We start from the raw sequence: 56598 nt of genomic DNA on the forward strand, positions 1-56598 counted from the left end.
GCCGTACTCGGTCCGCTTGACGGTACCGTTGACGATCTCGCCTACGCGATCCTTGAATTCATTGAACTGGCGCTTGCGTTCATATTCACGCACGCGCTGCACAATAACCTGCTTGGCCGTCTGCGCTGCAATACGACCAAAGTCGATCGGCGGCAGTGGATCAACGAGATGTTCGCCAATCTGAATTTCCGGCTGGAACTTACGAGCAATGTGAATGGGGATCTGCGTGTCCTCATTCTCCACCTGCTCGACAGCTTCCGTCCAGCGGCTGAGACGAACTTCGCCCGTCTTGCGGTCGATGGTCGCGCGAATGTCCTTCTCGTGACCATACTTGGCGCGGCCAGCCTTCTGAATGGCCTGCTCCATCGCTTCCAGCACTTCTTCGCGGTCGATGTTCTTCTCGCGCGAGACTGCGTCTGCGACCAGCAGCAGTTCAGGGCGGATAACAGATGTGTCCATCAGATCGGACCTCCAGCCAGCATGAGACGGGTCATTGTTTCTTCTTCCCCGGCTTCTTCGGATTCAGTTTCGGAACGCGAGGCGTCTCGCCGTCACTCTCCGCTTCAGGTGTGATACCCGAAAGGGCAGCACTTGCCTCAATCAGGGCATCCGTCAGGATCAGACGGGCCTTGCGAACTTCCGCCAATGGCAGCTCCGCTTCAGTCCCGTCGTCCAGACGAATCACGCCCTTGCCATCCCGCGTGCCCATCACCGTTCCAGAGAAACGACGACGGCCATTGAGCGGAACATCAAGCTCAGCCTTGGCCAGATGTCCGGCGAATCGTTCCCAGTCCTTTGCACGGGTCAAAGGGCGGTCGATTCCAGCTGATGATACTTCGAGCATCCATGCGCCTGGAATCGGGTCATCCACGTCAAGGATGGCACCGACGGCGTGACTGATCTGCTCGCAGTCCTCCACGGAGATCAGGGAGCCGTTTGCACGGTCCGCCATGATCTGAATGGTCGGGGTGTCGCGCCCGAGAACGGAAAGACGGACGAGCTCGTAGCCCAGGTCCGCCAGCGTCGGCACGATCCGCTCCGCAATGCGGGCTTCAAGGCCCGTCAGATGAGGCAGTTCGAGACCGGAAGATGTGTTCTGTTGAGACAAGACAAAAAAGGCGGCCCGTCAGGGCCACCCCCCGAAAAGAAGCGGAAGATGAATGGAATGACCTCTATCTAGGCCCTCCATCCTCGCAATGCAAGTAGAACGACAGGGATACAGCCCCATAAGCATATCGAAAGATTTGTTTACATTTATCAGTGCGGAGAATGCTTGCCTTGAACGGATAGTCAGGGTGAGATGAGGCCCTGATGACAGCCGAACCCGAGCCTAAACCGCATCTCCTTCCGCAGCAGGATGCTCCCCGGAGCCGACCTCTCTGGGCGGGAGGTAGTCTTCTGGCCGTGGTCACCATTGGGGCCGGGGCATTTTTCTACACTCATGCCACAACGCCCAAGGCGGCAGTGCCCGCTCCTCCGCCAGACAATGCTGCCGTTGGCACGGCACCGGCGCTTCAGGCGGCTGTTCAGCTTTCCATGCTCTCCGCACAGAATGCCCCTAAAGCGCTTGCTGCCACCAGCTTCAATGCCCAACAGCGAAGCCAGATTTTAGCGGCTGTGCAGCGTGGCGATATGCGCCTTGTGGAAATGCCGGTTCTGGATGCGGCAGGCGTGACAGGACAGACTGTTGATGTCACAGTATCCGGATTGACCCAGCGCGTTGTTTTGACAGGAAAATTCCAGCGGCTCATTCTGCCGATTGCCGAAGCCGCACAGGTTACGATTGTTCCTGTCACAATGCCGCACGCACCCGCTCTTACCATTGGTGCCATGACCGCCCTCGGCCCCGAAGCCCTGCCAAGCCTGACTGCGCTGAGTCAGCGTATCGTGCTTGGCGTGATTGTTCAGTAAAGGCCACCCCGGTGTTCAAGTCCCTCGTTCCCATGCTCAACCGGGCCATGCCAGTTATGATGGCGGCCTTCCTGATTCTGGCGGTCATTCAGGTGGCCGTCATGCTACACCTGTCTCTGGATGGTTTCTGGAGAGCTCTGAACTGGGCACGCCCTGCCTATCTCCCCCTTGCGGGGATCGGCGCCCTCCTGACCGTCATGGGTCTGGGATACGAAACTTCTGCAGAAAAACTGGCGCGTCGTGGACTGCGCCGGAGGAAAGGTCTGATCATGGATGTTCTCAGCCGGCTGACCAATCGTGGTGCGCTTGAAGAACTCATGGCCCGCGAACAGCGCGAAACCGTCATTGATGCGGAGGAGCTTGCCGCATCTCTTCGGGCCCGCGTCATCGGGCAGGACCGTGTCTGCGAAGACATTGCCCAGCAGCTCCGCCGCCGCCTTGCTCTTCAGGTTCGCGGCAAGCCCGTCGGCATTTTTCTGCTGGCAGGGCCTCCAGGAACTGGCAAAACCTATCTGGCCAAGCAGATCGCTCGCCAGATGGAACGCCCTCTGCTCCATTTCGATATGACGCAGATGTCCAGCCCCCATGCAGCCACACAGCTCTTCGGCTCTCCGAAGGGCTATGTCGGCTCAGACACTTTCGGCAAGCTGACCGGCGGTCTCAAGGATCAGCCAGATGCCGTCGTGCTGCTGGATGAAATTGAAAAAGCCCATCCGGACGTGTTCAAGAAGTTCCTCACTGCATGGAACGATGGTCACGTTACGGAAGCGTCTACAGGCGAGCAGGTCTCCACCACCCGCGCCATCTTCATGCTGACGTCCAACATCGCAACGGACGCACTGACAGAGATTGCGGACCGCCTGGAAAATGAACCTGACAAAATGCGTGCGGAGTCGGTGGAAGCCCTCAAGCGGGCAGGCTTCGCTCCTGAAGTTTTGAACCGCCTCGACAGGATCTTCGTATTCCGCGCCCTTCGCGGTCTGGATCTGGCCCGTGTGGCCGCTCTGGAAATTGAAGCCATGATCGAAAGCTATGGCCTGCACGTTGAAACGGGCGGTATTGATCCGGCCCTGCTCTTCCAGGTCATGGTCAAGCAGAAGAATCTGGGCACTGGCGCCAGCGCTCGTGATCTGGTGCGGTCCATTGAAGATATGGTGAGCGAAAGCCTGATTATCGCCCGTCAGCAGGGCGCCAAGACGGTTCGCCTGACGGCAGGAGATGAGGGCGTTGTCGCGGAAATTTCCAAGGATACCGAAGCGCAACTCGGCCGCCTGAGTCACTGATCCATGACAGCATTTGGACGACTCTGGCGCCGCGCGCCTCTCTGGCGCACAAGCCTTATCATGATGGTCGGCGGGATCGGGATGGCCTCGTTTTTCCCGACCCCGGCTTTGAAGAAAGCCATGCCCTGGCTCCCAGGACATGCTCCTGGTGCAAGCCCAGCGTCTGCAGCAGGCGCGAGCGGCCCTCAAAACGCCGCCAGCGGCAATGCCCCAAACGGTGGCGTAGATCAGGTCGGGGTTCCCGATCCTGGCATCACCCTCCGGCACAGCCTGAAGATTGCCGGGCGCACTGTTCCGCTCCCGACCGGAGACTGGCACACTATCCTGACAGCCCGTAGCGGCCCCCACGGAGAAATTTCCCAGCAGGTGCTGGCGCGTACGGATAGTGGTGTTGTCTCGGCGGTGATTGTTGTCCGCGCCAGCCAGCAGACCCTTCCGCAGGAAGTGACGGACGGACTGGAAACGCCGTGCCATGATGATCGCAACTATGCATCACGTATCAGCGGAAAGCCGGGCGCATCGGAAGAGTGCACCTATATGGGGAACGCAGTTCTGGCGAACAATACAGTCAGCCCGGACCCGTTCATCACGGCTGCCTTCAACCGCATGGCAACACTCGGCTTTCCCATTCCACCCCTCATGATCAATGTTGGGTGGTATCACGCAGCCCTTCAGGGCACGCAGGGCGTTCAGGTCGAGACTGTTGAAACGCTCATTGCCCCGATTGAGCACGGGTCCCGCCAACTCCTGGCGCCCATTAACATCTGGGGCAAAGGCACAGTTCATTCCAATCCGGACTCCTCGCGCTTCATCACGGATCTGGATCGGTGGATGCTGAAATGGGCGGACGTTCTGCGACAGGGGTTTGACGGGACGCTTGACCCGAATACCCTCACACCATCCATCACGAGTGATCCGTCAGCGCCCAAAGCGTCCTGACAAAAAAAGGCTGCCTCCCAACAGAAAGGCAGCCTTTTTTAATTCATTGAACGAGGCGTCTTTCATGCCTCCCAGTCAGTGGTGACCGATATTGCCGCCCATACCGCGGCCCATGCGCCGTTCTGCCATACGGGCCAATCTCACGAACGGTAGCCCAAGCAGAAGATAAGCCGCACCGACCATCAGCCCCGTTCCGAAATAATCGTAATAGGTGGACGACAGACGGACATAGGTCTGACTGAGTTCCGTCAAGGTAATGACGGACACCAACGAACTGTCTTTGAGCAGCGAAATAAAGTCATTGGTCATGACCGGCACAACCGTGCGGAAGGCCTGCGGGACCACGACCAGACGAAGCGCCTGCCAGTGCGTCATGTTCAGGGCAATAGCGGCTTCCATCTGGCCACGGGGTACAGACAACAAACCCGCACGGTAATTCTCGGCTTCATAGGCCGCATAATTGAGACCCAGTGACAACACGCCTGCCATGAAAGGAGACAGCCGGATGCCAAAGGCTGGCAGCCCATAGAAAATGAAAAGAACCTGAATCAGCAGCGGTGTACCGCGGACAATTTCAACATATAGCCCCGCCACAAGCCGAGGGACCGTCCCGCCATAATGCCGCGCCAACGCAAGAAGCAGGCCCAGGGCGACCGCAATCACCATAGCGAGCGCTGAAACAGCCAGCGTCATCAAGGCTGCCTGGCCGATCAGAGGCAGGAACCCGACATACCGGTGGACCAGAACTTTCCAGTTTCCACCCGTGGTGCTGGCCATGGCCGCCCGATACCGGTCCCATTCCACCGGAGCAATATCCGGATGGGTATGGTCCCCGGTGTAGTTCTCCATCAACGGAGTCCACAGGTTCCAGCGTGCCAGAATCTGGTGAAGCGTCCCGTCCTTGATAAGATCGCCGAGGGCGGCGTCCACCTGATCACGCAACGCGCGGCTACCAGGCGCAAACGCGATGCCATATTCCATGCTGCCGATCGGTTCGCCCACCAGCTTCATGTCATCGGAAATGCTGCCGTAATACAGGGCGATGGGCGCATCCAGCAGGATCGCGTCCAGTCTTCCGTTCCGCAGATCTGAAAAGGCATTTGTCTCTTCTTCATAAGACCGGATCGTAGAGCCGCCCTGCCGGCGCAGCATTCGCTCGGCTGTAGTGTCCTTGATCGTGCCGATCTTATGTTCCTTGAGAGCCTCCAGCGTGTCGAGACCCGTTTCTTCCTTGCGAAGAATGATCCGCTCGCTTGTCACATAGTAAGGACGGGAAAACAGGACCGCCGCTTTGTGCTCCGGCGTCATTTCAATGCCGTCTGCAACCATGCTGTAAAGGTCACGCGACAGGCCGGGAATCAGGCCATCCCAGTCATTCTGAATGAAACGCGCCTTGCGATGCATTTTCTCAGCGATGGCATTGACGAGATCGTATTCGAACCCGGTCATCCGGGACTCATGCTCGGGATCATGGAACACGTAAGGCACATTGGCCTCACCATCCGAAGCCCAGGGCAAATCGGTGTTATCCCGAGCCCCCGGCACGACCAGAGCGTCTGGCGCGGATGCGACAGTCTCGTCAGCTGCTACGGCATGAACGGAGGGTGCCAGCATGAAAGCCAGCGCCAGTAGACACGCAAAAAACTTGTTCATCACAGGAGCGTCCGCAGGAAGCGCCGTGTGCGCCCCTCTTTCGGGTTGGCGAACATCAGGTCCGGGTCACCGCTTTCAACGATTTCACCAGCCTCCACATACAGCACGCGATCCGAGGCGGCACGGGCAAAGCGCATGTCATGCGTTACGACAAGCTGCGTCATCCCATCATCATCCAGATCCCGCATTACCGACAGAACTTCTTCTGAAAGCTCCGGGTCGAGTGCGGATGTCGGCTCGTCGTACAACATGACAGATGGCTTCATGGCGAGCGCACGGGCAATTGCCGCGCGCTGCTTCTGGCCGCCCGAAAGACTGTCCGGGTAGCGGTCTTTAACACCCGCCAGCCCCACTTTTTCCAACAGCGTACAGGCAGTCGCCTGCGCCTCGTCCCGTGAGACACCCTTCACGCGCATCGGTGCCATCATGACGTTATCAATGACGGTTCTATGAGGGAAAAGATTGAAGGCCTGAAAGACCATGCCAACATGCGCCCGCAAACGATGGGCCTGTGCCTCATTGGCACGTGTCCAGCTTTTGCCCGTACAGGCGAGTGTCACATCTTCAATACGGACAGTTCCGGCGTCAGGATGCTCCAGAAAATTGAGGCACCGCAGGAACGTGGACTTGCCACACCCTGACGGTCCGATAATCGAGATCAGCTCGCCACGTTCAACATCAAGTGACAGACCACGAAGAATTTCGTTGCCATCAAAAGACTTGGCGATCCCGCTCGCCTGTAACACCAGATCAGTCAGTTCCAGACATCCCTTAACAAGACGTGTGATCATTATACCGTTCAGCCCTCTTAACGGACCTCGCACTGGCTATCGAGACCTTTCCTGCATGCGGGAATGAGAATTCACCAGATTGCAGCTTTTCAGACGCCCCCTTGCAGTTCCCGCGCTCAGAGGGTCTAAGCTGATGAGACCGTGAACCGGACAGAACGCTTCCCATGACGACCCAGCCGCCCGACCCGACAACACCTTCCGTGCTTCTGGATGTCAGGGATATTACGATTTTCCGTGGAGACCGGCTGGTTCTGGATGATGTGAGCCTTTCGCTTGCTCATGGCGATGCGATGATACTCACCGGCCCGAATGGTGCGGGAAAATCCACTCTTCTCAGAACAATCGCAGGCCTTCGCAAGCCTGATGGTGGCACGATTGAGCGCTATGGAGCACTGGCCTGGCTGGGCCATCAGGATGCTCTCAAGCCTGGCCTGACGCTGGCGCAAAATCTTGCGCTGGCCGATCGCCTGGGTAGCGGAAGCATGGAAGACGTGTTGGAAGCCCTTGATCTGGCATTCCTGACTGACCTTCCAGCACGCCTCCTGTCCTCGGGGCAGAAACGCCGGGCAGCTTTCGCACGCGTCATGCTGTCAGGAGCACCCCTTTGGCTTCTGGACGAACCAACCGTCGGTCTGGATGTGGCGAGCATTGAACGGCTTGGAGCGATCATGGCCAGACATCGTGACAATGGGGGTGCCATGATTGTTACGACGCATGTGCCGCTCCCTCTGGATAACACGCGCTCGCACGAACTCCCTTCCCTTGCTCACGCTGAACCGCTCTGGCTGTCATGACCGCTTTCTTTGCCCTGATCGACCGCGACCTGCGACTTGCCTATCGGTTTGGGGCGGATACGCTCGCATCCCTGCTCTTCTTTATATTGTGTGGCAGCCTTTTCCCTCTGGCTCTTGGTCCCTCACCAGACCTGTTGCGCCATATGGGGCCGGGCATCATCTGGGTCTGTGCACTGCTCGCATCGCTGCTGCCGCTGGACAGACTTTTCGGCTCTGAACTGGAAGATGGCTCACTGGATCTGCTCATGCTCACGGGCCTTCCAGCATATGCCGTTGCCTTCGCCAAAATGATTGCTCACTGGCTGACAACCGGCCTGCCTCTTCTTGTTGCAGCGATCCCGCTTGGCATCATGCTGGGCGTAAAAGGGAGCGAACTTCCGCTTCTCTTGTTCGGGCTGATGCTTGGAACGATGTGCCTGTCCCTGATGGGTGGCATGGCAGCCTCAATCGTGTTGGGGGCGCGTCGTGGTGGCGTTCTTTTGCCACTTCTTGTTCTACCTCTCGCAACGCCGGTACTGATTTTCGGTGCGGCTTCGTCCTATGCCGGGCAGCTTGGTGCATCATCAAGCGCCGGATTCGACCTTCTGGGAGCATGCCTGTTTGCAATGCTGCCACTTTGCCCACTCGCAGCAGGCTATGGCCTCAAATCTGCGGTCGGTTAAAAAATCTCTCGATAAATCCATAATTTTTTTCGATTTGAACGTTTCTTGCCCGGCTTGAATAAGCCGGGCAATGAGGTGTTGGTTTTTTACAAATTATTCATCTTCATCATTTACATTGACTGTTAGCTTTAATTGAACGAATTACGCCATCAATAGCTTTCGTTTGTCTGCAGAAGAAGCGATGGGAGCAATTCCACTTCACTCTGCGAACAATACGGCGCACCCCTGCATTCTGGATTTTCATCACATCATGGCAACATCTACACCCGCTTGGACAAACGGCGATCTCTACACCTGGGTCGGCCCAACAACCGGCGGCAACTGGAGTGATGTGTCGAACTGGAGCTACGATGGCGCACCAGCAACACACGTTCCTGATACACAGACGAATCAAGGCACGGTCACCATCCCATCAGGTGTGACCGTTACCGTCTCAAGCGCGACATCAACGCTTTCCGGCGTCAACATCAAGGTTGCAGGCACTCTCGACATCGCCTCCGGCACCAGCGCTCTGGCTGTCAACAATCTGGAAGTCGCTTCAGGTGGCACGGCCAACATCCAGCGCCCGCTGACGGCTAACAACGTCCTTCAGGTTGATAACGGCGGCACTGCGACATTCTCGAATGTCTCGCAGGACTGGTCTGGCTATCCGGGCCTCAAGCCATCGATCGCGACCGGCGGCACGCTCAATTTTGATAATTCCAACATTACGCTGGGCAGCGTCAGCGGCAGCGGAATTGCTGGCAACCTCAATATTTCCAACGGTTCGACCGTCAAGACGGCCAGCAACAGCACCACCATTACAGGCCCCATCACGGTCAATGGCGCAGGTACGTCCTTCACGGACAGCTCTGCGCTCCAGTCTACCCTGACGTTGAATGATGGCGCCAAAGCCACCATTACGACTTACCCGACTGACGGCACCAAGGTCGTTTTCGGAACGGGCAACAACACGCTGATCCTTCCGAGCGACAAGTACGCAGCCAACAAGCTGGTTCTGGCCAACCTGAAGGAAGGCGACAGCCTCGGCGTGAATGGTCAGACCGTAACGTCTGCCACCATGACCAGCGACAATGTAACTTTGACCACGTCTAGCGGCACAATCAGCCCCAAAAGCGTTACCTACGACAGCAGCTACAAAAACGCTCCAACCGATAGCAACCCGGTCACGGTTAACACCAGCAATGGAAACGGCGTCATCTGCTTCCTCGCAGGTTCAATGATCCGCACGCAGGACGGTGAAGTCGCTGTCGAGACCCTGCGCCTTGGCGACAGCGTGGTTGTGTATGTTGACGGCCGTGAAGACGTTCGCACTGTCACATGGGCCGGACGTCGTCACATGACGGTACGTCCAGGTCCGTTTGCAGACGAAGCAGGCTACCCGGTTCGTATTCTGAAGGACGCCATCGCCCCCGGCATGCCACACACGGACCTTCTGGTGACGGCAGAACACTGCCTGTTCCTTGATGGAAAGTTTGTCCCGGCTCGGATGCTGATCAATGGTCGCTCCATTCACTACGACACAAGCATCACGTCTTACGATTACTTCCACATCGAGACGGCAGATCACTCGGTCATTATGGCCAACGGCCTGTTGACAGAGAGCTTCCTCGACACGGGCAATCGCGGCGATTTCCGTCAGGACGGAAATGTTTTCAGCATCGGCGGCAGCGTCAAAAGCTGGAGCGAAGACGCAGCGGCCCCGCTCACGACGGACCGGACAACAGTCGAGCCCCTGTTCCGCGCAATCGAAGCACGGGCAGACATGGCAGGTCTGGTGTCTCAGGCTGACAGTGCAGTCCTGACGCAGGATGCTGACCTGCATCTCATGACGGAAGACGGCACCATCATCCGGCAAACGCGTGAGACCAACGGCTATGCCATGTTCATGCTGCCGGAGAAGGTTCGCTCTGTGCGTCTGATGTCCCGCACGAGCCGCCCGTCCGATGTGATTGGCCCATTTGTTGATGACCGCCGCGAACTCGGTGTGCTCGTTGGCCAGATTGCCCTCTACGAGGCAGGCAGCACCACTGTGCTTCCGGCACATCTCGCCAAGGAAGAGCTGTCTGGCTGGAGCGTTCCTGAAGGAACGACCATGCGCTGGACCACAGGTCATGCCGCAATCTCGCTTCCGAGCCGGTCCTCGCACAGCATTGCCATGCTGGCTGTTCAGGTCCTGTCCAACAGCTCCTATCTGGTAGCAGCTGAAGACAAGGCCATTGCTCTGACCGCCTGATCCAGGTTTTCACGGCAAAACACGAAGCGCCAGCCCATCTAGGGCTGGCGTTTTTTGTTTTCCCACCCTCAAAACGCACCTGCCGTCTCGACGGCGATATGAAACCGCAGCATCATCGAAGGATATTTTCATATGAGAAGTCCTTCACATCATGCGGTTTTCCCTCCGACGTTCCCTTCTCTCATGCGCGGCTCTTCTGGGGTGCACCTACGGGCTAACCGCCCAGGCTGAGCCCGGTTACTTCAGGGAGCCGTCACTCACGGGGCAGACCGTTCTTTTCAGCGCGGAACAGTCAGTCTGGAGTGTGCCCCTGACGGGAGGCACGGCCCAGCGCCTGACCAGCGCGCCTCATGGCGCCAATGCCGTTGACCCGCAGCCTGTCCTCTCGCCCGATGGCAAAGAAATCGCATTTCTGGCGAATTTTGATGGGCCGACAGAGCTCTACATCATGCCGAGTTCCGGCGGCACGCCCCGACGCATGACGTTTGAAAACGCGCCCAAACTTCATATCGCAGGGTGGGATGCTCATGCAGGCATCCTGTACTCCATGCCGGACGCAACTGGCCCTTACTACAGCTATAATGTCGCAGCTCTGGATCCGAAAACGGGTGCAAAGCGCGTCTATCCGCTTGCCAATGTCAATGACGCTTCCATTAGCCCGGACGGTAAATGGCTGTATGCCGTGCGGTTTGGGCTCGCGGTAACAGGCGATCATATGCGGGCCTATCGTGGAGGAGCACTCTCGCAACTCTGGCGGTTTGATCTTCAGTCCGGAACTGAAGCCGAACGTATTGGCACACGCACAGCGAACCTGATCCGTCCCATGCCGTGGCGAGATCGTCTGATCGTTATTTCCGACGAAAATGGGCGTTACAACCTCTGGAGCACTGCCACCGACGGGACAGATGCCCGACAGCTAACCCATTTTACGGATTACAGCGTTCTGGAAGCATCACTCTCAGGCGACCATGTTGTGTTCCGCAAAGGGGCAGACCTGTTTTCGCTGGATCTGACCTCAGGCGAGAGCCACCAGATCCCCGTCAATTTGGTCTCGGACAATGCACCTCGTGCACCGTACTGGCTGGATCGACCGACCCGCTTCACCACGTCGGAGACCATTTCTCCCAAAGGCGATGCCGCTATCTTCACGATGCGCGGCCACACGGTCGTGGCAGCAGCTTCCCCACGGCGTCTGATCGTCCTGTCCACCCCAGACAATGTCCGCCTGCGCCTCGCCCGCGTGACGCCGGATGGCAAATCCGTCATTGCGTTCAGTGATGCGGGTGGCGAATCTGCACTATGGCGTTTTGCAGCAGATGGCAGCGGCAAGGGAGAAGCACTCAGCCAGCCAGCCTCAACCGAACCTGTTGCTCTCGAAATCTCACCAGACGGAAAATACGCCGCGCATACGGATTTGCTGGGGCGCCTGTGGTTGCTCAACCTTTCGAGCAAAGCTGAGAAGCTCGTTGATGATGCCACTCAGGACGGCACGAACGTTTTCGATTCCCTTTCATGGGCCGCAGACGGAAAGGCCCTCGCCTTCGTACGCACACGCGGCTCCAATCTGCGACGTCAGATTGCCCTGTATTCTCCGGAAACAGGACGGACGGAGTGGGTGACGAGCGACCGTTACGAATCCTATAGCCCGACCTTCTCCCCAGATGGAAAATGGCTGTGGTTCCTGTCTGATCGTACATTCTCGCTGGCTAACGGCTCTCCCTGGGGAGACCGCAATCTAGGACCGGCGTTTCCACATCGTACGGGCATCTATGCCCTCGCACTCCAGGCCGGAGAACGTTTTCCTTTCCAGGCCCCAACCGAGCTGGATCATGACGACAGCAAGGAAAAGAGCGACAAGAAAGATGAGAAGAAGGACGCTTCGAAGAAGCCTCTTCCCGCGTTTGAATGGAACGGATTGGCAGATCGTCTCTATCAGGTTCCCGTCCCTGCTGCGGATTATCACGGGCTGGCAGCTGCCAGCGATTATTTGTTCACCGTGGATGGTACGGACGATGACGCCAACCCTCTGAAGTCCATCCATATCGACAATAACGAGCACAAGATCGAAACCTTTTCGCCCAAGGTTGAAGATTTCAGCCTCTCGGCAGACGGCAAAACGATCATGACCGTGGCCCCTCGCGCGAAGCAGGCACCCGAAGTTCTTCTGCTGCCGGTCGGGGCCAAGAAGCCTGATGATGTCGCAGGAAAAGCGGTCAGCTTTGACGGACTACGACTGCGCATCGACCCTGCTCAGGAATGGTCAGACGAATTTGTCGATGCCTGGCGCCTTCACCGTGATCATTATTATGACCGCGATCTGCATGGCGTAGACTGGAAAGCCGTTCGAGCCCACTTCGCGCCATTTGTAGATCGACTTGGAGACCGTGCGGATCTGGATGATCTGCTTGGCCAGATGGTTGCTGAAATTGGCGCCATGCACTCCCAGCTCCGGCCGGCACAAAGCCTCGAAGACCCGGCTGCGAACCTGATTGCCGGACTGGGTGCACAGATTACCCGCGAAGCAAAAGGCTTCCGCATCACACATATCTATAGAGGAGACCGCGATCTACCGGATCAGCAGTCTCCATTGGCTGCTCCGGGCGTTGATGCGCAGGACGGAGATCTGATTGTTGCCGTGAACGGACAATCCGCAGCCGACGAGCCCGACCTCTCTACGCTTCTGGCCAATCAGGCTGGAAAACAGGTTCTTCTGACTCTTCTGCGCAATGGCAAAGAACACAAAACAGTCGTGACAGCCGTAAGCTGGCGCAAGCAGAAGTCCTTGCGCGCACGGGACTGGGAAGTCAGCCGTGCTGATCTTGTGGATCACGCCAGCCATGGACGCATTGGTTATCTGCATCTGCAAGCCATGGTCGGCGATGACATGGAGGCGTTCGCCCGCGAGTTCTATGCCAATATCGACAAGGATGGACTCATTGTTGACGTCCGCGGCAATAATGGCGGCAACATTGACAGCTGGGTTCTGACGCAGCTCATGCGCCGCTCCTGGATGTTCTGGAGCCGCTATGGCAACGCTCCGGCCATCGACATGCAACAGGCGTTCCAGGGCCATCTTATCGTGATTTCAGATGAAATGACCTACTCGGACGGTGAGACCTTCTCTCAAGGCATCAAGTCTCTCCACATCGCGCCGCTCCTTGGGGAACGCACAGCAGGCGCCGGTGTCTGGCTTTCGGACGGTGACCGTCTGATTGACAACGGAAATGCCCGGACAGCCGAAAACCCCTATTTCGACATGAACGGCCACTGGCTGGTCGAGAACAAGGGTGTCTCACCGGATATCGAGATTGAGAACATGCCGGTCGCCACCTTTAAGGGGCAGGATCAACAGCTTGATGCGGCGGTTTCGTATCTGAAGACGCAGATGGCGGATCATCCACGCCCTGCGCTCAAGGCTGAGCCTTTCCCGGTTCAGCAGCCTGCTTCACCGCAATAAAGCAAAATAGTCCAAGGCCTCTGCAGATATCTGCAGAGGCCTGTTTTATTCAGAGCATCATATCCATGACCTGATCCCGCCGGGAAAAACGGTGCATCAGCGCCGCCACACAATGCCCGGCAATCAGAACCCCCAAAATCCAGGCAGAAAACTGATGCATGACACCCAGGATCGGCGCGAATAACGAACTTTTCTGAATGAGCGCCGGCAGATGCACCGTCCACAGCATCTGGACTGGCGCCCCATGAGCAGAGGCCATCAGCCATCCCGTGAGAGGCGTGGTCAGCATCAGAAGATAAAGACACCCCTGAAGCACGCGCGCCGCAATGCGCTGCTCTTCCGGAATAGTGTCAGGTAACGCTGGCGGCCGATGCGTTGCGCGCCAAGCCATTCTGAGAACAACCAGGATCACAACTGCCGATGCGATCTCCTTATGAATGGAGAGCAGTTCCCCCTTCAAAGGAGAAGCCCCACGCGGTAGCAGGCGCCCCGCATAGAATCCAATCATCCAGACCGGGATAATGATAGCCGCCATGCCCCAATGAAACAGGCGGGCCAGAAGAGAGTAACGTTGGGGCACGGGGCATCCATTTTCAGAAAAGGAAGAGCTTTGTGCTTCCTTTACCCTGTTTTCCGAAGCAATGAATTTTCATTCAGTGACAGAGAAGGATAGGAAGACCGGATATTCCTCCACAGGACCAGACCGTGATCCATTCCCTCTATCGTCGCATCACCGACCTTGCCGCCTCACCCAAAGCCGTATGGTGGCTTATCATTATCGCCATGGCAGAAGCGTCGGTCTTCCCGATCCCCGTTGACCTGATGCTCGTTCCCATGATCCTGACGCGACAGGACAGGGCCTGGTTTCTCGCAACAGTCTGCACTGTCTCCAGCGTGATAGGTGGCGTGATCGGATGGCTGCTCGGCGCTTTCCTGATGAAGCATATCGGTATGCCCATCGCCCATTTCTATCATGCAGACGGGCGCATTCTGGCATTGGAAGACCTGTTCCGCCGATATGGCATATGGATCATTCTAGGCAAGGGGCTCACACCTCTCCCCTACAAATTCGTCACACTGGCAGCCGGCGCGGCACACTTCCCGCTGCTGCCGTTCATCGCTGCCAGCATCACAACGCGCGGGGCACGGTTCTTCCTGGAAGCTGCACTCCTCAAGGCCTTTGGCGAACCTGTGCGCGAGTTCATCGAAAAGCGCCTGACGGTGATCCTGCTGATTCTTCTTGTCGTGATCGTTGCGGGCGTCGCGCTTGTTGAGCTCTTTTAGAGGAATAGTCACATCAGATGATGCGTTTATGGCATAAAAAATAACATAAATACTATTTGAATATAACAGAATCATGTTATCGTCCGCGAGATCGTACTCACACGGTTATCGGTGACGGCTTTCCAGCAGGCCTGCCTGCTCCGTTCTCCTCACGTCAGAATGTCCTGCGCGGATGACATGAGGAGAAAGGAACTGCCGGCCTCCGAACGACAACCCGAACGCATATTCCCGCTGTCAAAGGAGCTCGCCATGTTTAGAAAACAGCCTATCTTTAGCGCTAAACGTTTTAACATCCTGCCTCCGGCATCGCGCTCGGCAGGTGTGTTCAGTGGTATCGAAGCACAGTTTCTTGGACTGGCCTCCCCCGGAATCGTCACGCTGCTTGGCCCTCTGGAAGGCACCGATCTGTCATCGTTGCCGTGTGAAGACACTCCATCCTCCCTTTCCTTCAGGAAGGCATGACATTCATGAGTGCCACAGAGCTTTCTCCACCCCATCGATCAGCCGTCACCAAATCCCGCATCCTCTGGGGCATGCCGGTGATGTTGCTGTGGGGTTATATCGCCGTTGCCCTGTACATGACGGGCGACGGCATCGAAGTTGCATTCCTTGCCAAATACGTCACGCAGATCGGCTTTACGCCCAAACAGGCAGGAATGCTCTTCACCATTTACGGTGCAACAGCCGCCATTTCGAGCTGGCTGTCTGGCGTGTTGGCCGAAGTTTATGGCGCGCGCCGCATCATGGCGATCGGCACCATCTGGTGGGCGCTGTGCCACGTCGCGTTCCTCGGGCTCGGCCTCGGACAACACTCCTTCCCGATGATGATGCTGTTCTATGGTCTGCGCGGCTTCGCGTACCCGCTGTTTTTCTATGCGTTCTTCTTCTGGATCGTCCAGAAAACCCCGGATCATCGTCTGGCCTCTGCCATCGGCTGGGTGTGGTCGATGTTCACGCTGGGTTACGGCATCATCGCGTCTTTCCTACCAAGCTGGACCATCCCCGCTTTCGGATTCATGCCGACCCTGTGGATGTCTTTGGCCTGGGTTCTGGCTGGCGGCGCACTGGCTTGCCTGACCATCCGCGAAGATCCCTCTGAAGCCAAGCCACTGGCAGCCAAGGTGTCAGTCAAGGAACAGCTGATCGAGATCAGTCGCAGTCTGACGCTGATTGTTGAGAACCGCGATATTGCATTGGCACTCATCACGCGCGTCATCTGCAATCTGTCTCTCTTCGGCTTTCCGGTCATCATGCCGCTGTTCTACACGTCTCCGGAAGTTGGCTTCACCATGCCGCAATGGCTGCGGATCTATGGTGCGTTCTTCCTGGTTCAGCCGGTGACCAATGTGGTCTGGGGCCTCATTGGAGACCGGATCGGCTGGCTGCGTCAGATGCGCTGGTTCGGCTTTGTCGGCTGCGCAATGGCAAGCCTTACCTTCTATTTCATCCCGCACCTGATGCCCGGCAACATGTTCACCGCAATTATCGGTGCCTTGTTCCTGGCTTTAACGCTCAACGCATTTGTGCCCATGGGAGCAATTTTCCCCGCCATTGCACCCGATCACAAGGGTGCTGCAGTTTCCGTGCAGAACCTTGGCGGCGGCCTGAGCAACTTCCTGGGCCCGGCACTGGCAACACTGTTTGTTACCGGCTACGGCACGCAGGGCGTCGTTTACATCTACGCAGCACTGTATCTGCTTGCCGCAGTCATCACCTGCTTCATCCGCCTGCAACAGCCCAAGGGAGCTTCCGCCATGGAGGTTTACTCTTCCGCCAAAGCGTCCGCGGTTCATGAAGAAATGGAAGATCTGGGCATCCAGACCCAGAAAAGCTAAGCCCCGGAAACAAAAAAGCCCGGCACTCAGGCCGGGCGATTTTCTGAAGAGACCTCGCATCAAAATGCTGATGCGAGGTTTTTTTATTCTTAGTTCAGCGCCATCTGCTCATGAGCCAGAGCCTGTTCCGCGCCAAATGATGGCCACTCAGAATGCGTCAGCGCTTTCAGAGATGGCGAAGAGAGCCCCATCTTATGTGCATAAAGCCACGTATACGTCAGGGCGCGATGCACATAGTCACGCGTTTCCGTGTTGGGCAGCGTTTCCATAAAGAACAGCGGATCATGCAGATCTGCCGTCTGCGCACTTTCCCAGCGGGCAATAGCGCCAGGGCCTGCGTTGTAAGACGCCAGAACCCGTACAAGATCCCCGCCCTCAGGCCGCGCCGACAAAGATGTATGGCTCGACTGGGAAGCCAGATACAGCACGTAAAGCTGACCGATTTCCAAATTGGATGACGGGTTGTGGAGGCGATTTACCATGTCAGGCGGCACGGGAATAACAGCCATTCCATGGGCATCATATGTCTGGTGATGCAGTGTGATGAAGCTTGCCGTGATCGGCCGGATCTGCATCAGCCCATGCGCACCCGCCCCAGATGTAGCGGCAGCATCGAAATTCGATTCGACGCGCGTGAGGGCATAAACCAGAGCCGGGTTCATCCGGAAGCCATGGTTCGGCTTGAGACGGGGCATCGGCAAATCCGCACCAGCCGCTTGTGGCCGGTTTTCCCCATTCATGATGAGCGACGCGAGCTGTTCGGACAGATCTTCAAATCCGGCAGTCTGGGCAACCAACTGCAAGGACCGGGACCGCGCACTATCAGGCGCTACGTCCGTCCACATCCGCCGCATCAGCGCCTCGGCGCGTGCACGCTCGCCAATCTGAAGCAGGGCAAACAACTGTCGGCCCTGTGGGAGCGCACTGATGGCCTCAACGTCAATTTCCCCAAGAACCGGAACAGGATCATGGAGCGTGATTTCCGTTACGCTGTCTGGCAGGCGGGCATGGCCTTTACGTCCAAGCTCCAGTGTCTGAGCGGCGAGCATCCCATAAAATGTTTCGTGATGGTTCGCGGCACGATGGAGCCAGGACACATATGCCGCCATTGCGTGACGGCGAATTTCTGCACGCGCAGCCCAAAACGCTGCGGCTGCATGAAGCTCGGGCGATGTAACTGGAGCATTCGCCGCCGATTCAAACAGCTCATATGCCGCATCAAGATGTCCCTGACGCCAGGCAGCCAGACCAGCGACATAAGCAGGAAGACCAACCTGATGACCTCCTCGCTCAAAGCCGGCGCAACCATGACGCAGCGCGCTCTGAGCATCTCCCTGTGAAAGCAGCCCCAGAGAAATTTCTCCGTAAAGCTGCCCTGCATAGGCAGGGGTCATGCCGGGCGTAATATCCACAAGGTGCAGTGCGCTGGCTGCGCCTTTCACGCCCTGCATCACCCGCTCCTGAATCGTACGATCCAGGAGGGGATTACGCGTGAAGGCATGCGCCAGTGGGTCCGCAGGGGAACTATTGGGCAGGTGAACGGTTTCAGGACGATCTTCAGGCGCCAGAGACCTCACAAAAGTCTGGACCTGAACGGAGCCTGCCGGAGCAGTCCTTACCAAAAGCCCCTGAATTGCAGGTGCGTCCGGTTGGGTTGAATAGTTCTTCAACCAGTCACGGAGCTGGTCCGCCCCTGGATGAGCACCAGGCGCAAGATAGCGATCTGCCAGAACATCGCCCAGCAGGACGCGATCCGTAAGCAAACGCGTCTGCTCCATGGCTTCTTGCAGGTCACCACGACGCTGCGCCTGCAGGATCAGACGATATCGACTGGCCATAGTGGCCGTCAGAGGGTGTGGCAGCGATACAATGCCGTCCCCACCGAGGCTGGGACGGGCTTCTGCAAACGCTGTTTCATCGCCAGCATGGTCTGGCTGAGGCGGCAGAGTCTGCACACCGTCAGCACGCACCGGGGAAAAAGTTCCACCGGTCAGAATCAGCACACTCACAAGCAACGCTCGCGCCGTGCCACCTGAGATGAAAGGGGTAATCCTTCGCATAGCCGCCGGGTGCTACCCGGTTTCTGGCACGCTGGCAAGTTTTGGTTAACCAGAACAGAGCCTCGGACTAAGCGATGATATCGCCACACACTGGAACAATCCAGTGGCAAACACCTGTTTTCGAGTAGTTTTTTGCGTTTTCGCGAAGTTTTTTACAGGCTTAAATCAGGACTTATTTAGTTCTGTATTTTCCGCACCCAATCGCTCCATCAGAACCAGAAGATCCTGCCACGCATTCCGGCGTGCAGCAGGGCTGGCAGCGAGTTGTAACGGGTGTCGCATAGGCAGCAGAGCAACCGGTGCATCCAGCTCGGGAATCCGAATTTCCGTCCATTTGCCACGTAGCCGATTCAGCATGGCCTGATCCCCCAGAAGCAGCCGCAGGGGCGTCACTCCCATCGTCACCAGAAACGGTGGCCGACACAGGGCAATCGTCTTCAATAGCAACGGGCGACAGGACCGCATCTCCTGATCCGTTACACCGCGCCCTCCCGGCGGCCGCCATGGAACCGCTGGTGCCATTGAGAGCACGGAGCGTTCCAGCCCTGCAGTGGCCAGCATTCGATCCAGAAGCTCACCGGCACGCCCCGCAAAAAGTTCTCCAGAGCGATCTTCATCCGCATCCGGCACCTCTCCGATCAGCATGAAACGAGCAGCATCGACAAAAACGGGCTTGAGCCGATGCGTTGCCGTCCGCGCCAGAAACAGATCATCAAGCGTTTCGCTCGCCCGAATCAGGGAAGGCAGATCACGTGCCTGTTCCAGCCCCGGCGAGACAGGTGCAGGCGATGGCATTTCCCTGGGTAACGCCGGTCGGGCGTGTAAGGTGTCCACTCGCGCAGGCAGACTCCGAGGCACATCCGAGAGGCGGTCAATTGTCTCTTCTGAAAGAACCTCGTCCACACCCCAGTCATATTGCAGCTGTAGCGCGGCAAGCAGTTCTGCCCGGCTCGGAACAGGCTGGGGTGTCATGAAAAATCCGTTCAGGTTGGCGTATGACCGCATGCGGTCTAGAATTGACCCATTATGCAGATCACGCGCGGCTGGCCCAGATCAATTCCGGTTTTTTCGCACTCGCTTCGCGCGGGTCTCTCGGCACTTCTGCTGGCGGGAACCCTCCTACCCTCAGCATTTGCGGCCCCTCCTCCGGAAACAATGCCCGCTATTGATCCTGGGAAATCCCTGACCGGCTGGCTGCTGGCGTCGAGTGTCATGATGCAACGCGGTGAGATCGACGCTGCCTATAACGCGCTTTCACATGTCCTGACGTTATCTTCCCGCGATCTGAAGCTGCGCGAAGATGCTCTGCGCTACGCTGCCATGACCGGACATGAAGATGAGGCTGTGACGTTCGCCAAAACGCTTCCCGCCAGCGATATTGCTACCCTCGTCCTTGCCCAGAACGCGGTTACTCGGAAATCCTGGACGGAAATGCGCCAGACGCTGAGCCGCAACAATCATCGAGGCCCTCTGGTCTCTGTTGCAACGCCAGTTCTTCTTGCATGGGCGCAGGCAGACGAAGGCCATGTCGAGCAGGCACTCTCCACCCTCAACGCCGCTGCAACCTTCGCCCCTACACGCCGCTTGTACCAATTCCATGCCGCGCTGATTGCGGAGCGACTGCCTTCTCAACATCAGGCGGAACTTCTCTATCAGAAGACTGGCAACAGCCCCGATGATCCGCTGACACTCCAGATTCTTTACGCCCAGATTTATGGTGGCTGGCTTGAAAATCAGGGCCAGCATAAGGCGGCACTTGATGCCGTAGCTGCACTGGGCGTGAGTTCCCCTCTTGCCTCCATGATCATTGGGCCACTTCAGCATAACCTGAAAAAACGACCTCCCCTTTCTCCCTCTCAAGGTGCGGCAATTCTAAACCTGCAACTTGCCCTGATGATTACGGACGTTATTCAGCAGGAAGGCATTCCTCACGATCCGGCCATCATCGCATTGCAACAGGCCCTCTATCTTGATCCTACCCTGACGGTTGCACGCATTTTCCTGGCCGATACTTTCCGTGATGGCAATCAGATCTCGAAGGGCCTCGAGACACTCAATTCGGTTTCCAGCACGGACTCTCTGACAGCGCTGGCTGCCCAAGAGCGAATCAATCTGGCCAGCCGCTCCCACGATCTTCCACTTCAGGCCGATGCGCTTCATCGCGCGCTGACCCTGCTTCCGGGTAACCCGCAATTTCTGGTTCAACTGGCTGAAGTTCAGGATCAGATGGGCCATCATGCCGAGGCGATCGATCTTTATACGAAAGCTCTCAAGGCCTCTCCTCCTCGAAAGGAGATTGCCTGGCCGATACTTCTCGGCCGCGCCATGGCTGCCCAGGAAAACGGAGACTGGGCCATGATGCAGGAAGATATGCACCATGCGCTGGAACTCGCCCCTGACCAGCCAGAAGTTCTTAACTTCGTCGGTTATGCCAGTATCGAACACGATATTGACCAAGACCACGCCCTGCAGTTGCTTAAGCGCGCGGTGGAACTCCAGCCTAACGATCCATCTATTCAGGACAGCTACGCCTGGGCCCTTCTCAAGGCCAAAGGTGACCTGAAAACTGCGCTACCCATTCTTATTCAAGCTGCGGAGCATGCCTCGAGTGACGCCGAAATCGGCTATCATCTGGGCGTTGCCTATTGGTATCTCGGTCGCCACACGGAGGCCCAGGATCAATGGAACCAGTCTCTGGATGACAATCCGCAGCCTCAGGATCGCACTCTCATTCTGAATGCCCTCCAGCAGGGCGGCCCACATCTCAAATCATTCGAACAGAACAAATGACCCGTCTTCAAGATACCGCCCACGCCAAAATCAATCTCTATCTGCATGTCACTGGGCGGCGGCCTGACGGGTATCATCTGCTCGACAGTCTCGCAGTCTTCGCCGGGGCAGCCGACACGATCAGTGTGGGAGAAAAGTGCGATCGGTTTTCTCTGTCCATTGAAGGACGATTTGGCAAAGGCCTTGAAGCCGACGACAGCAATCTCGTTCTTAAGGCCGCCCGTGCGCTTCAGGCAAAAAGCGGCTATCATGACGCATACCGGCTGACACTGAAAAAGGATCTACCTGTCGCATCAGGTATTGGCGGCGGCTCCGCTGATGCCGCGTGTACACTGCGCCTCCTTTCACGCGTCTGGAACGCAACAGAGTCCGATCTTTGCACACTTGCAGAGCCCCTTGGTGCCGACGTTCCCGTCTGCGTTCGCCAGCAAGCGACACGCATGGAAGGGATTGGGGAAATTCTGACCTCAGCACCAGACATGCCGAACGGCGGAATTCTGCTGATTAATCCAGGCGTTGGTGTGTCAACGCCCGATATCTTCCGCAGCTTTGCCGCAATGGGGGGTATCGTCCAGCGTACAAAACCGGTGCTCCCCAGCCAATGGGCATCAATGCGGGACCTTGTGGATCTATTACTGCAAACGGCGAATGATCTTCAGGCGCCCGCGATTACTCATGCCCCGGTTATTTCTGACGTTCTCACTGCGATTCAAAGTCAGTCGGATTGCCTTCTGTCGCGTATGAGCGGATCAGGCGCTACCTGCTTTGGCCTCTTCCCTACCCCACAAAAAGCCCGCGAAGCAGAAGAAGCTCTTACCCAAACGGCTACACGCTTGGGTTGGTGGACATGGAGTGGTCCATTCCATCAGAATTCTCCCGTTGGAACCCCCTGAAAAGAGGCGCTCGAGATGACTAGCAACCCGCGCATGCAGGTAACCCGCTCAGAAGACGGGCAAAAGATCATTCTCTCCTTTTTGGATGGAAGCGGCCTGACCGGTGACATTTCTCTGGACGAAGCCCAGTTGAACCAGTTGATTACCAGCTTGGGGATGGCACGCACCGCGCTACTGGAAAAGCGCCCGCCAGCGCCGATTGAAGGAGCGCGCTTTGCTCCCGTGTATAAAACAAATTGGGCTTTGCAGATTGATGCGCTGACCGAGGGGTCATTGCTGGCCTTTCAGCACCCTGCATATGGGCCCGTCGGTTTTGTTTTTACGCCTTCAGATGCGGAGCAGCTTTTACGCGGCCTCCAGAAGCATCGGACAATGGTTCACTCCCAACCTGGCGACGCTAGTCAGCCAAGCTGAGGGACACTTAGAATAGTTCTACATCCGCGGCAGTGAACGGAGCGACAGGCTGTCCTTTAAGCATCCCGCGAAGATGCTCCAGGGTCACTTGTTCAATTTCGTGACTAGCAATTGTCACACGCTGTACATCAGACTGCCTCGAAAGACGCAGGCAGAGCGCACTCATTTGCTCAAGCTCCTGCATCAGGACGTCCAGTCCCTGCAGAGAGCCAACCGCGTTTTGGCCGCAACCATCCAGCATGACGGTCTCAACATCTCTGCAGAAAGATGATGCCTGAGCCCACTGCTGTGCCATTCCTTGAAACAAAACAGCGAGTTTGATCTGATCCACAGAGTTACGCTCCACAGATGGGACCGAATACTGCCTCGATCCGTGATTTTAGCGAGCTTGTGGTAAAAGGCTTAGCCAGAAAATTGTTTACTCCGGCTGAAATAGCCTGCTGTACCAGCTCCTTATTGGCCTGCCCCGTCAACATAATGAAACCCGTTTTTCCGATCGTAGACGACGCGCGCACAGCCTTTAACAGCTCCAGACCATCCATATCTGGCATATTGAAATCTGATATGATCAGGTGCGTCGGATTTGCATTCAGATGTTCAAGAGCTTCCAGCCCGTTACGGACGCCAGAAACTTTCACAAAGCCTAACTGAACAAGACTGTTCCTTAACAGAGAACGAATGGATGTCTGGTCATCCACAAGCAGAACAGACATGGAGGAAGCAGAAATCATTGATAAGTTTCCATTTTGTGGGGATCGGCCAGCCGAAGAATAGCAGCGCCTATTTCAGGTAAGGGGAGTTGCGTCTCTACAGCGCCACACTCAAATGCGGCTCTGGGCATGCCATAGATGACTGAAGTCTGTTGATCCTGCCCGATTGTCTTGGCCCCGGCCTCTCGCATGGCCAGTAGCCCTCGCGCACCATCAGCTTCCATCCCGGTCAAAATAACGCCAACAGCTCGGGAGCCAGCTGATCTAGCGACAGAGAGAAAAAGCGCATCCACCGAAGGTCTATGGCCATTCACTGTCGGCCGCGGCACCAAATGGCAGATGTAAGACGCAGTGTTTTCATCATAAGCAATTTCCGTGTGCGCCTCGCCTCCAGGCGCAATCAAAATTTGCCCCCGTTCAAGGCGACAAAAATCGGTCACAAGGTTAACCTGAGGGCGGGAAATTGAGTTTAAACGCCGAGAAAAATTCTCAGAAAACTGCCTCGGCATGTGCTGCACAATTACAGTGGGTGGGCAATCAACAGGAAAGCTTTGCAAAACCTCGGAAAGAGCCTCTACACCACCTGTAGATGCACCGATTGCCACGATGGCATCGCTTACGTCTTTTTTCACTGAGTGGGTCGCCGTTCGCGATAAAGAAGCTTGAACCACAGCTTCTCCAAGCCCCGCAAACGCGTCCTCGCCTTGCAAAGTAGGCATTTTAGAAAAGCAGCTTACAGCGCCCATCTGCCGAGCCCGTTCTGTAATTTCCCCATGTGGAGATAAGAGGCTGGAAACCATAACAACCGGCATCGGGCGTAAACGCATGATCTTTTCAAGAAACTGCAGCCCATTCATCCCCGGCATTTCAACATCAAGTGTCAAAACATCTGGCTTCAGTCGGATAATCATATCCCTCGCCTCAAGAGGTGTAGTTGCAGTTCCAACTACCTGAATACGTTTGTCTCGCTTCAATGAAAGCGTTATGAGCGCCCGACTTGTAAGCGAATCATCTACAATCAAGACTGATACAGGTGAATGCCGTAAATAAGGGTCGAAAATTTTATGGTGCACTTGCATCACACAACTTTTTTGTAAGCGTTTATTCCAATAGGGCGGAGACCCAATTCTTCAAAATTAGTTATTCTCTCAGAGTGACCAATATAAATTTCACCCTTGATGTGAAGACGACTAGACAGCCTTCTCCACAAAAGATCAGTCGTTTTTTTATCAAAATAAATTGTGACATTCCTACAAAAAATTGCATGAAATTTCGCGTGAAAGGGCCACTCACCAATAATATTTAGTTTTTTAAATAAAACTAAATCCTTAATATTTCTTGAAAAATAGAATTCTTCCCCAGAAAAATCACAAAATTTATTAAATTTTTCTGAGAAATTTTTTGGAATATTATTTTTGAAATAGATGCCATCTTGAGCTCGCCTTATCATCTCCGGATCAATATCAGTACCTAGAATTTTTATTTTTTTTATATGCGAATAATTTACTGCTTCAGCTGCTGTCATTGCAGCAGAATAGGCTTCTTCTCCACTTGAACAGGCGGAAGACCAAATACGAATTCCTTCTTCTCTCATTATTTCCGCATGGAAATCACAGCATAATAATTTATGCAAATAATCAAAGTGATGTTTTTCTCTAAAAAATGACGTAACATTTGTTGTTAAAGCCGATATTATCTTGTCTTTTTCATATTCATCTTCCATAGATTCCATTAATTTAAAATAATCGTTTATATTTTTAGCATTAACCTCCCTAATTCTCCGAGAAATTGCTGATTGAATAGTATATTTTTTACTTTGATCAAGATGAATTCCAGATATTTTTTTTACAATTTTTGCGATAGTTAATAAATCTTTTTTACTTAGAAGTTTCTGATTATTAATCATTTATGCATTCTTTTATAAAAAACGACTCATTTATTTTAAATATATTCCTCTCATCAAAAGAAATAATCCCCTCTAAAATAGAGCAATTTTCATTAAAATTTATTCGTCGCAAATCCTCCTTATGGTAAGATAGTATTTCCAAAACATCATCGACAGAAAAGGCAATTATTTTATTATCCCCCTCCAAAATTATAATAGCTTTTTTTAAAATATTTTCATTATAACTATTAATTTTTTTACCAAAATTTATCAGCGGTATAACTGACCCACGAATATTTATAATACCTTCCACGAACTCTGGAGATTTTGGAATAATGGTTGATTTTATCCAATTTCTTATTTCTTTCACATAATATATATCTATAGAGTATTCTTGATTATTGGATAAAAAAACCAGACTTTTTGACATCTGTTAAATTCCAATTCCAGATAATTAGTTACAAAAAACTACCGATGCCAGAATCGACATCAATAATTAGCGCTACACTTCCATCTCCAAGAATAGTTGAAGATAAAAATCCGGATAGTTTTTTATAGTTTTTTTCTATTGATTTGATCACAAATTTTGATTGATCTATTAATTCATCCACAACTATAGCATAGTTCGATTTTTTCTCATTTTGCAAAACCAAACATATTGATAGATATTTTTTCTCTTTAATATTTATAGGTATTAATTCATTTCTGTATAAATATTTTAATTCATTTTCTGATATTTTTAATATTTTCTTTTCTTCCAATAAAAAGGCTTCAACAACATAATTTGTTGGAACAATAAATTTTTGATTTCCGGATTTAAATATTAAACCATCAATAATAGAAAGCGTCATAGGCAAGGAAATAGAGAATTTAGTTCCTTTTCCTTCTTCAGAGAAAACCGAAATATTTCCACCTATCTCAGATACAGTCTTCTTTACTACGTCCATCCCCACACCGCGACCAGACAATTCCGAAACAACATCAAGAGTAGAAAAACCTGGGGAAAAAATTAAATTTTGAATTTCTTCTTTTTCAAGATGAATTCCTGGCATGATAATTTTCTTAGAAATTGCCTTTTTATAAATTTTACTACAATTTAATCCGGATCCATCATCTTCTACTTCAATGATAAACCGTCCAGAACGAATAAAAGCTCTTAAGTATAAATTTCCTTCATTGTTTTTATTACTATTTTTTCTAATATTTGGTTCTTCTAGACCATGATCTATGGCATTTCGGATCAAATGCATTAAGGGCTCAGAAAGTTTTTCCAAGATTGATCGGTCAATCTCTGCTTCCTCACCTTCGATATGAAACACCACATGCTTTCCAGAAAGACGCGCTGCCTCTCTCACAATTCTGTTCGTACGCTGAAAAACAGCTTTAATGGGATGCGCACGCATTGCCATTACATTTTCTTGTAACTCTTGGGTAAGCTGATTCAATTCAGAAACTGCGATATCAAGTGACGATCCGGGAAAAACATTACTTGATTGCATCTGAGTCCGTATGGCTCCCTGGTTAATGACCAGCTCGCTTACTAAATCTACGAGTTTATCTACTCTGCATGTATCAATACGAATTGTAGAATGCTCTTTATTTTCGTATTGAGAAACTCGATTCACTAATGCAGGATCGACTAAACCATCATTTGAACTTTCATGCGTCGGGATGGGTAAAGGTTGTAATTCTAAATTATCTTTGGAGAAGGGAGATTCGATAAACTTGTAGCCAAGGTCTCCCCCTGACCACTCAAATATCTCTTCAATATTCTCCCTGGTTTCAGGTGTCCTCAGAATTATTTTCCATTTGAGATAGCATACATCTGCTTCAAAAGACGTCAGAGACGGAACTTCAGTAGCATCCAATTCAACCTCAATAATTCCTTTATTCTGTAAAAATACAAGAAAATTTATTGCATCGTCACCGTTCGAATAAAATGAATATTTCGGATTTATTTCAAAGAAGAACGTATTTTCTTTTTGATCTACGATATCTATTTTGACCGGCTGAAATTTAAATTCATTTATCTCTTCCGGTACCATGGAATTCAATATCAAATTTTGATCTGGATCGATTCCATCATTTAAATAATGGTTGAGATCAGCGTAGGTTTCATTCGAATCAGATAATGAAGTACCAAATCGATAAAATGAAACAATATCAGACAAAAAATCAGTCGCTTTTAAAAAAATTTCGACTGAACCTTGATCAATATCAAGTAGACCTGATCGAAATTTTTCCAGTACCTCCTCAAATAAATGAGCAAGACGTACCAGATTTTCCATTCCGAACGCTGCAGCTCCACCTTTAATAGAGTGAACTAAACGAAATATCGTATTTATTTTCGACAGCTTATCCGGGGACGCCCCGATGCTTCCGAGTTCGTCTTCAAGTACAGATAAGTGTTCCTCGCATTCTTGAAAAAAAACCTGACGAATTTCTTCCAAGCCATCTTGATCGTTCATGGTAACACTCGCTCAATAGTCTCAAGCAAGCGATCCGCAGTAAATGGCTTTAACAGCCATCCCGTGGCCCCAGATTCACGTCCTTTGTTGCGAATTTCTGGACTTCCCTCAGTCGTCAAAAAAAGAATTGGTACGTATTGCGTCTTAGGTCCGGATCGCAGCTTTTTAACAAGCTCTAAGCCATCCATTCGTGGCATATTCAGATCCGTAATAATAATATTCGGATCAAATACTTTTAGCTTTGCTAGCGCGTCCAATCCATCCTCTGCAGGACAGACATTATATCCAGCTTTCTCCAATATATTTCGCAGAATATCTCGGATCGTTCTAGAGTCATCAACAATCATTATATTCATTGGTTATTTTCCTTCTCGAGTAGGAAGGTGCCTCCCAACAATTCGAGAGCTTTCTGAAATTCAGCGGATGGGTTTTGAATAGAAAAACGGGCTTGGCGCCCATGAGCTGTTTTTTGAGCTGAGAGTAAAATTTCGAAACACCGTCCCCCCAGACGTTTGACAGCGCCACCATCCAAAACAATATCTGTCGCTTGGTCTCTAAGCTGCTGCAAAAAATGCTTTGCAAATGCAGTTCCCATATCTGCCGGGAGACAAAGCACTGTCATCATCGAAACTCCTCCCAGCCGTCATCAGAGGTCTGAAAATCATTCGTTGAAAATAAAGAGGTCGCGGGAACGATATTATGATCGACCTGCGCATGCACGGCTCCAAATACGTTCCGATCGCCGACATGAAAATGATGAACAATCTGCACCAATTCTCGCGCTTCTTTGCTGAGGTTATGGCTTGCAGCCGTCGCTTGCTCGACCATTGCTGCATTTTGCTGGGTATTCTGATCCATCTGGTTTACTGCCAGGCTAATTTCAGACAGATCGTTTGCCTGGCTTTGCGCAGCAGTCGCGATTTCTCCAATTAGCACGCTGATCTCACCCACATTTTCAACGATGGTCTTCATGGCAGCACCAGTTTCCTGAACAAGGACCGTGCCTTTGCTGACTTGCTGCGTGCTGGACGTAATAAGATTTTTGATATCTTTCGCAGCATTGGCCGATCTCTGAGCAAGAGCTCGTACCTCTGTGGCGACAACAGCAAACCCTCGTCCCGCATCTCCAGCCCGGGCTGCCTCTACGCCAGCGTTTAACGCCAGTAGGTTTGTCTGGAACGTAATATCATCGATAAGCCCCAGAATTTGCGCAATTTGTTTGGATGATTGCTGAATATCAAGCATTGCAGCCATTGCTGCTGCCATGACATCTCGAGAACTCTCGGCGCGCTCACGCGTCTGGGTCACCACAATACTGGCATGCATTGCCGCGTCTGCGGTTTTCTTGACCGTCTCCGTCACACTTCCAACGGACTGCGTCGTCTCTTCAAGCCGACTGACTTGCTGTTCCGTCCTATGAGCAAGGTCATCGGCGGCAGACGCAATTTCGGCAGATCCGGAAGAGATTGTTCCGACGCTATCATTCAGAGACATCAGAATTCTCTGAAGATCAGTCAGCGTCGCATTGAAATCTTGTCGAAGGCGCTCGTATTTTTCTGGGAAAGCCTCCTCCAGTTTCTGGTCAAGGCGACCTGCTTTGAGGTTCTTCAACGCAGCCCCAAGTACGTCTATCATCTCATCGCGCGAGCCCGCTTCGGCCATCGCTTCACTTTGGGAACGATTAGCTTCTTCCTGAGCGTTCTTTATGGACGCCTGAGCTTCGACAGCACGCTTTTGACTTCTCTCCAGATCAGTTTGCAGACCTAGCAAACGTTCATGCACGCCAGCGAGATCAGGAAAAGGGTTACCAGAAGAGAAGACATCCTGAACTGCCAGTTGAGACAAGCCGTACGACAGCCGCTTGACTGGAAGAAACACTTTCCAAAAGATCAGAATGTCGGAGAGAATTATGCCCAGAAAAACCAAAGCATCTGGCGCAAGGCAATTTAAAATTCCGTAGCCAGACATTTCTCGTACGCGCCAGTACGCTACTCCAAACAGCAGCATCATAGGAAACGCCAGAATTACGCACAGCAGCGGCAATGTGATGCCACTGCTCTCAGGGCGTACAGGCTCGCGCGAAAAGAACATTCCAGATCACCCTGTCAAAACAGAACCTGCCCCAAGTCCGCACGGCACGAGAGGCATGAAGGGCTGTTTTACCAGTGACTGATTTATACTCCGTTAACAGGGCTCTCAGAGATTACGGCTGCGAGGCTGTACTCTGACCCGCGTCTGCAGCAGGAATATCTTTATCATGTTGAGCGTAAAGATAATCATCCCGAGAGATCCAAACCCGGTAATGCTTCAGGAAGTCACTACCCAGAAGAACATCGCTTTCTGAAAGATCATCAACAACATCCAGTCTGATGTTTCTGAAAACAATGTCCCCAATTTCCAGCGTAGAAAAGAAATGTCGGTAGATTTTTATAGGGTCTCGCGTGACCCCATAGCCAGGCATGACGGGATCATTATTCAGCATAGCCTGAGTGACCCCTGCCCTTCGTGCTGCACTCATTGTCACCAGAGTTGAGGAAGCACCTGTATCCAGGATCGCCTCGGCTGGTTTGCCATTAATCTTGATCTGGAGCCTCGTTTTCAATCCATCTGTCGAAGAGTGGGTAACGGGAATTTTGTGGACTGTTCCGTCCCACCCTGGTGTCGGAAACGAACAGTCTTCCGTGCGAACCAACTGGACAACATGATCAGGCACATCGACGATGGTATCGTAGTTTGCCAGAAATTCCTGCCCGAACAGCCCAACGACAGGCAGACCATCAGCATGCCCCCCAAACTTCCCACCGGCAATGACCGCAAAATTCTTGGCGCTGGATGGCCCCATTTCCAGGCTCTTGATGCGAACAGCCTGAACGAGTTCGCTGCCGCCTACACCCGTCATGGTACCGACCGGCCCCATGACTTCCAGTCCAAATGGCGAGATATAGGCACTCCCGATTACAGAAGTCGTAGCCCCGGTATCGACTATAAGAGCCGCCGGATGCCCATTTATGCCGGCTCGGACAATCGGCGATCCAGACTCATTGATGATGGGCATGACGCCACTGATATACAGCTTGCAATTATGAGGCCCGGTAGGCGCGCAAGCCGATAGAACCCCTGAAAGGAGTCCAACGGCTCCCAATCGCTTCAACACCCGCATTACCGCACGTACCCAATCAAACGTTTCAAACAGTTACACTGTTCGCAGGTCACGTTTTTCCTGCAAGTCATTTTTTTTGTTCGAAAAAAGCATTTTTTTAAAAAACGCTCTTGCCACCCCCAGAGCACGCTGCTAAATCACCGCCACCGACCGAGAGGAAGCCAACACGGCCCCGAACGGACGGTCCAAAGATCGCCTAAAGCGATTTGCGGGTGTAGCTCAGTTGGTTAGAGCGCCGGCCTGTCACGCCGGAGGTCGCGGGTTCGAGCCCCGTCACTCGCGCCACTCTCCTTAAAGAGTGGCCACTAAATCCCCCCCCAAAAAATCTACAGTAAAAACGGGATTTTCCGTCTTTTAGCCTTTCAGTAATTAGCGTTACATTTGGCTACAAAGAGCCTTTAATTTCGTAAGAAATTCTTAACCTCCCAAGCAGAAACTCTAAGCATCCTCCCATCTTCTCAGGATGCACTTATGTCTTCCATTTCTGCTCTTGGTACTGCTTCCAATATGTCAGCGCTCTATGCCACAGCAACCGGCCAGAGCTCGAACGCGTCATCCTCCTCTTCTTCCGCCGAAGAGACAACCACGACGACAAACGCTGATGGCACTGTCACCACCACAGTTACAGATTCGTCCGGCAATATTATTTCTGAAAGCACAACAAGCAGCACGTCTGGAGCCACTGACAAAAGCAGGAGTCTGGATACGATGGCCTGAACCGGCTCACTCAGGCTGTGAGGTAAACCTCCAGAACCTCATCCGGAGGTCCATCCATCCGGATTTTCCCATTTTCCAGCCAGATAACCCGCGTACACCATTTCCGCATAATATCTGGCTGATGGGTTGAAATCACCAAGATATCCGCGTGCTCAACCATGGCTTCCAACCGTTCCCGTGCCTTGTTCATAAAGGCACCATCCCCGGCCAGGAACCATTCGTCCATGAGCAAAATCTGCGGTGTCATGGCTGTTGCCAAACCGAAAGCCAATCGAACCGTCATTCCTGAGCTATAGGCTTTGACGGGCATATCCATATAACTGCCCAGATCAGCAAATGCCTCGACATCCTGATCCAATTGCGCCGTCTGCTGCTTGGAAAGGCCACCGTGCAGCGCAAACAGGCGGATATTTTCGCGTCCTGTCAGCTCCACGTTCATGCCAAGGCTACTATCCAGCAATGTCCCGATTGAGCCTTCCAGGCGAACACGCCCGTGTACTGGCTCGTAAATACCCGCGAGCGAACGAAGAAGCGTCGTTTTGCCGGCACCATTTCGGCCGATCAGACCAAGCCGCTCACCCGGCGCGAGACTGAAGCTGATATCTTGTAAAACGCTAACAATAGTTCTCTCACGGCCATCCTGAACAAGATGCGCTGCCGGAGAACCAGGACGAAGACTGGATAACCTATCCCCTACATGCCGCTTCAATGAGCGACTTTGGCCATGGTAAAGGGGAAAATCGATCCGAAGCTGATCAACGACAATACTTGGCATTACATCAGATCCAGTATGGAATACGGGCACGCATACGACAGAACAATGCAGCAGCAGCGGCCCAAAGAAGGATGCCCTGTCCGATAGCAGCATACCAAAGAACGGGTCTGACCTCGTACCCCATGAGTGGGCCACGCATGACTTCAATAATGGGGTAAAAGGGATCGAGCAGTAGATATTGGCGCCCGGCGTAGATCAGATCCGGCTTCCAGATCACGGGTGTGACGAAAAAGAAGATCTGCAGAAGTGACGCCATGATCGGTGCAATATCCCGAAAGCGTGCCCCCAGCATACCAATCAGCAAAATGATCGAAAAACTGTCCAGAAGCCAGAGCGGGACGCTCAGAAGCAGGCTCCAGCTCTGCTTGGGCCAGATATGATAGATGCCAAACACAACGGCAATCACGACCACGTTGTGAAGCAGCATCAGCACGTTACGGACAATCAGTCGAATGACCGGCAGCGTGGCGGGAATTCTTCTGGCATGGAATAGCGACGTACTCTGAGTAAAAGCTGTTGCCGCATCATTAATGACGCCGCTGACATACCCCCACAATACAATCGAAAGCGACAGGAATGGCAGGTAATGCGGCAGATCCATATGGAAAAGATAGCCGTAGACCACCCCCATGGCTGCCGTCATGATTGCGGTCGAAAGTGTCAGCCAGAATGGCCCCAGCACTGACCCGCGATAACGAAGCTTGATGTCCAGCCAGCCAAGAGCAACAGCCAGTGGCAGCAGCCGAAAGCCGGCCTTCAGGTCATCCAATGCGGCCCGGATACGGCCGAATCCCTTCTGCGGAGCCAGATCGAGTATGGGAGTACGGGAGTTGCTGTCTTCCATGGGCTTCTCCCTACCATGAAAGACGTTTCTGCCCACCCCTGCGTGCCGTCGAAACGACTGTCCGCAGATAAAAGAATGTTTTCCCTTGCATCTGGCCGCGTCCTCGCCGAAATGCTGCGGTCATGTCTTATGCTGTGAAGGAAATGTTCGTCACCCTCCAGGGAGAGGGTGCGCAGACGGGTCGCGCCTCGGTATTCTGCCGGTTTGCCGGGTGCAACCTGTGGTCAGGCCGAGAGCAGGACCGTGAAACGGCAGCATGCCGCTTCTGCGACACGGATTTTATTGGAACCGACGGTGAAGGAGGCGGCCGCTTTCAGGACGCTGCCACTCTGGCGGATACGATCGAACAATGCTGGCAAAGCGTCGCTGATGCTTCGGGCCGCCGTTATGTTGTGTTCACGGGAGGAGAGCCACTTCTCCAACTGGATGCGGAACTGATTGCTGCCGTGAAGGCACGCGGGTTTGAGATTGCCGTTGAAACCAACGGAACAATCGCCGCACCGAACGGGATCGACTGGATCTGCGTCAGCCCCAAGCCGGGCGGCGCCCTGGTCCAGAAAAATGGCTCGGAACTCAAGCTCGTATATCCCCAGATCGAGCTTCCGCCCGAACTGTTCGACACGCTGTCTTTCCAGCACTTCTGGTTGCAGCCAATGGATGGACCTAACCGCCTGGAGAACACGCAGGCTGCTGTTGCATATTGTCTGGCACATCCGCGCTGGCGCCTTTCCCTGCAAACTCACAAGATGATCGGAATTCCATGAGCAACGCCGCCCTCGTCCTGTTTTCTGGCGGCCAGGATTCAGCAACCTGCCTCGCCTGGGCTCTGTCCCGTTTCGATCGTGTTGAGACGGTAGGTTACGCTTACGGACAACGACATCTTGTCGAGCTTGAGTGCCGTGACACCCTGCGCGCGCAGATGGCAGCCCATTCTGCAGAATGGAAAGCAAGGCTGGGTGAAGATCATACCATTGATCTGGCATCCCTTGGCGCCCTGTCCGAGACCGCTCTGACCCGAGAAGCCGAAATTGGCTTCAACGAAAGTGGTCTGCCCAATACCTTTGTGCCGGGTCGCAACCTGATCTTCCTGACATTCGCAGCCGCCTTGGCTTATCGTCGCAACGTCAAGCATATCGTTACGGGCGTCTGTGAAACCGATTATTCGGGCTACCCCGACTGCCGCGACGATACGATCAAAGCACTACAGGTTGCCCTGAACCTGGGCATGGACCAGCGCTTCGTGCTGCACACGCCCCTGATGTGGATCGACAAAGCCCAAACCTGGGATCTGACGGAAGAACTTGGCGGAAAAGCGCTCGTAGATCTTATCAATCAGGAGAGCCACTCCTGCTATATGGGAGATCGCACACATCAGCACGCCTGGGGTTATGGCTGCGGCACATGCCCGGCCTGTCAGCTCCGTGCTGAAGGATGGCGCCGTTATTGCGAGAGCAAAGCATGACCGCAGAACTCGTCTTTACGCGCCGTTTCTGCATGGGCCACAGGCTTATTACTGGCACCAGTGAGAAGTGTGCGGTTCCCCATGGGCATAATGAATATGTGAAGGTGACACTCCGGCCGGTTGAAGAGAAACGGCTGGATGGTCACCAGAACATGATTCTGCCATTCGCAGAGGCCAAAACCCGCTGGCATGACTTTGTGGATAACAGTCTCGACCATGCTTTGCAGCTATCGGAGCAAGACCCGTTGCTGGCATGGTTCCGGGATCACGAACCTGAACGCGCACGCAGGATCGTCGTCACGCCAGGCGACCCTACGACCGAAGTCATGACTGCCCTTCTGCTTGCCAAGCTGACAGCCATTCTGGCCGATCAGGGCGGAAAGCTTCGCGTTCATGAAATTGAGCTTGAAGAAACCCCGACCAACACGGTCAAGCTCAGCGGCGATCCCTCATTCTATCTTCCGCAAGTCGAGCGCGCTGCCCAAGCCTGCTGGTGGAACCGGGCAGACATGAGCATATCGGATCTTTAAAGCTTTTCAGCTTCGCAGAAGAGACAGGATCTCCATGCGGGCTGCATGGTCATGCTTCCAGGTTCCCCGGGCAATCATTGTAACCGTAGTGGAACCCGGCGAGCGTACACCGCGCATACTCATGCACATATGCTCGGCTTCAATCACAACGAGAACAGCTTCCGGCGCCAGCACATCTTCCATGGCCTGCGCGACCTGATCGGTCAGGCGCTCCTGCAACTGGGGACGTCGAGCAAAACCTTCCACAACGCGCGCCAGCTTACTAAGGCCAGTCAAACGCCCGCCTGCCGGCAGATAGGCCACATGCGCCTTACCGTGCACCGGAAGAAGGTGATGCTCACACATGGAATGGAAATGGATATCTTTGACGATAACAGCACCGTGGTGCTGGTCTGCTGAGAACTGCGTCTTCAGATGATCGCGCGGGTCTTCATACAGACCTTCGAACACTTCCAGATACATCTTTGCCACGCGCTGAGGCGTGTCATGTAAGCCCTCGCGTTCCGGATTTTCCCCGATCGCTTCCAGAATTGTACGAACTGCGCCCGCAATCCGCTCCTGCGCATCGGCAGGCCGAGACAAGCCTTCGAGCGGGCGCAGATCTTCATTGCTGGCTTTTGCAGCCGTGGCGTTCCGGTCAGTCATGTCGGGTTTCAGGCTCCTTCGTTCCCCGAAGCGGCACGATCCGGGTCACGCCGGGTCACATCTCCGCTGGTTCGAGGCAGGACTGCTAGCGCGTCCGCCACCCGACGTCCACCAATCACACGCTCTGCCGCTATTTCCGCCAGAGGTTCGAGAACAAACACCCGCTCAAACAGATGACGATGCGGCAGCGTCAAAATGCGGTCAGAAATACTGCATTCATCATAATGAAGAAGATCAATATCGATGGCCCGTGCGCCCCAGCGGACACCCGGCTGCCGACCCAACTCCCGCTCAATCCGCTTACAAATCGCCAGCACCGCATGAGGACGCAGCGTTGTCTGACCCGTTACACACAGATTGACGAATCCCGGCTGATCGATCCCACCCCACGGTGCACTATCGTACAGGGAGGAGACGCTCAGAAACTGCAAGCCACTCTCCAGAGACAGGCAATCTGTTGCGGCTGCCAGAATTGCCTCACGGTCCCCCAGATTGGCGCCCAGCGAGAACGCAACCTCATGAACCCGCTGGCGCTCAACTGTCGTCGAGGTTTCCGATACGGGATAGGGCACGGGTGCAGACGGCTTACGCACGGTCACAAGAACCTGCTCAACACGACCCAGACGCCTCAAAACCTCATCAGCAATCCGTCCCGCCAGGGCCTCTATCAGGCCCATGGGCTTTCCGGTCACGATGTCAGAAGCGATATCGCACAAAGTGCCGTAGCAGACGGCCTGAAGGTAGTCGTCTGTCTCGATAGCCCCTGAGAGATCTGCACGAATCTCGATATCAATGATGAAGCGTTGCCCGATCCGGTTCTCTTCCGGCAACACGCCATGATAACCGAACAGACAAAGATCCCGAACAAAGACGGCAGTCAGCGGGGCGGTAATCATTTACAGTCCTTCAGGATCTGGCGCATTGCCAGCGCGTCTGCATGCTCCCGAACGTCATGAACACGCAGAATGTCGGCGCCAGCGTCTGCACCGAAAAGATTCGCAGCCAGGGTTCCCGCCAGCCGTTCATCTACAGGACGGCCCAGAAGATATCCAAACATAGACTTCCGGGAGAGCCCCAGAAGGACCGGCAGACCATACTCCTGCTTCAGAATACCAAGAGAGGCCACGGCCTGGACGTTCTGATCCTGTGTTTTTCCAAAACCAATTCCCGGGTCCAGAATCAGGAAGTCTTTCTTTACCCCGGCCTTCTCAGCCAGATTGAGTGAATGATCAAAAAACCGGCGCCAGTCCGCCAATAGGTCCAGTTGATCATCGCAATCATGCCGGTTGTGCATAAGAACCGCCGAGGCTCCCCTGTCTGCCACCACGAACGCCATATCTGGATCGGCCTGAAAGCCCCAGACATCATTGATAACTCGTGCACCCGCCTGAAGAGATTTCCGAGCTACCACGGCTTTCGTTGTATCAACCGAGATTGGAATGCCCTCAGGCGCAAGACGGTTAATAATCGGCTCAAGCCGTGCCCATTCCTCATCGGCCGGCACTGAGCGAAAACCGGGTCGCGTTGACTCCGCCCCGATATCCAGAATGTCGGCACCATCAGTGAGCATGGACCAGGCGTGTGCCAGCGCTGTTTCCGGGGCCTGAAAATGACCGCCGTCAGAAAACGAATCCGGCGTAACATTCAGGATACCCATCAATAAGGGCTGTCTTCCTGAAGGGGAGCCAGAAAGACGTGAAGCGCTATTTTCAGACGGAAACAGAGAAAACAGTTTCGATATACCTTGGTGCAAGAAGAGCCGGGAAAGCCCAGCTTCTTCAACTGTAAGAGACCTGCATCGTAGTCCGCCAGCATGTGAACGGACAGTGGCGAAGTTTTCGCCTTTCTACATGGAAGACGATCTTCACGAGAACGCCTCCATGCTCATATGGCACTCAATTACGGCACTAATTGGGATCCGGAATTTAGGCTTTTCACATTCCCTGCGACGGCCCTTCCGGCACCGAAGAGCTTCTCTTAAGAATTCAGGATTTTCTAGCCTGCTCCAGGAAGGCTTCCATCTGCTCTTCATTAAGAGCACCTGGAGCAACGGCAGCCGAACCGAAAATAAACGTCGGCGTCCCGTCAAGATTGATGGCACGGCCCTGATCCAGATTGGTCGTGATCAGAGCGACAGTCGCAGGCGAGCTCATATCTGCTTTCAGGCGATCGGCATCCAGACCGTTTGCCTTCGCAAGCTCCGTGATCCGTTCCATGGTCGGCTTGGTGGTATCCGCCATCAGGGCCTGACGCATCACGTCATATTTCCCCTGCGCGCTGGCAGCGAAAATGGCCCGGCTATCCAGCACGCTGCCGCTTCCCAGAACTGGAATAACCTTTTCAACCAGACGGACATCCGGATGACGGGCCAGAAAACGATCAACTTCCGGCATCATGGCCCGGCAATATGAGCAGCGCGGATCAAAGAATTCCACCACGGTAATTTTTCCGTGCGGATTACCGCGAACAGCATAGTCAGGAGCCGTCTGCAGGTCATGCAGATGCGTTTTTACAGCCTCAAGAGCCGAATCCTGCTTCTGCTGCTCCGCTTTCTCTCGCAGGGAGCGGATGGCATCCGTCAGAATGGAAGGATCTTCTTTCAGAGCCTGCCGAAGGATCTGAACCACTTCGGCACGCTGTGCAGGCGTAAAGTTTTCTGAGGGGCTTCCCGAAGCGGCCATCGCAGCATTCCCGTAGGAAGAAAGCGCAGCAAAAACGGCGAAAACCGTTGCGGACAGGCGATGTTTCACAGAAGGCTCCGGATTGCAGAAGACGCGGCACCGTAACTGTCCGCGGCCATTAATGAAAGACTGTCACAAAGAGAAGCGACCAAGACCTCTCCCACAACAGAGGGATTACCGTTATGACTGAGCAAACTGAATGTGAGGTCTCTCCCGAATGGGGAGCATCTCACTTGCCGGACCCGAGACCAGATAGTGGAGAAACGCCAGGTGGCGCACCGTCGAAACCAGATTTCCCTCCGCGGCTCCCGTAAGGCAGGCCGCGTGTCGTTCCACCTTCTGGCTTCGGTAGCCTCAGGGCTCCTGCTGACTGCCTGCTCAAGCATTCCTGGCTTCACGTCCCTCGTGGGCACAGCTCCTGCCCCGGCTCTCACAGGCAGCATCGGCACAGTGGTCGCTGACGAACCACAGGCAGCACTTGTTGGCCACGATGTTCTGGCACGCAAAGGCAATGCTGCAGACGCCGCAGTGGCCACAGCCATTGCCCTTGGTGTGACCCTTCCCTCCCGCGCGTCGCTGGGCGGTGGAGGCGCATGCCTCATATCCCAGCCCGGCGCCCCTGCGCAGAGCGTCAGTTTCCTCCCTGCTGCTGGTAGCAGTGCAGGTGGCAATCGCCCGGCATCCACGCCTGCCACGCTTCGCGGCCTGTTCCTGATCCAGCACCATTATGGCTCGGTTGAATTCAACGACCTGATCGCCCCCTCGATGAACCTTGCCAGCAACGGCATTACCGTGAGCCGGGCCCTTGCCTCTGATCTTGCGGTCGTACGCACTGCCCTTCTGGCTGACGAAAATGCACGGGCGATCTTCGGTCGTGGCGAAGCTGGAACCCTGACTTCTGGGGATACTTTGATCCAGCCTCGTCTGGCTGGCTTTCTGGAGCGTGTTCGTTCAGCAGGTGTTGGCGATTTGTATAACGGTGCCTTGGCGGACGTTTACAGCACAGCCGCTCAAAAAGCTGGTGGGGGCCTCAACACCAGCGATCTACGCAGAACCCTGCCGGTCGAGACGGTTGCTCTTACCACACAAGCCAACGGCATCAGCGCTTCGTTCCTTGCCCCACCCGCTGATGGCGGCCTTGGCGCAGCCATTCGCTATACGACCGGTTCATCTGCTCAGGGCGCTGTCAGCGCCTGGCGCGCTTCGGGCGCAACGGATGTCGCTGCCGCACAGGCAGCTCTGGATAACGGCAAGACAGGAGGTAGCGCTCTTCCCGCACTTCCAGCCTCCACATCCTTTGTCGTCACGGACCGTAATGGCATGGCCGTTGCCTGCAGCCTGAGCGAGAACAATCTGTTTGGAACAGGTCGTATCGCTGGCAGCACGGGCATCGTACTTGGTGCATCTCCCGCCGCGACACCTCGCCCCCTTCTCGCAGCGGCAATTCTAAGAGACCGTCGCGGATTGAAGGCTGCGATTGCGGCGTCTGGCCAGAATGACGCTGCGGATGCTGTAGGCGATGCGGCACGGGCTGCAACTCAGGGGGCAGAAATTGCCCATTCCGGCGGAGGTCGCGTCAACGCAGTAACGTGCACTGACGGCAATAACTGCCACGGAAACACCGATCCGCGCGGCGCAGGCCTTGCCGCCGGAACAACGAACTGATTACCCGGTAAAGCTTCTTACAAGGCCCCCCGCCACCAGTGACCAGCCATCGACGATCACAAAGAAGATCAGTTTGAAGGGCAAAGACACTGTGCTGGGGGGGAGCATCATCATGCCAAGGCTCATCAAGACACTCGAAACAACGAGATCGATGACGAGGAATGGCAGATACAGCAGAAATCCCATTTCAAAACCGCGCCGCAGCTCTCCAATCATGAAAGCCGGCACCAGAACACGCCACGGTGTGTCCTCAATTTTTTGAGGCGGCTTTTCATGGGCAATGTCCAGAAAGGTTGAAATGTCTGCAGGCCGTGCCGTAGCGGCCATGAAATCATGAAAAGGCTGCGCAGACCGGCTTAACCCTTCCATCTCACCAACCTGCCCCGCCATCATGGGAGCAATGCCTGTATCCCAGGATTTCTGAAGCGTTGGCTGCATCACAAATAACGTCAGAAAAAGCGCCAACCCGATCAGAACGGTGTTCGGCGGCGTGCCCTGCGCGCCGAGTGCGCTTCTCAGCAGCGACAACACAATTACAATCCGCGTAAAGGCTGTCACCATCACCAGAAGACTGGGGGCAAGCGACAAAACGGTAATGAGGGCACTGAGCTGCACCAGCCTGCTGGTCGTTCCAGCCCCGCCAGACTGCCCCAGATCAATACTGACGGCCTGAGCATATGACAGATGCGGACACAACAGACAGAGCAGGAGCACAAACAGGAGAAGGCAGGACTTCACGAAGCCGCCTCCAGCGCTGCAGCAAAACCGGTTCTGTCATCATGCCATTCCAGCAGCACGTCCTGACTGCCACCAGTCAAAACCAGAACTTCGCGGCTACCGTACCGTATGACTGAAAGTCGCCGGGTACGATCCAAGGCCATCTGTCCCACAAGAGACAACCCGGCACCGGACTTTCCATGCCCTCCCTGGCGAGAGCGGACGGCCTTCAGCAAAGGCTTCAGACCGACAAGAAGCACTATTATGAACATTAACGCCGAACAGGCAGTTAAACCGTCATGGAGGGTCATGGCACCGTATTTCCTTCAGTTTGGAAAAGAGTGCCGGACAAAGATTAATAGACGCCTAATAGCGGCTGGAATTCTGCTCATCACGCCCCCGATTATTATCGGAGGCCGGAGAATCATGGATGGTATCAACCATTCATTAAGTACTTTCCGCCATGATCAACTCTATCGGGCCGAAACAGGGTTCTGCATGGAAGGAAACTGCAGCAATGCGCAACACGGACACCACAGCGACCAGTGGCACAAACCTGTTTGCCCTTGGTCAGGACCGTCTGAACTGGCTTCAGGCGCGTCAGCAGGTTCTTGCAGGTAACATCGCCAATGCGGATACCCCTAATTACACGCCCAAGGATGTCTCCCCTTTTGAAGCGGCATTAAGCCAGTTCGAGATCACGCCCACGGCGACGCAGCCTCAACATATCGGCTCATCAGCCTCCGTCACGCATGTGCAAGACGTTGAAACCGAGCAGTCTCTGGATGGCAACCAGGTTTCCCTCGATCAGCAGATGGAACAGGTGGCAGACGTGAGCGACCAGCAGCATCTCGCAGTCAATATCTACGGAAAATACATGAGCATGTTTCAGACAGTTCTCGGCAAATAAGGGGAGCTGACCCATGAACCTCTCCAACACCATCGGCATTTCTGCCAGCGGGATGGATGCTCAGGCCCAGCGCCTGCGGATTGTGGCCGAAAACCTTGCCAACCAAGACACGACAGGCTCCACACCCGGCGCGGATCCCTACCGACGAAAAACCATCACCTTCGCAGAACACGTGGACAACGACACTGATCGTTCCACCGTCGATGTGCAGGAAATCGGCCGGGACATGTCTGACTTCCAGACGAAGTATGACCCGTCTCATCCAGCGGCCAATGCACAGGGCTATGTGAAAATTTCCAACGTGGATTCAATGGTGGAGATGATGGACATGCGCGAAGCCGAACGCTCGTACGAAGCCAACCTCAACACCATGCAAAGCACCCGTACCATGCTGTCCCGCACACTGGACCTGTTGAAATAACTTATGATCACGTCCCTCTCCCAAGCGCATAGCGCCTATGCCCAAAGCCTTCAGAGCCGCTTTCAGACAGGAGTGACGGACGACGTTCCTGATGGCACGGCTGCCTCGAGCGATTTCGGCTCTGTCATGTCGCAGGCCGTCAGCAGCGTCATCAACACTGGCCATGATGCAGAAGTACAGTCTGCTGCCGGACTGCATGGCGGCGGGGACATGACCCAGATCGTCACAGCCGTATCCAACGCCCAGCTCGCGCTTCAGACGTCCACGGTCCTTCGAGACCGAATGGTGCAGGCGTACCAGGACGTTATGAAAATGACGATCTGACCAATGCAGGCAATCGATCTGGGAGCGGTTCTGGAGCAGACCTTCATTGTCGCCCTCAAACTGAGCGCTCCGGCTCTCCTCACTGCGCTGGCCGTTGGTCTGTTGGTGTCACTCTTTCAAGCCGTCACGCAGCTGAATGAGAGCACATTGTCCTTTGTCCCCAAAGTGATCGCCATCGGTGTTGTCATGATGATGGCAGGCTCCTTCATGACGGCAACCCTGCTGACGTTCACCCGACATCTGTTTGATCAGCTCATTCTCGTCGGAACAACGTGACATCATTTCCTTTTCCAACGGATCTGTCAGGACAAGCTCTGACAGAATGGGCCTTGGCGTTTGTGCTGGTTCTTTGCCGAACGGGTGCAACGGTCATGGTGATGCCAGGACTGGGGGAACAGTCACTCCCCATGATGATCAGAGCAGGAATTGCCCTGACGCTTACCTTTCTGATCCTTCCCTTGGTCCTCCCTTTGCTGAACACTTCGCAGCTCGACACGCTTGGCCCGATAGCGCTCGCAGGAATGATATCTGTGGAGCTTTTCGCTGGCCTTCTGATCGGATGGATTGCACGCCTGATTACGATGGCGCTCCCTATTGCTGGTCAGATGATCGCCATGTTCATCGGTATTTCCAGCGTGCTCCAGCCAGACCCCGACCTTGGCTCCAGTAGCTCAGCGCCCGCACGCTTCATGAATCTGCTCGCCCCTCTGATCCTGTTGATCACCGGTGCCTACCTTCTGCCAATTCACGCAGTGATTGGCAGCTACAGCCTCATTCCGCCGGGAGGGGCGCTCATGAAACATGCGGCAGTTCCACACTGGCCCATTCTGGGAGATGCGGCGCGCAGTATTATTCAGATGACGGGTAAGGCATTTTCCCTTGGGCTAGAGCTTAGCGCTCCATTTCTGATCCTGTCGCTCGTCTGGGAAATGATGCTCGGGATCATGACGAGGCTGCTCCCAAATCTGCAAATTTATAATGCCGCCAACCCTTTACAAATGTTGGGAGGCATTGCGCTCCTGGGGTTAACACTCCAGGCCATGCTGACAGTCTGGCAAGGGCAGGCTTTTGATGTGCTCCGCACACTGCCGGGGCTTTAACGCGTGGCAGACGCGGAAGACAGAACAGAAGCCCCTTCGCAACAAAGGCTCCAGAAAGCCCGAGACGACGGACAAATCGTTCTTTCTCGGGAAGCCATGAGCTTTACTGTCCTGCTCGGCGGCCTCCTGGGTATTTTCGCGCTTCTTCCGTTTTTGGTGCCCAACTTTGTGCACAGCATGAAAAGTCTCATGGACAATGCCGGAACCATTTCGATGGTACAGGGCGGCCTTCTTTCCACAACGCAACACACCATCACCGCAGGGCTTGCACTCGCCCTTCCCGTAGCAGGACTCATCACGGCACTCACGCTAGGTGTGGGCTTCCTGCAAACCGGCTTTCTGATTCATCCCGGATCATTACTCCCAAAGATGTCCCGTGTTTCTCCTATGGGAGGTCTTAAGAGGATTTTGGGCGGCGGGACCTTGCCGGATACATGCAAAGCGCTCGTCAAACTACTTATTTTCATAACCGTACTCTGGCACCTGGCGAAAGGCATTATCCCTGACGCCCGGAGTATGACAGGCCTCAACGCAAGCGCCATTCTGACGACTGTTATTCGTCTGGGGCTCAGTGGCGCCACAGGCATGATTTTGGCTCAACTTGTGATTGCTGGAGGCGACATCTTCTGGATGCGCTTTCGGCATACAGCCAAACTCAAAATGAGCCGGGAAGAACTCAAGGAAGAATACCGAAATACTGAAGGCGATCCGCATGTTAAAGGCAAACTGAAAGCCATGCGCGCCAAGGTAGCCAGGCAGCGCATGATGGACGCCGTAAAAACCGCTACGGTCATTGTGACCAATCCAACGCACTATGCCGTCGCACTTGTTTATGAAAAGGGGGCATCAAGTGCCCCTAAGGTCGTTGCCAAAGGTGTTGACGAGGTAGCCGCGCGCATTCGCGAACTAGGACAGGACCATCGCGTACCCATCGTAGCGAATCCTCCTTTGGCCCGCGCTCTTTATCCCTTGCCTCTCGAAAGTGAAATTCCGGCAGAGCATTTCAAGGTCGTGGCCGCAGTCATCGCTTATGTATGGAAACTCAGAAGGCCAGCCGGCAACCATTCTCCGATCAGATAAAAAGAATCTTCTTTTTTCTAATGCTACCCCCTTGGCGAAGCCTCTTGTTCTCATGATATGATGACCAGAACATTTGTGAACACGACACCTCAGAACACGATGAAATTCTCTCCGGTGAGAGGTGCCCTCCTATGCGGAGGGCCTGGCAAGGTCTATCGTGTTCCTACCCACCAGCCATGAACGATTACGAGGATTGAATGGACAAGACCAAGGCGCTTGAAGGCGCTCTCAGCCAGATCGAGCGTGCGTTCGGCAAAGGGTCGATCATGCGGATGGGCCAGCGCCCGAAAGAGCAGGCTGACGTCATTTCAACCGGTTCCCTGGGGCTTGATATCGCTCTCGGAATTGGCGGCATGCCCCGCGGCCGCGTTGTCGAAATTTATGGTCCGGAAAGCTCCGGCAAAACCACGCTGGCACTGCATGTTCTGGCTGAAGCACAGAAAAAGGGCGGTACGGTCGCCTTTATCGATGCGGAACATGCGCTTGACCCTGGATATGCCAAAAAGCTCGGCGTCAACGTCGATGACCTTCTGCTGAGCCAGCCAGATGCCGGTGAGCAGGCGCTGGAAATTGTCGATACGCTGGTTCGTTCCGGCGCCATTGATGTTCTGGTTGTGGACTCAGTGGCCGCGCTGGTCCCCCGGGCAGAACTCGAAGGCGATATGGGCGACAGCCACGTCGGCCTTCATGCCCGCCTCATGAGCCAGGCCCTGCGCAAGCTGACCGGAACCGTCTCACGATCGAACACACTGGTCATCTTCCTTAACCAGATCCGCATGAAAATCGGCGTGATGTTCGGCAACCCGGAGACCACAACCGGCGGTAACGCGCTGAAGTTCTACGCTTCCGTTCGTCTTGATATCCGGCGTATCGGCTCCATCAAGGACAAGGATGAAGTCGTTGGAAACCAGACGCGCGTCAAAGTGGTCAAGAACAAGATGGCCCCGCCGTTCCGTCAGGTCGAGTTCGACATCATGTACGGTGAAGGTATCAGCAAGGTCGGTGAACTTCTTGATCTGGGCGTGAAAGCGAACATCGTCGAGAAATCCGGCGCATGGTTCTCTTTCGATAGCCAGCGCATTGGTCAGGGACGTGAAAACGCCAAGCAGTTTTTTCGAGACCATCCTGAAATGGCGCAGGAAATCGAGCGTCGCGTACGTTCTGAAGCCGGGGTCGTGGCAGAAGCCATGATGACAGGCCCAGAGAGTGATGACGACGCATCAACTGAAGACTGACTTCAGCAAAAAGAGGCTCCGACAAGGGGCCTCTTTTTTTGTCTGTCGGAAGACAGCAAAGCCAATACCAGATTGAAGAAACGCTTTCTTGCCCTGTCTTCAGCCCGAAGCATTACAAGGCATAGACCTGATAGCTACGGGCTTTTCGGCAGACTACAAACCTGAGACAGGGCACAAAAAAAGGATCAGGCGAACCTGATCCTTTTGGTTTTCCGAAGTCCCAAAAATTATTTCAGGCAGCAGACTTCGCGGGGCATAGCTTGCTGCGCAGACATGCCCATGTCTTTGCTCCCTTGATAATCGCTCTTGCAATGGCCGGAGTGGTTGTCGGCCGAAGCAACCGCGGATCATAGCCCGCAAAGCGGCGGTCATTCTCATCAAGGCAGAGCTGCATCAGGTCAGGAACATTGACGTCCATATTCGTCATGTCCTTGGCCCCGGTGACCGTGAAATTATTGTCCTGCGTGTGCTCTTCACCGCTCTCGTCGATGCTGCGCGCCAAGCCCATGCGCTCATACGCCAGGAAGATCCAGACGCCGATAACACGCGCTTCAAACCATGGGCGCTTCCAGAACGGCATTGTTGCCCGATGCCAGGCCAGCCAGTTCGCAAACAGCAGAATGTGGCGGCATTCTTCCTGCATCACAGGCTCAAATGTCTCGATCAGTTCCGGCGGGAAGAGCCCTGCACGCTCAGCCAAGGCAAACAGGCCAAAGGCGAAGAAACTGTCCACACATTCAGAGAAGCCCGTCACCAGGTAGGCCCATTCCGTGTCTTTCGGCTCCACATAGAGAGGCTCAGGCGCCATCGGAATTTTGTAGGCTTCAACCAGCTTGGTCAGAACTTCCTTATGGCGATTTTCTTCCCAGGCATTGCGGGACAGAGCGTCCTTCATGTCCGGGTCATCAATCATCGCCGCATAGGCGGCCATACGGAGGCGTGCCTTGCCTTCAGTCTGAACAGCAATATCCCAGATTGGCAGGGACGTGATGCGATGCAGCGTTTCCGGATCAAGTTCCGGCCAGTCAATGACCGAAGGCTTGTATGGATTGAACGTGTCGCGGAACATCTGCGCGACAGCCTTCTTGTGCTCTTCCGTTCCCGGCTTGAGAGGCCCCTTGATTGGGCTGCTCCAGTGGCGCGCTTCATAATCGACGCGCTCAAGCGTCTTCTCCGACGGTGCGTCGGGAAGGTGGGAATAGATTTCGGCCAGGCTTTTCATGATAGTCTTCGCGGCGTGCCCTGCGGCACGCCGTGCCCCTTGGAGCTTGTAGTTTTACTTCAGGTCGGTCGCGGAGTGGATGATACGGTGAACAAGCCCGTAGTCGATCGCTTCCTTCGCGGACATCCAGTAGTTGCGGTCCGTATCCTTGGCGACCTTCTCGTAGGTCTGTCCCGTTTCCTTGGCGAAAATCCGGTTCAGACGCTCACGCATCTTGATGATCTCACGAGCTTCAATGTCGATATCCGTTGCCGGACCGCGCACACCGCCCATCGGCTGATGAAGCAGGAACCGCGTATTCGGCAGGCAAACGCGACGCTCCGGGCGGCCCGCTGCATAAATCAGGGCACCAGCGGAGGCGACCCAGCCAGTACCAATCATATTGATGGGCGCAATCGAATCCACGAAGCGGATCATGTCATGGATGGTGTCGCCACTCTCCACATGTCCACCCGGGGAATTCACATAGACGTCGATCGGCTTGTCGGACGAACCGGCCAGCGCCAGCAGGCGCCCCGTCACGTCACGGGCGATCTTGTCGTTGATCCCACCAAAGATCAGAACCTTGCGCTGGTCGAACAGGCGGCTTTCGAGTTCGCTGATCGGGCTGTTCAGCGTCTTGTTGTCGTCTTCCGGGGCCTCTGGGGCATCGGGCTCGTCGTCCAGACGGGTAAGGGTCATTCTGGTGATGTCCATGTCGTTTCCAGATCCATCGTGCGTCTTCATCCCCCTATCCTGCTCTTCGTTTGCCTTCATGCCAAGTCCGGGAAAGACGAAGTCTCGCCATCCCGATCACGAACGGCTAGTCTCCGCCCTGTTCAGAGATTTGGCGAAGGCAGGAACGGCACAGTGGGTTCAGGGAACATGACGCATCCCGGGAAAGCGGTAACGCGCAGAAATGCGGGAAAGATCCCGTTCATGCTGCTGCTGGCCACTCCCCTCTTTGCCGGCTGCCAGCATCAGGACCCTGTCGATACGACCGCCGGGTGGTGGCATAGCTTCGAAGGCGGAGAAATTGCCAAGCTGCGTCCGCCTCCGCCGGGCCAGAACGAGCCCTACCCGCATGTAGGCCGCACCCCCACGAAACTGCCGGAGATGCCGTCCCCGGAAGCCCGCATCAACCTCACGATGCAGCTGGAAGCCCAGCGCAATCTTGCCCAGCGTGAAACCGCAGCACGCGGCACGTTGCCGGTAGCGCCACCACCACCACCCCGGACAGCCCCTTCCGCCGTTAATCCAACGGGCACGGACTCAGACGAACAAAACAGCCTGACCATGACCTCTGCCGGGCAGCCAGCTCAGGATGCTGCCGCAACAGATACAGCGACAAGCGCGGCCGTAACGCCCGCCAAGGCGCCCGCACCGGTGAAGACTGTAAAATCTGACCAGCAGAAGCAGCCAGAAGCAGAGCTTCCTCCCGTCATCGCCAAATCGATCCCGCCGACACCTCCCGGGGAATATCCGCAGATTGGCGCATTACCGCCACCGCCACCCCAGTTTCCTGGCTTTGATATTCCAATGGACGCCAATCTGAGCGGCCCGCTTCGCCCGGATATTGACAGCTCCACGCCCGAAGGAACGCTGATCCGCTTTCAGCCTTCCACAGATCATGTAGTGGGCGACCCGTCTGGAGATTACCAGCGCCTACTATCCCATCGCGGCAAGCAGAAGGTGACGATTCTGGGCTTTGGGGCAGCCATGAGTGCGGATGCAGGGCTCTCCGCCGCAGATCAGGCGAGAGAAATCTCTCTGGGCCTCCTGCGCGCCCGGACCGTAGCTGATGCTCTTGTCAAAAGAGGTGTTCCGGCATCTGACATCAGCATTCATGCGGAAGCCATTGGGGACGGTGTCCGCGTACGGATTGGGGGCTGAGCCCTTCCCTGCGCCATGCCCCCGTAAAGGACTGTTCCTCTTACGGAAAAACCTGTCTATCGTGCCTCCTCCCTTAATCTTCTCACCCTGAGCTGGTCATGACCGAAGAGTTCCACCGCATCCGCCGCCTGCCGCCCTACGTGTTCGCTGAAGTGAACAAGGCCAAGGCTGCCGCGCGAGCGGCCGGTGAGGACATCATTGATCTTGGCATGGGCAATCCGGACAGTGCTCCGCCGGCTCATGTCGTGCAGAAGCTGGTCGAAACCGTGGGTGATCCGCGCGCGCATGGCTATTCCGTGAGCCGCGGCATTCCCGGTCTGCGCCGCGCCATGGCGAACTATTATGAACGCCGCTTCAACGTCTCAGTTGATCCGGAAACGGAAGTCATCGCGACGCTGGGATCCAAGGAAGGTCTGGCCAATCTGGCCGCCGCCATCACCAGCCCCGGTGACACGATCCTTGTGCCGAACCCGTCCTACCCTATCCATCAGTTCGGGTTCATCATCGCAGGCGCGTCCGTCCGCTCCATTCCAGCCACACCGGATGAGGACATGCTGCGCGCACTAGACCGCGCCGTGCGTCACTCCGTTCCGAAGCCGACCGCGCTGATTGTCAACTTCCCGTCCAACCCAACGGCCTTTGTCGCCAATCTCGATTTCTACAAGGAAATCGTGGCCTTCGCGCGCCGGGAAAACATCTGGATCCTGTCGGACCTCGCCTATAGCGAGATCTACTTCAATGCGGATGAACCGCCGCCATCTTTGCTCGCCGTACCAGGCGCGAAAGACGTGGCCGTGGAGTTCACTTCCATGTCCAAGACGTATTCCATGGCAGGCTGGCGCATGGGGTTTGCCGTTGGCAATCCGAAGCTGATTCAGGCCCTGACACGCATTAAATCGTATCTGGACTACGGCGCTTTCACGCCGATTCAGGTGGCCTCGGTTGCGGCTCTGAACGGCCCGCAGGATTACGTGTCGGACATCCGCGCCATGTATAAGGATCGCCGGGATGTTCTGCTGCGTGGCCTGAACGCTGCGGGCTGGGACGTTCCTGCCCCCGCCGGATCCATGTTCGCATGGGCCCCTATTCCCCCCGCTTTCGCTGATATGGGGAGCGTGGAATTTTCCAAGCTCCTGCTGAAAGAAGCTGGTGTGGCCGTCGCACCCGGCCTGGGATTTGGCGAATATGGCGAAGGGTTCGTCCGGATCGGACTTGTTGAAAATACTCAGCGGCTGCGTCAGGCGACGCGGGCCATCAAGAGCTTCATGAACCGGCACGGTGCCGGTGCATCGACCGCTGACCTTCTTGGAGCTGCATCATCGTGAAACCACTGCGGATCGGACTGGCCGGACTTGGGACTGTCGGTGTCGGCGTCATTCGTCTCCTGCGGGAGAACGCTGAAACGATTACCGCCCGCGCTGGCCGCCCGATCGAAGTTGTGGCGGTTACAGCGCGCAGCAAAAGCAAGGATCGCGGCGTCGATCTGTCTGCCACCCGCTGGCATGACGACGCCGTATCCGTTGCTCAGGACCCGGAGATCGACGTTGTTGTCGAACTGATCGGTGGCTCTGAAGGCCCGGCGCACAACATGGTGGAAACGGCGCTCACGCGTGGTTTGCCTGTTGTGACCGCCAACAAGGCTCTGGTCGCCCTGCATGGTTCCGCACTGACACGTCTTTCAGCCGAAAATAATGCGCCTCTGCTGTTCGAAGCAGCTGTTGCTGGCGGCATCCCTGCCATCAAACTTGTGCGTGAAGGTTTGGCTGCAGATCGTCTCCACAGCGTGGGCGGCATCCTGAATGGCACCTGCAACTATATCCTCACGGAAATGCGCACGACTGGCCGAGATTTCGGAGATGTTCTGACCGAAGCTCAGGCCAAAGGGTATGCGGAGGCTGAGCCTTCCACGGATGTGGACGGATGGGACACGGCTCACAAGCTGGCCATCCTTGCCGGCATCGCGTTTCAGCCCATCGCATTCGACACCCTTCCTGTCCACGGTATCCGAGATGTGACAGCGGCAGATCTGACGTTCGCCAACGAACTGGGATACCGTATCAAACTGCTCGGCATGGCTCGTGCCAGCAATGACAGCGGGATCGAGGCGTGGGTTCGCCCATGTCTGGTCCCCGCCAAGGCAGCCATCGCCGCCGTGGAAGGGGTATTCAATGCCGTCACCACACAAGGCCCGTTCAGTGGTCCTATCACCATTTCCGGCCGGGGAGCGGGCGAAGGCCCGACAGCCAGCGCCGTGGTGGCAGACCTGATCGATCTGGCCCGTGGTGCAGACCTTCCGGTCTGGGGCGTCAGGAACACACCAGCCCCCGTTGCCTGCACCAGCCTCGGGGAACTGAAGAGCGCCTTCTATATTCGTCTGGATGTGGAAGATCGCTCGGGTGTCATGGCTGATCTGACATCGGTTCTCCGGGACCATGATGTTTCCGTGCACTTTGTCTCGCAACATGATGCTGCAGCGGGACGTGCATATCTGGCCCTGGTGACTCATCAGGCCCCAGAAAAGGCTATTTCTGCAGCTATCACAGCACTTTCCGCGCTCCCTGTTGTTAAGGGAGCTCCCCTGGTGCTCAAGATCGAGGATTCTCTCCAGTGATCGATCCTACAAATGTTCTTCCCTACCGCGTAACTGACCGCAACCTGGCGCTGGAGCTTGTCCGCGTCACGGAAGCCGCCGCCATTGCCTCTGACCGCTGGACAGGCCGCGGCCTGAAGAACGACGCCGATGGTGCGGCTGTTCAGGCCATGCGCGCCGCCTTTGATACGGTTGCCATTGATGGCGTCGTCACCATTGGCGAAGGCGAGATGGACGAAGCACCGATGCTTTACATCGGTGAGAAGGTCGGCTCCGGCGGCCCAGCCATGGACATCGCGGTCGATCCGCTTGAGGGCACGAACCTGTGCGCCAAGAGCCTGCCGAATGCCATTACGGTGGTCGCCCTCGCCGAGCGCGGCAAATTCCTGCACGCCCCGGACATCTACATGGAAAAGATTGTCGTCGGCCCGGATCTGCCGGACGATGTCGTCAATCTGGACTCTTCCATCGAAGAAAACCTGCGCAACCTTGCGAAGGCCAAGAACCGCGACGTGTCAGACCTCGTGCTCTGTACGCTGGACCGCGAGCGCCATGAAGAACTGATTGCCCGTGCCCGTCAGGCTGGTGCCCGCGTTCAGCTTCTGAGCGATGGTGACGTTGCTGCGGCTATCGCAACCTGTATCGATGGCGGCGGCGTAGATCTTTACGCAGGTTCCGGCGGTGCTCCCGAAGGTGTTCTGGCAGCCGCTGCCATCCGTTGCATGAATGGTCAGATGCAGGGCCGCCTCCTGTTTGAAGACGATGCACAGCGTGAACGCGCCCGCGAGATGGCTGACGGCAAAGACCCGACGCGTCTTCTTGGTCTGCATGATATGGCCGCCGGTCACGTTTTGTTTAGCGCTACAGGCGTGACAACCGGCTCTCTGCTGAAGGGCGTGGAACGGATCAGCCCAACCCGCGCCAAGACGCATTCGATCGTTATGCGTTCAAAATCTGGCACAGTTCGCTATATTGAAAGCCATCACGACTTCAGCCTGAAGACAAATCGACCATCCTGAATGGAGTAGCATGTTAGAAGACGATACGGGCCTGGTACTCGGCGTATCCCGCAGCGCAGGCAACCGTCGGTGGATCTGGCGTGATCCACGTCTGGCAGAGGCGGATAACCGTCTTGCCCTTGGAATGGCTCAAAGAGCAGCCATTCCGGAACTTCTGGCCCGTATCCTGACTGCCCGTGGTGTCACAGCCACGGAAGCAGCCTCCTTTCTGGACCCGCGCCTGCGGGATCTCATGCCAGACCCTTCCTGCCTGCAGGATATGGACAAAGCTGCTGACAGACTTGCTCAAGCCGTCCGCAAGCATGAACATATCGGCCTCTTTGGCGACTACGATGTGGATGGAGCCTGCGGCACAGCGCTCATCTGTGACACCCTCCGGGAACTTGGCTGTACCGTCAGCACACACATCCCAAACCGCATGACCGAGGGCTACGGCCCCAACACACCAGCACTCGAAAAGCTGGTTTCCGGGGGGGCAACCCTGCTCGTCTGCATCGATTGCGGCACTGCTGCGATCGACATTCTGAACGGCTTTCACGGCCAAACGGACGTCATTGTCCTTGATCATCACAAGCCGGATGGTTCGATCCTGCCAAACGGCATTGTCGTTAACCCGAACCGCCTCGACTGCACCTCTGGTCTTGGCGCAATCTGCGCAACGGCCGTCGCTTTCCTGACCATGGTCGCCACCGTCCGTCTTCTTCGGCGAGACGGCTGGTTTACGGATGGACGTGTTGCCCCTGACCTTCTTAAGCGTCTGGATCTCGCGGCTCTTGCCACGATCTGTGACGTCATGCCTCTCACCGGGCTGAACCGTGCACTTGTCATGCAGGGTTTGCGCGTCATGGCACGCGGAGAGCGCCTGGGATTAGCCACACTGTCTTCTGTGGCAGGCGTGAAGGAAGAAGCCAGCGCAATGGCTTGTGGCTTCGCTTTAGGTCCACGCATCAACGCGGGAGGCCGTATTTCCAAGGCTAATCTTGGTTTGCGACTTCTGCTTTCCGAAGACGTCGTGGAAGCTCGCGCTCTTGCGGATGAGCTGGATAACGTGAACCGGCAACGTCAGAGCGTCGAAGCTGGCATTCTTGCTCAGGCTATGGAGCAGGCTGAACAGCAGATCGAAGCCAATCACGCGGTGATCTTCCTGCATGGTGAAACCTGGCACCCTGGTGTTGTGGGCATTGTTGCGGGACGGCTGAAAGAACGTTTCAATCGTCCGGCTTTGGTCGGCGCTCTCGCGGACGGAATTATCAAAGGATCTGCCCGCTCTGTTCCTGGACTGGATATCGGTGCTGCAATCATCGCGGCCAGACAGTCCGGGCTTCTCCTGACGGGTGGTGGCCATGCCATGGCTGCCGGCTTCTCGCTGGAAGCAGGCAATGCTGCCACATTCCATGAACTACTGGACAACACGCTTTCCGAAGCACGCGCTCTTCCAGTTCAGGATGCATTACGGATCGACGGTCTCACCACACTCAGGGGGGCGTCTCTGGAAGTCGCTGCTCAGCTTGCGCGGTTGGCTCCTTTTGGCCCCGGCAATGAAGAGCCCGTTCTGGCAATCAGCAATGTGCGATGCGTCAAGACTGATCGTATTGGCAAGGACGGAAACACCCTGCGCGTGATGTTCCAGGGGGAAGACGGCGGGACACGCCTGAAGGCACTTGTCTTCCGTGCAGGGGACAAACCATTTGTCCCGTTGCTGGAAGATCGGACGATGCCACTGTTGCATCTGGCAGGGCATTTGAGAGTGGAAACCTGGCAGGAACGACAAAATCTAACTTTTTTCATTTCTGACGTTTCAAGTGCTTGACGGCACAAATGAACCCCCTTATACACCCGCTCACGCCTCCAGTCCCGTTCGTCTAGAGGCCTAGGACACTGCCCTTTCACGGCGGCAACACGGGTTCGAATCCCGTACGGGACACCAAGCTTTTCAAAAGCTTACAGGCACATTTCTCAAAATGAAATGACGCAGATATCCAGCTTTGATCGTACTCTGTACGGTCTCAGAGCTGGAATTTTCTGTTTGTGCCCAGCGTTTTGAATGAAGCTGAATGTTCAGACATTCCAATCTTATACATCCCCCAAATTTTGCTCCGGCTCTGGATTGTCCATGAGTCTGAAACCTTTTTTAACTCTTGAGATCACGATTTCGTGTCATAGATTAGACATCTTTTGACATGGAGAACGTAGTTGTCCCGTTTCCCTCTGCGCATGGCCTGCAGCACTGTTTTTTCTATCCGCGGGCTCCTGATGATGAGCACAGCGTTCGGTCTGCTCGCAGTACATTCACAGGCGCACGCAGATGACGATGTGATGTCTCGCATGGAAAAGGAGATGCACCGCCTTCAGGAAGCGCAGGCCCATGTTCAGCAGGAACAGGAAGAGATCAATCGCGATCTTGTCATGCTGCGCTCAGAGATGGCCAAGCATCATCACACGGTTCAGCCAGCAGACAAGACAACGACGAACACGACAATGGTCGCTCGCGGCACGCCTTCGAAGTCCGCCATTCATGGAGTTGCACCACATGCGCCACAACTCCATTCGTCCCAGCACCCAACGGTACTTGCTTCAGAAGAAACATTCGCATCCCACGCCAACTCGCCTGAAGGACACGTCTCCCGCGCTCTCCCCTCATCAGACTCAAGAGACCGTGTTGCACGAGATCGTCGCGACCACGGGGTGACTGAATCTGGCGCCGGATCTGAACTGGCCGTGGTCGGGAAACGGACAGAAGATGTCATGGTGCGCTTTGCTGAAAATGGTGTCGGCCCACATCCGCGTGAAACAATCGGCGCGCAGGCTGCAGGCGCTGTGGGCGACCATGGCGTGTTTCACCTTGGCCCTGTCACGCTCATGCTGGGTGGATTTGTAGACATGGCGGCCGTTCTTGAGAACCGCCATATCGCGTCTGGCACATTCAATTATTGGCAGGACATGCCGTATCCGAATGAACCGCGGTATCACACCAACAATTTCGAAGGGAGCGCTCGGTATAGCCGTCTCTCTCTTCTGGCACGCGGCAACATCAATTCCGAAGCAACCATTTCAGGCTTCTTTGAATCCGATTTTGGCGCCGGTGCAGTGACGACAGATCCGTATGAAAGCAACAGCTATGCGTTCCGGATGCGTCAGGCCTATCTGGCCTATGATGATAACAAAGCTGGCTGGCATTTCCTTGGCGGACAGGCCTGGAGCCTTCTGACGCCCGGCCGTATTGGTATCGTGGCCCGTCAGGAAAGCCTTCCGGAAACCATTGAAGCCTCCATGCTGGCAGGTCAGACATGGGCTCGCCAATGGCAGGTTCGCGTCGTCAAGGATTTCATGGACCACCGCCTCTGGGCCGGTTTCTCCATCGAAAACCCGGCAACCCTGTATGACACCACCGGCTTCACGAACACCAACGGCACGGTGTCCCTGCCAAACGGCAACACAGCCACGATTGGCGAAAACGGCGTTGGCCTGACAAATGACACAGCAAACTTCTCAAACGAAATCGCGCCAGACCTGATTGGCAAACTGGCTTACGATCCAAGCTGGGGCCATTACGAAGTCGAAGGC

Annotated in this window: 58 protein-coding genes and 2 tRNA genes (2 of these 60 running past the window's edge); 33 read left to right on the forward strand and 27 right to left on the reverse strand. The window is 55.0% G+C overall.

Annotated elements, in window-relative coordinates; translation table 11 throughout:
- Both nusA and rimP read right to left on the reverse strand, forming a co-directional pair.
- On the reverse strand, window positions 1-459 hold the 5' end (the start) of the coding sequence (gene nusA / locus M2305_RS04010) for a transcription termination factor NusA (RefSeq protein ID WP_046900030.1). The gene continues 1089 nt to the left of window position 1, outside the view; 459 of the gene's 1548 nt are visible here — the first part of the coding sequence; the start codon lies at window positions 457-459; its stop codon lies beyond the left edge, outside the window.
- Window positions 460-490: 31 nt separating this feature from the next.
- Window positions 491-1108, reverse strand: coding sequence for a ribosome maturation factor RimP (gene rimP / locus M2305_RS04015; RefSeq protein WP_046900031.1), 618 nt, complete (start codon window positions 1106-1108; stop codon window positions 491-493).
- Window positions 1109-1311: 203 nt separating this feature from the next.
- On the opposite strand from rimP, the gene M2305_RS04020 reads away from it, so the two are divergent.
- Genes M2305_RS04020 through M2305_RS04030 form a run of 3 tightly spaced genes read left to right on the forward strand, consistent with a single transcriptional unit; the run spans window position 1312 to window position 4133 of the window.
- Complete coding sequence (locus tag M2305_RS04020) at window positions 1312-1911, forward strand: hypothetical protein (protein ID WP_264648628.1); 600 nt, start codon at window positions 1312-1314, stop codon at window positions 1909-1911.
- Window positions 1912-1943: 32 nt separating this feature from the next.
- A complete protein-coding gene (locus M2305_RS04025; RefSeq protein WP_211496058.1) occupies window positions 1944-3194 on the forward strand; it encodes an AAA family ATPase in 1251 nt (416 codons plus the stop codon).
- A 3-nt stretch (window positions 3195-3197) separates the two neighbouring features.
- Window positions 3198-4133: a hypothetical protein gene (locus tag M2305_RS04030; RefSeq protein ID WP_264648629.1), complete on the forward strand. Its 936-nt coding sequence runs from the start codon at window positions 3198-3200 to the stop codon at window positions 4131-4133.
- Window positions 4134-4208: 75 nt separating this feature from the next.
- On the opposite strand, the gene M2305_RS04035 is transcribed toward M2305_RS04030, so the two are convergent.
- Together M2305_RS04035 and M2305_RS04040 are read right to left on the reverse strand one after the other, a co-directional pair.
- On the reverse strand, window positions 4209-5786 hold the full coding sequence (locus M2305_RS04035) for an ABC transporter substrate-binding protein/permease (protein WP_264648630.1): 1578 nt from the start codon (window positions 5784-5786) through the stop codon (window positions 4209-4211).
- Complete coding sequence (locus M2305_RS04040; RefSeq protein ID WP_244974517.1) at window positions 5786-6577, reverse strand: amino acid ABC transporter ATP-binding protein; 792 nt, start codon at window positions 6575-6577, stop codon at window positions 5786-5788. Before M2305_RS04040 ends, M2305_RS04035 begins: the two co-directional genes overlap by 1 nt.
- 164 nt (window positions 6578-6741) lie before the next feature.
- On the opposite strand from M2305_RS04040, the gene ccmA reads away from it, so the two are divergent.
- The 4 genes from ccmA to M2305_RS04060 all read left to right on the forward strand — a co-directional run bounded on the left by ccmA (window position 6742) and on the right by M2305_RS04060 (window position 13726).
- A complete protein-coding gene (gene ccmA / locus M2305_RS04045; protein ID WP_264648631.1) occupies window positions 6742-7371 on the forward strand; it encodes a heme ABC exporter ATP-binding protein CcmA in 630 nt (209 codons plus the stop codon).
- The gene (ccmB, locus tag M2305_RS04050) at window positions 7368-8033 is read left to right on the forward strand and encodes a heme exporter protein CcmB (RefSeq protein WP_086634019.1); all 666 of its coding nucleotides are present in this window, start codon (window positions 7368-7370) and stop codon (window positions 8031-8033) included. Before ccmA ends, ccmB begins: the two co-directional genes overlap by 4 nt.
- Before the next feature lie 181 nt (window positions 8034-8214).
- A complete protein-coding gene (locus M2305_RS04055; RefSeq protein ID WP_264648632.1) occupies window positions 8215-10269 on the forward strand; it encodes a Hint domain-containing protein in 2055 nt (684 codons plus the stop codon).
- Between the two features lie 151 nt (window positions 10270-10420).
- A complete protein-coding gene (locus M2305_RS04060; protein ID WP_264648633.1) occupies window positions 10421-13726 on the forward strand; it encodes a S41 family peptidase in 3306 nt (1101 codons plus the stop codon).
- 49 nt (window positions 13727-13775) lie between these two features.
- Here M2305_RS04060 and M2305_RS04065 read toward each other — a convergent pair whose 3' ends face one another.
- On the reverse strand, window positions 13776-14306 hold the full coding sequence (locus M2305_RS04065) for a cytochrome b (RefSeq protein ID WP_264648634.1): 531 nt from the start codon (window positions 14304-14306) through the stop codon (window positions 13776-13778).
- 125 nt (window positions 14307-14431) lie between these two features.
- Between M2305_RS04065 and M2305_RS04070 the strand changes: the two genes are divergently transcribed.
- The 3 genes from M2305_RS04070 to M2305_RS04080 all read left to right on the forward strand — a co-directional run bounded on the left by M2305_RS04070 (window position 14432) and on the right by M2305_RS04080 (window position 16845).
- Window positions 14432-15010, forward strand: a complete 579-nt coding sequence (locus M2305_RS04070) for a YqaA family protein (protein WP_046900041.1) — start codon at window positions 14432-14434, stop codon at window positions 15008-15010.
- A gap of 249 nt (window positions 15011-15259) precedes the next feature.
- Entirely contained in the window at window positions 15260-15472 is a 213-nt protein-coding gene (locus M2305_RS04075) for a hypothetical protein (RefSeq protein ID WP_086634025.1), read from the forward strand.
- A 5-nt stretch (window positions 15473-15477) separates the two neighbouring features.
- Entirely contained in the window at window positions 15478-16845 is a 1368-nt protein-coding gene (locus M2305_RS04080) for an MFS transporter (protein ID WP_264648635.1), read from the forward strand.
- Window positions 16846-16934: 89 nt separating this feature from the next.
- Here the strand turns inward: M2305_RS04080 and M2305_RS04085 are convergent, their stop codons facing one another.
- Complete coding sequence (locus M2305_RS04085; protein ID WP_408871487.1) at window positions 16935-18860, reverse strand: transglycosylase SLT domain-containing protein; 1926 nt, start codon at window positions 18858-18860, stop codon at window positions 16935-16937.
- 210 nt (window positions 18861-19070) lie between these two features.
- Complete coding sequence (locus M2305_RS04090; RefSeq protein WP_264648637.1) at window positions 19071-19877, reverse strand: uracil-DNA glycosylase; 807 nt, start codon at window positions 19875-19877, stop codon at window positions 19071-19073.
- A 54-nt stretch (window positions 19878-19931) separates the two neighbouring features.
- Here M2305_RS04090 and M2305_RS04095 point away from each other — a divergent pair, with 54 nt between their 5' ends.
- Genes M2305_RS04095 through M2305_RS04105 form a run of 3 tightly spaced genes read left to right on the forward strand, consistent with a single transcriptional unit; the run spans window position 19932 to window position 23002 of the window.
- A complete protein-coding gene (locus M2305_RS04095) occupies window positions 19932-21695 on the forward strand; it encodes a tetratricopeptide repeat protein (RefSeq protein WP_264648638.1) in 1764 nt (587 codons plus the stop codon).
- On the forward strand, window positions 21692-22588 hold the full coding sequence (locus M2305_RS04100; RefSeq protein ID WP_264648639.1) for a 4-(cytidine 5'-diphospho)-2-C-methyl-D-erythritol kinase: 897 nt from the start codon (window positions 21692-21694) through the stop codon (window positions 22586-22588). The genes M2305_RS04095 and M2305_RS04100 overlap by 4 nt, the downstream gene beginning before the upstream one ends.
- Window positions 22589-22621: 33 nt before the next feature.
- Window positions 22622-23002 (forward strand): hypothetical protein, encoded by a 381-nt coding sequence (locus tag M2305_RS04105; RefSeq protein WP_046900046.1) that lies wholly within the window; start codon window positions 22622-22624, stop codon window positions 23000-23002.
- Window positions 23003-23009: 7 nt separating this feature from the next.
- Here M2305_RS04105 and M2305_RS04110 read toward each other — a convergent pair whose 3' ends face one another.
- The 10 genes from M2305_RS04110 to M2305_RS04155 all read right to left on the reverse strand — a co-directional run bounded on the left by M2305_RS04110 (window position 23010) and on the right by M2305_RS04155 (window position 31120).
- Window positions 23010-23333: a hypothetical protein gene (locus M2305_RS04110; protein WP_264648640.1), complete on the reverse strand. Its 324-nt coding sequence runs from the start codon at window positions 23331-23333 to the stop codon at window positions 23010-23012.
- A 4-nt stretch (window positions 23334-23337) separates the two neighbouring features.
- Window positions 23338-23733: a response regulator gene (locus M2305_RS04115; protein WP_046900048.1), complete on the reverse strand. Its 396-nt coding sequence runs from the start codon at window positions 23731-23733 to the stop codon at window positions 23338-23340.
- Window positions 23730-24791 carry a protein-glutamate methylesterase/protein-glutamine glutaminase gene (locus tag M2305_RS04120; RefSeq protein ID WP_264648641.1) on the reverse strand — a complete coding sequence of 354 codons (1062 nt, stop codon included), beginning with the start codon at window positions 24789-24791 and terminating at the stop codon, window positions 23730-23732. The genes M2305_RS04115 and M2305_RS04120 overlap by 4 nt, the downstream gene beginning before the upstream one ends.
- Window positions 24791-25618: a CheR family methyltransferase gene (locus M2305_RS04125; protein WP_264648642.1), complete on the reverse strand. Its 828-nt coding sequence runs from the start codon at window positions 25616-25618 to the stop codon at window positions 24791-24793. The genes M2305_RS04120 and M2305_RS04125 overlap by 1 nt, the downstream gene beginning before the upstream one ends.
- Entirely contained in the window at window positions 25611-26027 is a 417-nt protein-coding gene (locus tag M2305_RS04130; RefSeq protein ID WP_264648643.1) for a chemotaxis protein CheW, read from the reverse strand. The genes M2305_RS04125 and M2305_RS04130 overlap by 8 nt, the downstream gene beginning before the upstream one ends.
- A gap of 28 nt (window positions 26028-26055) precedes the next feature.
- On the reverse strand, window positions 26056-28065 hold the full coding sequence (locus M2305_RS04135; RefSeq protein ID WP_264648644.1) for a chemotaxis protein CheA: 2010 nt from the start codon (window positions 28063-28065) through the stop codon (window positions 26056-26058).
- Window positions 28062-28421 carry a response regulator gene (locus tag M2305_RS04140; protein ID WP_264648645.1) on the reverse strand — a complete coding sequence of 120 codons (360 nt, stop codon included), beginning with the start codon at window positions 28419-28421 and terminating at the stop codon, window positions 28062-28064. The genes M2305_RS04135 and M2305_RS04140 overlap by 4 nt, the downstream gene beginning before the upstream one ends.
- Complete coding sequence (locus M2305_RS04145) at window positions 28418-28690, reverse strand: STAS domain-containing protein (protein ID WP_264648646.1); 273 nt, start codon at window positions 28688-28690, stop codon at window positions 28418-28420. Before M2305_RS04145 ends, M2305_RS04140 begins: the two co-directional genes overlap by 4 nt.
- Complete coding sequence (locus M2305_RS04150; RefSeq protein WP_264648647.1) at window positions 28687-30156, reverse strand: methyl-accepting chemotaxis protein; 1470 nt, start codon at window positions 30154-30156, stop codon at window positions 28687-28689. The genes M2305_RS04145 and M2305_RS04150 overlap by 4 nt, the downstream gene beginning before the upstream one ends.
- A 112-nt stretch (window positions 30157-30268) precedes the next feature.
- Window positions 30269-31120, reverse strand: a complete 852-nt coding sequence (locus M2305_RS04155) for a retroviral-like aspartic protease family protein (protein ID WP_235271721.1) — start codon at window positions 31118-31120, stop codon at window positions 30269-30271.
- A 313-nt stretch (window positions 31121-31433) separates the two neighbouring features.
- Between M2305_RS04155 and M2305_RS04160 the strand changes: the two genes are divergently transcribed.
- Together M2305_RS04160 and M2305_RS04165 are read left to right on the forward strand one after the other, a co-directional pair.
- Window positions 31434-31510, forward strand: a tRNA-Asp gene (locus M2305_RS04160).
- A gap of 186 nt (window positions 31511-31696) precedes the next feature.
- Window positions 31697-31942, forward strand: coding sequence for a hypothetical protein (locus tag M2305_RS04165; RefSeq protein ID WP_211495908.1), 246 nt, complete (start codon window positions 31697-31699; stop codon window positions 31940-31942).
- Between the two features lie 10 nt (window positions 31943-31952).
- Here M2305_RS04165 and M2305_RS04170 read toward each other — a convergent pair whose 3' ends face one another.
- Both M2305_RS04170 and M2305_RS04175 read right to left on the reverse strand, forming a co-directional pair.
- On the reverse strand, window positions 31953-32717 hold the full coding sequence (locus M2305_RS04170) for an ABC transporter ATP-binding protein (RefSeq protein WP_046900056.1): 765 nt from the start codon (window positions 32715-32717) through the stop codon (window positions 31953-31955).
- Between the two features lie 4 nt (window positions 32718-32721).
- Window positions 32722-33561 (reverse strand): ABC transporter permease, encoded by an 840-nt coding sequence (locus M2305_RS04175; protein WP_046900057.1) that lies wholly within the window; start codon window positions 33559-33561, stop codon window positions 32722-32724.
- A 122-nt stretch (window positions 33562-33683) separates the two neighbouring features.
- Between M2305_RS04175 and queE the strand changes: the two genes are divergently transcribed.
- Genes queE through M2305_RS04190 form a run of 3 tightly spaced genes read left to right on the forward strand, consistent with a single transcriptional unit; the run spans window position 33684 to window position 35553 of the window.
- Window positions 33684-34325 (forward strand): 7-carboxy-7-deazaguanine synthase, encoded by a 642-nt coding sequence (gene queE / locus M2305_RS04180; protein ID WP_211498841.1) that lies wholly within the window; start codon window positions 33684-33686, stop codon window positions 34323-34325.
- A complete protein-coding gene (gene queC, locus M2305_RS04185; RefSeq protein ID WP_064273714.1) occupies window positions 34322-35023 on the forward strand; it encodes a 7-cyano-7-deazaguanine synthase QueC in 702 nt (233 codons plus the stop codon). The genes queE and queC overlap by 4 nt, the downstream gene beginning before the upstream one ends.
- Complete coding sequence (locus M2305_RS04190; protein ID WP_211495904.1) at window positions 35020-35553, forward strand: 6-pyruvoyl trahydropterin synthase family protein; 534 nt, start codon at window positions 35020-35022, stop codon at window positions 35551-35553. Before queC ends, M2305_RS04190 begins: the two co-directional genes overlap by 4 nt.
- Window positions 35554-35559: 6 nt before the next feature.
- On the opposite strand, the gene folE is transcribed toward M2305_RS04190, so the two are convergent.
- The 4 genes from folE to M2305_RS04210 form a co-directional block, all read right to left on the reverse strand.
- Window positions 35560-36198: a GTP cyclohydrolase I FolE gene (folE, locus tag M2305_RS04195; RefSeq protein WP_046900061.1), complete on the reverse strand. Its 639-nt coding sequence runs from the start codon at window positions 36196-36198 to the stop codon at window positions 35560-35562.
- Between the two features lie 8 nt (window positions 36199-36206).
- On the reverse strand, window positions 36207-37094 hold the full coding sequence (gene folK, locus M2305_RS04200; protein WP_264648648.1) for a 2-amino-4-hydroxy-6-hydroxymethyldihydropteridine diphosphokinase: 888 nt from the start codon (window positions 37092-37094) through the stop codon (window positions 36207-36209).
- Window positions 37091-37855, reverse strand: coding sequence for a dihydropteroate synthase (folP, locus tag M2305_RS04205; protein WP_264648649.1), 765 nt, complete (start codon window positions 37853-37855; stop codon window positions 37091-37093). The genes folK and folP overlap by 4 nt, the downstream gene beginning before the upstream one ends.
- A gap of 328 nt (window positions 37856-38183) precedes the next feature.
- The gene (locus tag M2305_RS04210; RefSeq protein ID WP_167386101.1) at window positions 38184-38948 is read right to left on the reverse strand and encodes a DsbA family protein; all 765 of its coding nucleotides are present in this window, start codon (window positions 38946-38948) and stop codon (window positions 38184-38186) included.
- A 201-nt stretch (window positions 38949-39149) separates the two neighbouring features.
- On the opposite strand from M2305_RS04210, the gene M2305_RS04215 reads away from it, so the two are divergent.
- The gene (locus M2305_RS04215; protein ID WP_264648650.1) at window positions 39150-40544 is read left to right on the forward strand and encodes a gamma-glutamyltransferase; all 1395 of its coding nucleotides are present in this window, start codon (window positions 39150-39152) and stop codon (window positions 40542-40544) included.
- Here M2305_RS04215 and fliP read toward each other — a convergent pair whose 3' ends face one another.
- A complete protein-coding gene (gene fliP, locus M2305_RS04220; RefSeq protein WP_264648651.1) occupies window positions 40545-41282 on the reverse strand; it encodes a flagellar type III secretion system pore protein FliP in 738 nt (245 codons plus the stop codon). It lies immediately after the preceding gene.
- On the reverse strand, window positions 41279-41572 hold the full coding sequence (locus M2305_RS04225) for a flagellar biosynthetic protein FliO (RefSeq protein WP_264648652.1): 294 nt from the start codon (window positions 41570-41572) through the stop codon (window positions 41279-41281). Before M2305_RS04225 ends, fliP begins: the two co-directional genes overlap by 4 nt.
- Window positions 41573-41778: 206 nt before the next feature.
- Here M2305_RS04225 and flgB point away from each other — a divergent pair, with 206 nt between their 5' ends.
- The 7 genes from flgB to recA all read left to right on the forward strand — a co-directional run bounded on the left by flgB (window position 41779) and on the right by recA (window position 46331).
- The gene (gene flgB / locus M2305_RS04230) at window positions 41779-42171 is read left to right on the forward strand and encodes a flagellar basal body rod protein FlgB (RefSeq protein WP_264648653.1); all 393 of its coding nucleotides are present in this window, start codon (window positions 41779-41781) and stop codon (window positions 42169-42171) included.
- A 13-nt stretch (window positions 42172-42184) separates the two neighbouring features.
- On the forward strand, window positions 42185-42592 hold the full coding sequence (gene flgC / locus M2305_RS04235; RefSeq protein ID WP_046900069.1) for a flagellar basal body rod protein FlgC: 408 nt from the start codon (window positions 42185-42187) through the stop codon (window positions 42590-42592).
- Window positions 42593-42595: 3 nt separating this feature from the next.
- The gene (locus M2305_RS04240) at window positions 42596-42916 is read left to right on the forward strand and encodes a flagellar hook-basal body complex protein FliE (protein ID WP_215765929.1); all 321 of its coding nucleotides are present in this window, start codon (window positions 42596-42598) and stop codon (window positions 42914-42916) included.
- A gap of 3 nt (window positions 42917-42919) precedes the next feature.
- Complete coding sequence (locus M2305_RS04245) at window positions 42920-43192, forward strand: flagellar biosynthetic protein FliQ (protein WP_064273696.1); 273 nt, start codon at window positions 42920-42922, stop codon at window positions 43190-43192.
- On the forward strand, window positions 43189-44016 hold the full coding sequence (locus M2305_RS04250) for a flagellar biosynthetic protein FliR (protein WP_264648654.1): 828 nt from the start codon (window positions 43189-43191) through the stop codon (window positions 44014-44016). Before M2305_RS04245 ends, M2305_RS04250 begins: the two co-directional genes overlap by 4 nt.
- 3 nt (window positions 44017-44019) lie before the next feature.
- Complete coding sequence (locus M2305_RS04255) at window positions 44020-45096, forward strand: EscU/YscU/HrcU family type III secretion system export apparatus switch protein (protein WP_264648655.1); 1077 nt, start codon at window positions 44020-44022, stop codon at window positions 45094-45096.
- Window positions 45097-45293: 197 nt separating this feature from the next.
- On the forward strand, window positions 45294-46331 hold the full coding sequence (recA, locus tag M2305_RS04260) for a recombinase RecA (RefSeq protein ID WP_264648656.1): 1038 nt from the start codon (window positions 45294-45296) through the stop codon (window positions 46329-46331).
- A gap of 232 nt (window positions 46332-46563) precedes the next feature.
- Here the strand turns inward: recA and M2305_RS04265 are convergent, their stop codons facing one another.
- On the reverse strand, window positions 46564-47553 hold the full coding sequence (locus tag M2305_RS04265; RefSeq protein ID WP_264648657.1) for a ferritin family protein: 990 nt from the start codon (window positions 47551-47553) through the stop codon (window positions 46564-46566).
- A gap of 54 nt (window positions 47554-47607) precedes the next feature.
- Entirely contained in the window at window positions 47608-48249 is a 642-nt protein-coding gene (locus M2305_RS04270) for an ATP-dependent Clp protease proteolytic subunit (RefSeq protein ID WP_046900896.1), read from the reverse strand.
- Window positions 48250-48267: 18 nt separating this feature from the next.
- Between M2305_RS04270 and M2305_RS04275 the strand changes: the two genes are divergently transcribed.
- The 7 genes from M2305_RS04275 to M2305_RS04305 all read left to right on the forward strand — a co-directional run.
- The gene (locus M2305_RS04275; RefSeq protein ID WP_264648658.1) at window positions 48268-49425 is read left to right on the forward strand and encodes an OmpA family protein; all 1158 of its coding nucleotides are present in this window, start codon (window positions 48268-48270) and stop codon (window positions 49423-49425) included.
- Between the two features lie 98 nt (window positions 49426-49523).
- Window positions 49524-50750, forward strand: coding sequence for an LL-diaminopimelate aminotransferase (locus tag M2305_RS04280; protein WP_264648659.1), 1227 nt, complete (start codon window positions 49524-49526; stop codon window positions 50748-50750).
- Entirely contained in the window at window positions 50747-52036 is a 1290-nt protein-coding gene (locus M2305_RS04285; protein WP_264648660.1) for a homoserine dehydrogenase, read from the forward strand. The genes M2305_RS04280 and M2305_RS04285 overlap by 4 nt, the downstream gene beginning before the upstream one ends.
- Window positions 52033-53034, forward strand: a complete 1002-nt coding sequence (gene glpX / locus M2305_RS04290; protein ID WP_046900079.1) for a class II fructose-bisphosphatase — start codon at window positions 52033-52035, stop codon at window positions 53032-53034. The genes M2305_RS04285 and glpX overlap by 4 nt, the downstream gene beginning before the upstream one ends.
- Window positions 53035-53044: 10 nt before the next feature.
- Window positions 53045-54844: a single-stranded-DNA-specific exonuclease RecJ gene (gene recJ / locus M2305_RS04295; protein WP_264648661.1), complete on the forward strand. Its 1800-nt coding sequence runs from the start codon at window positions 53045-53047 to the stop codon at window positions 54842-54844.
- 41 nt (window positions 54845-54885) lie between these two features.
- Window positions 54886-54961: transfer RNA gene (locus tag M2305_RS04300), tRNA-Glu, on the forward strand.
- A 287-nt stretch (window positions 54962-55248) separates the two neighbouring features.
- On the forward strand, window positions 55249-56598 hold the 5' portion of the coding sequence (locus M2305_RS04305; RefSeq protein WP_408871488.1) for a hypothetical protein. It continues 594 nt past the right edge of the window; 1350 of the gene's 1944 nt are visible here — the first part of the coding sequence; it begins with the start codon at window positions 55249-55251; its stop codon lies beyond the right edge, outside the window.

This window comes from Gluconobacter cerinus, from assembly GCF_025961355.1.
GTDB classification, from domain to species: domain Bacteria; phylum Pseudomonadota; class Alphaproteobacteria; order Acetobacterales; family Acetobacteraceae; genus Gluconobacter; species Gluconobacter cerinus.

What these genes read in the sequence shown, in the direction of transcription:
- M2305_RS04075 (WP_086634025.1), top strand. Translation starts at nt 15,260, where the DNA reads ATGTTTAGAAAACAGCCTATCTTTAGCGCTAAACGTTTTAACATCCTG.
- ccmB (WP_086634019.1), top strand. Translation starts at nt 7,368, where the DNA reads ATGACCGCTTTCTTTGCCCTGATCGACCGCGACCTGCGACTTGCCTAT.
- M2305_RS04100 (WP_264648639.1), top strand. Translation starts at nt 21,692, where the DNA reads ATGACCCGTCTTCAAGATACCGCCCACGCCAAAATCAATCTCTATCTG.
- M2305_RS04090 (WP_264648637.1), bottom strand. Translation starts at nt 19,877, where the DNA reads ATGACACCCCAGCCTGTTCCGAGCCGGGCAGAACTGCTTGCCGCGCTA.
- M2305_RS04020 (WP_264648628.1), top strand. Translation starts at nt 1,312, where the DNA reads ATGACAGCCGAACCCGAGCCTAAACCGCATCTCCTTCCGCAGCAGGAT.
- M2305_RS04170 (WP_046900056.1), bottom strand. Translation starts at nt 32,717, where the DNA reads ATGCCAAGTATTGTCGTTGATCAGCTTCGGATCGATTTTCCCCTTTAC.
- M2305_RS04125 (WP_264648642.1), bottom strand. Translation starts at nt 25,618, where the DNA reads ATGATTAATAATCAGAAACTTCTAAGTAAAAAAGATTTATTAACTATC.
- M2305_RS04120 (WP_264648641.1), bottom strand. Translation starts at nt 24,791, where the DNA reads ATGCAAGTGCACCATAAAATTTTCGACCCTTATTTACGGCATTCACCT.
- queE (WP_211498841.1), top strand. Translation starts at nt 33,684, where the DNA reads ATGTCTTATGCTGTGAAGGAAATGTTCGTCACCCTCCAGGGAGAGGGT.
- M2305_RS04270 (WP_046900896.1), bottom strand. Translation starts at nt 48,249, where the DNA reads ATGGACATCACCAGAATGACCCTTACCCGTCTGGACGACGAGCCCGAT.
- M2305_RS04035 (WP_264648630.1), bottom strand. Translation starts at nt 5,786, where the DNA reads ATGAACAAGTTTTTTGCGTGTCTACTGGCGCTGGCTTTCATGCTGGCA.
- recA (WP_264648656.1), top strand. Translation starts at nt 45,294, where the DNA reads ATGGACAAGACCAAGGCGCTTGAAGGCGCTCTCAGCCAGATCGAGCGT.
- M2305_RS04055 (WP_264648632.1), top strand. Translation starts at nt 8,215, where the DNA reads ATGGGAGCAATTCCACTTCACTCTGCGAACAATACGGCGCACCCCTGC.
- folK (WP_264648648.1), bottom strand. Translation starts at nt 37,094, where the DNA reads ATGATTACCGCCCCGCTGACTGCCGTCTTTGTTCGGGATCTTTGTCTG.
- M2305_RS04105 (WP_046900046.1), top strand. Translation starts at nt 22,622, where the DNA reads ATGCAGGTAACCCGCTCAGAAGACGGGCAAAAGATCATTCTCTCCTTT.
- flgB (WP_264648653.1), top strand. Translation starts at nt 41,779, where the DNA reads ATGCGCAACACGGACACCACAGCGACCAGTGGCACAAACCTGTTTGCC.
- M2305_RS04040 (WP_244974517.1), bottom strand. Translation starts at nt 6,577, where the DNA reads ATGATCACACGTCTTGTTAAGGGATGTCTGGAACTGACTGATCTGGTG.
- M2305_RS04145 (WP_264648646.1), bottom strand. Translation starts at nt 28,690, where the DNA reads ATGATGACAGTGCTTTGTCTCCCGGCAGATATGGGAACTGCATTTGCA.
- M2305_RS04155 (WP_235271721.1), bottom strand. Translation starts at nt 31,120, where the DNA reads ATGCCCATCATCAATGAGTCTGGATCGCCGATTGTCCGAGCCGGCATA.
- M2305_RS04115 (WP_046900048.1), bottom strand. Translation starts at nt 23,733, where the DNA reads ATGATTTCTGCTTCCTCCATGTCTGTTCTGCTTGTGGATGACCAGACA.
- M2305_RS04130 (WP_264648643.1), bottom strand. Translation starts at nt 26,027, where the DNA reads ATGTCAAAAAGTCTGGTTTTTTTATCCAATAATCAAGAATACTCTATA.
- M2305_RS04245 (WP_064273696.1), top strand. Translation starts at nt 42,920, where the DNA reads ATGCAGGCAATCGATCTGGGAGCGGTTCTGGAGCAGACCTTCATTGTC.
- recJ (WP_264648661.1), top strand. Translation starts at nt 53,045, where the DNA reads ATGTTAGAAGACGATACGGGCCTGGTACTCGGCGTATCCCGCAGCGCA.
- M2305_RS04080 (WP_264648635.1), top strand. Translation starts at nt 15,478, where the DNA reads ATGAGTGCCACAGAGCTTTCTCCACCCCATCGATCAGCCGTCACCAAA.
- M2305_RS04060 (WP_264648633.1), top strand. Translation starts at nt 10,421, where the DNA reads ATGCGGTTTTCCCTCCGACGTTCCCTTCTCTCATGCGCGGCTCTTCTG.
- M2305_RS04280 (WP_264648659.1), top strand. Translation starts at nt 49,524, where the DNA reads ATGACCGAAGAGTTCCACCGCATCCGCCGCCTGCCGCCCTACGTGTTC.
- folE (WP_046900061.1), bottom strand. Translation starts at nt 36,198, where the DNA reads ATGACTGACCGGAACGCCACGGCTGCAAAAGCCAGCAATGAAGATCTG.
- M2305_RS04165 (WP_211495908.1), top strand. Translation starts at nt 31,697, where the DNA reads ATGTCTTCCATTTCTGCTCTTGGTACTGCTTCCAATATGTCAGCGCTC.
- queC (WP_064273714.1), top strand. Translation starts at nt 34,322, where the DNA reads ATGAGCAACGCCGCCCTCGTCCTGTTTTCTGGCGGCCAGGATTCAGCA.
- M2305_RS04030 (WP_264648629.1), top strand. Translation starts at nt 3,198, where the DNA reads ATGACAGCATTTGGACGACTCTGGCGCCGCGCGCCTCTCTGGCGCACA.
- M2305_RS04265 (WP_264648657.1), bottom strand. Translation starts at nt 47,553, where the DNA reads ATGAAAAGCCTGGCCGAAATCTATTCCCACCTTCCCGACGCACCGTCG.
- ccmA (WP_264648631.1), top strand. Translation starts at nt 6,742, where the DNA reads ATGACGACCCAGCCGCCCGACCCGACAACACCTTCCGTGCTTCTGGAT.
- M2305_RS04140 (WP_264648645.1), bottom strand. Translation starts at nt 28,421, where the DNA reads ATGAATATAATGATTGTTGATGACTCTAGAACGATCCGAGATATTCTG.
- M2305_RS04095 (WP_264648638.1), top strand. Translation starts at nt 19,932, where the DNA reads ATGCAGATCACGCGCGGCTGGCCCAGATCAATTCCGGTTTTTTCGCAC.
- M2305_RS04135 (WP_264648644.1), bottom strand. Translation starts at nt 28,065, where the DNA reads ATGAACGATCAAGATGGCTTGGAAGAAATTCGTCAGGTTTTTTTTCAA.
- M2305_RS04190 (WP_211495904.1), top strand. Translation starts at nt 35,020, where the DNA reads ATGACCGCAGAACTCGTCTTTACGCGCCGTTTCTGCATGGGCCACAGG.
- folP (WP_264648649.1), bottom strand. Translation starts at nt 37,855, where the DNA reads ATGGGTATCCTGAATGTTACGCCGGATTCGTTTTCTGACGGCGGTCAT.
- M2305_RS04225 (WP_264648652.1), bottom strand. Translation starts at nt 41,572, where the DNA reads ATGACCCTCCATGACGGTTTAACTGCCTGTTCGGCGTTAATGTTCATA.
- M2305_RS04150 (WP_264648647.1), bottom strand. Translation starts at nt 30,156, where the DNA reads ATGTTCTTTTCGCGCGAGCCTGTACGCCCTGAGAGCAGTGGCATCACA.
- M2305_RS04175 (WP_046900057.1), bottom strand. Translation starts at nt 33,561, where the DNA reads ATGGAAGACAGCAACTCCCGTACTCCCATACTCGATCTGGCTCCGCAG.
- M2305_RS04025 (WP_211496058.1), top strand. Translation starts at nt 1,944, where the DNA reads ATGCTCAACCGGGCCATGCCAGTTATGATGGCGGCCTTCCTGATTCTG.
- M2305_RS04240 (WP_215765929.1), top strand. Translation starts at nt 42,596, where the DNA reads ATGATCACGTCCCTCTCCCAAGCGCATAGCGCCTATGCCCAAAGCCTT.
- flgC (WP_046900069.1), top strand. Translation starts at nt 42,185, where the DNA reads ATGAACCTCTCCAACACCATCGGCATTTCTGCCAGCGGGATGGATGCT.